Below are 57671 nucleotides of genomic sequence, written 5' to 3' on the forward strand. Positions count from 1 at the left end.
GCATGGTTTTCAGGGTGGCCGCGTCCATCTTGGGCGCCTTGGCCCGATAGGTTGCCAGCAGTCCGCCGGTCACCTTGTCGAGGACGTCAGCGGTTTTGCGCAGCTCTTCGGCATCGCCCGATGCCCAGGTCCAAGGGTTGTGGATCATCATCATGGTGTTTTCGGCCATCACAACGCGATGGGCACCACAGGCAATCACGCTGGCAGCACTGGCGGCCAAGCCATCGATCCGCACGGTACAGCGGTCACCCAGGCGAGCAAGGGCATTGGAAATGGCGAAGCCGTCGAACACATCTCCGCCATCGCTATCGATAGCGACAGTAATCGCCGACTTGCCGTCATCCAGGGCCTTCAGCTCACGGATGAAATCGGCAGCTCTTAGACCCCAGCCGCCGATATCGTCGTAAATCATGACTTCGATGGCCTGGCCGGCTGTTTCAGGCTTAGCCATGTTGTACCAGGGCCGGCCGCTTTCATCGGTGCCAGCCTTGGCGTAAATGCGCGGCACGTTGGCACGCAGGTTTAGACTCATGCAACTTCTTTCGTTGTCTTGGTTTGGATGATGGGGTCGGTGCTGTAGACCAGGCCCAAGCCTTGCGCCCGCTGGAGCGAGGCGGCGTTCTCGGCATCGATCGTTTCGGTGTCGTAGCCCAGACTCATGGCGACTTCGTCGCGCGACTTGAAGCCGGCCTTCACCTCCTCTTGGCGGGTCTGGACGTCCTGCAGCGGGTGCAGGTACTTCCAGGCCTGCGGCACCCAGCGGGTACGCAGGTAGGCACGCCGTTGCGCGGGGTAGTTGGGTAAGGCAATCGCGCCTGCCAACACGGCGGCATCCAGCCAGGCGGCCCGCACCGGGCGGCACAGCTGGTGGACGTAAAGACTGGTCTGGATCTGTTCGATGCGGCGCTGAAATTCGTTCAGCACAACCCGAATGACGCGGTCGCTGACTCCGCGCAGGTCGCCGGTCAGCAATTCATACGGGATGCCACGCGCCGCCGCGACGGCTTGCAACTGCTGGCGGATGTAGTCGCCATAGTTGTTGCCGGCGTCGGGCGGGGTGCTGAATTCCACTTCCTCACCCGGCAGCAGCTCCTGCATGGTGCCGGGCTCCAGCCCGACCATCGGCGCGATGTCGTCATGCTGCTCCAGCGGCAGGCCATCGGGGCCGACCGGCACGTCATCCGGCGCCGGTTTGCGGATAAAGCCGGCAAACAGGTTGGCGACTTCTTGCCGGAATAGCACGGCGTCTTGGAATTCGTTCAGGTGCTTCAGCTGCACCAGAATGGCGGTCAAGCCCGGCACGCCGCGTAACTGCCCAGCCCGCTGTACTTCGCGGATGTGCAGTACCTGATCGGCAGGGACGCGAACCAGGTCGTTGTAGGTGCTGGTCGGTACAGAACCTTCGCCAGGGTGGCTGCGGTACATCCAGTACGCCGCCCTGCGGCCAATGCTGTCGAACTCGATGCCGGCGCGGATCACATTGCCGTTCGCCGTCATCTCGTGCTTGGTGTGTGGCACGAACTCGGGTTCCAGCACTTGCAGCTGAAGCGGGACCGCCAGCCCATCGCTGAGCTTGCGCACCCGTAGGCGTACAAAGCACTCGCCGGCCAGCTCGACCGTGCGGCAGACCAGCACCTGCTGGCCGTAGAAATCCGTGGCGTCATCGGCGTCGGATTCTTCCACCCAGTCGTCCCACAGTTCCTGCAGCAGCGCCCGAATGAAAGGATCGGCATGCTTGGGCTTCGGTGCGATGCCGGTCCCGATCATATTGCTGACGATCCGATCCACGCTGGCGATAGCATAGGGATCGTTGCGGTAGGCGGCCCGCGAGCGGCTGCGCAGGCTGGCGAGATTGCCCAGCACCGAACTGGTCGGACCAGCATCCGACGACTGCCAGTTGCGTGCGCGCCGTCCTTCGCCGCCGGCTTCGTAGGGGCTCGCCAGTGCTTTAAGGCGATCAGGCTTCAGCATGCCCTGAGCGCCTTGTCGGGAACGCTTCATTCGATGCCCTTCCCAGCGTGATAGAACAGTACCCGCCTGGCACGACCGGGATGGGCCTGCTTAGCCAGCTCGGACCGGATGGCATCGCGGGCGGCACGCAGCTCGGCGAAGCTGCCGTACTCGATTTTGCGGTCGGCGAACTGGACCACCCGCACGCCCTTGGCAATGGCCCTATCCAGGGTGTCGATATCGGCTTGGGTAAAGGCCATGGGTTCCTTTCTTTTAAGTCGGTCGGCTATCGCTTGAGATAGCCGGAGTGCACAGTCCGCCGCGCTGGCAAACGACTCGCCCCAGGGGTGGGTGGGGCGCGGGGCGTTCGTGCCGTGGTTTCAACGGGCCGGGCGGGCGGCGGTGGGGTGAGTGGGACAACGGGGTCAGGTGCTTCGTAAGCCGGCACGATGGTGCGACGTGCCAACACTAAGCGCCGTTCGATCTTCAAGCCCTGGAGGGCCGCATAGGCATAAGCACGGCAATCGAGCGCCTCATTGCGGGCGCCGGCCGGCTTCTCCCAAATACGGATCTCTTGGCCGCGCTTGTCGGTCTTGGTGAGGCGCTTTTCGACGGTGGCCTGGGTGAACCAGTCTTCGTCGTAGGCCAGCGAGAAGTGGCAGTAGCCGGCCTTGCCCGATTCGGTGATATTGAAGCGGGCGTAGATGGCGTCCTTAGCCGTGTCCACGCCGATCATGCGCAGGATATGGCCCTGATACTTCTTCGATTTGCTTTGCCGCTTGGGCCAGACCGGCCGGGCACCACCTTGGCCCTTGATCGCCCAGATATTGCGAGCGGCGCGGGGCGTGCAGAACTCGTAGACCTGCTGGACCGAATGACCGCCCGAGTCGATACAGGTTGCCATCACCCGCAGGGTTCGGCCGTCTTCGGTTTGGCAACGCACGGTCGCCAGCAATGCATCCAGCCGCTGCCAGACATCCGGCTCGACGGTGGCACCATGCAACACGATGGGCTCGATCCCCCACGATTCTTCGCCCATGCCCCAGCCGACCAGTTCGACTTCCAAACGGTCGGGATGGGTATCGACGCCAGCGGTCACCACCAGCACGTCGGCTGGCAGGGTCTGGGCATCATAGCTTTCACGCCGCTTCGCCAGACCTTCGGCGTCGGCCTGCTCGCCCGCTTCCTCGTAGGGCTCGCCCATGGAGGTATTCCACCACGTCTTCAGCTCCTCGGGATTGCCCTGGGCGCTGAGGTATTCGGTGACGACTTCGGAAAACAAGCGCCAAGGCGAGTACAGCTCGTTCAGGTGAAAGCCGGCGATGTGACTGCCAGGATTGCCGGCAATCCATTGACCGCTTGCCAACATAGCCGGCTTGTCGGCATCGGTGATGACGCAGCCGTTTTGCGGACAGACCATCCGTGCCAGCTCGGGCTGCGCTGGGTCGAACAGCATATTGGCCCAGCGCAGGACGTGCATATGGCTGCATTGCGGGCAAGGTACGTGATAGCGGCGCTGATCCGAGCGCAGCCAGGCCCGTTCGATACGGCTCTTGCCCTTGATGCCAGGCGTACTGAACATCCCGATCTTTTTACGGGACCGGAAGGTAATCGTGCGCTTGCGGCCCAGGTTGACGGGGTCGCCTTCGGTACCGGCGGAGTCCGGATAACGGTCCACTTCGTCGAACAGCACGATGCGGATGGGGCGGCTTGCCAGGCCGGCCGGCGCATTGGCGCCGATCAGGGTGATATGGCCGCCCGGAAAATTCTTCTTGAGGATGGTATTGCCGCTGTCACGGCTCTTGGCTTCCAGCACCTTGCCGCGAAGGGCCGGCGTGTCCCGGATCATCGGCGCCAAGCGGTCCTTGGAAAACACCTCGGCCATCTCGACTGTCGGTTGCACGACCAGAATGGGCGACGGGTCTTCCGCAATAAAGCAGCCAATGACGGCTTTGAAGATCAGCGTTTTGCCGACCTGAGAGGAAGCCATTACGGCGACTTCCTCGACGCCCTCTGCATGAAAGGCATCCATGATGCCGCGCTGATAGGGGGCGCGATCCGTGCGGAACTTGCCGGCCTCGGCACTATCCTCGGGCGAGAGGTAAAGCGCTTCGTCAGCCCACTGGCTGACCGTGATCCGCCTCGGCGGCGCCCACACCTTCGAGGCTAGGCGCAAGGCTTGTTGCAGGTTCGGGATCATCGGCGGGCTTCCAGTCGGCTAGCTCGGCGAGGGCTTCGTCTACCGCTTCGGTGAGGATTCGCTCGGCTTCCTTGGCGGTTCGGGCGTTGAGTAAGGACGGTGCCAGCCGGCCCGGCAGATTGAGCAGCTGGGACTTGGCGGCGGAGATCATTTCCGTCCAGGCTTGCACTGCATCGGCAGCCCGAATCAGTACGCCATCGGCCAAGGCGTTCTCGCGCTCGACCTTGATGGCCTGGGCACGGGTTAAACGGGTCTTCTCGCTATTGAGGTCGCCCACGTCGCCATCGAGCTGGCCGTTCACATGGCGGATGTAGCCGGTCACACAGGCGACGAGTTCGTATTGCCCACGGGCGGCGGGCTTGGGGAGGATGTTCTCCTTGACCAGCTGCTGGACCCGACGCGGGGTCATATCCAGCAACTTGGCGAGGGTATCGACGGAAACTGTGGGCATGGGACTCCAAACGCTTCAAAACGAAACGGTTTGACGGGTAAATTCGTTTGGGCTGAACGCTACTGGAGCGGATAACGCAATTGGGAAAACTGCTGAAAGCCTTATGCCACAAGGCTTTGCGGGGAGCGGTGGGAGATGGTCTGCACAGCTAGGCCGATAGGAAACGAAACCGACGAAAAACTTGGTAACTAGCTGCAACGCGCGGGTATGCCGACCCGCAGGCGCCGGAGATCGGCAGGGACCCCGGCAGCTTGCTTACTCAAATATGATCAATATTGTTCTTTGAATTCAGCTACTTGCGAAATATTCTTGTTGAAGCGTTAGAGCCGCCGCTGCACAATGAGCTTCACTCGGCAGCTTTAAGGTTGGTTGCCGGCGTCGTGGTCCACCAAGTCTATTCAACTCGGCGAGGAGCATCTGATGGTTGAAGGCAAAGAAATGCACTACCCCGTAGATATCGGTATCAATGGGCAGAAATACACAGGAGCTTGCGACAACGTCAAGGCAGCGATGGAGGTGACGATTCCATACACCGGCAGTGCCCCTCAGGTGTTCATTGGCGACTTCGTGAATTTGCCATATGGTCCGTTCGAAATCACAGAGGTCGCAGATGTCCAGGGCGGAGGACACCTGGGCGGTCATCCCAACATGCTTATCTTGACTCTAAAAGCGTCGGCCTTCACTGAGCATACCCATCATTCGCATTTGGTCTACGAGGGGGCAGCCGCTACCTTCGTTCATACACGTGAGAAAAATTCAAGCACATAGGCCAATTGATCGGTTGGGCATTAATCCTCACCTCGCTTTACCAACCGTGCGGCGCGGAGCGCTCACCGAGCATTCCGCTTTCCATTTGAACTGGCGTAGGGTCAGTCGCTTACCTGGCCTCCAGAGCTGCCAGCATCGCGGCATAGGCATCGTATGGGTAACCAAACCAACCCTCGCAATAAGTGCTACGTTCAATTTCGCCGAAAGACGTGTGCCAAGTACTACTGAGCGGAAACACCCACCCAACGAGTCCCGTATCCTCAAACTGATCATGTGTGATGTCGATGATGTAGCCGGCAGCCTCGTACCAAGCATGATTACCTGACGCCAGCGTAGGGTGCTGCTCACCGCAGACGTACTCGCCGTTCAGTCCAAAATGCTCTTTTAATAGCCTGCCGATGAGGTTAGTCGCATCACCGCATGCGCCGATAGGGAATCTGTGAAACATCGACCCTGATCGAGTAGCCCATCCCTCCATCGCATTTCTACATGTACTAGCAAACTGAACAAGGTCAGCTTCTTTCATCGGGACAACGTTCCTTTGAACAACCTCAAGGTCCAGTAGCAACCGCAATCGCGAATTGCGCGTCAGCTGTATGTTAGGTGGTATGGCGACTAATCCTCGCTATGCACGGTGACATGACGCTGCCGCCGCACCGCTTCGGCGAGTGACTTTCGGGTCAGCCTAGCTTGCCCAGGAACACGGCCCGTTAGTAGCTTGCAGGCAAATCCGAAGAGCAGCGACGCGATCCAGAAAAAAAGTGCAAGACCAACAATCCACCACGCATTGACACCATTGGCAACATCCACGGCAATGGTGGCCCAGATGACACCGAGAACCACCCCAACTTGCAAGAGCGGCCCGAGCCATCCCCATGCAGTTTGAATCCAACCACACATATCTGATATGCGATTGCGTAAGAGTTCCGAGCTAAGTCTCTCGGCTCCAAATTGAAGCAGCTTGGATACGTGCTCTGCACCATCCAACTCTTCGGCAGGTATGCCGAGCGCGAGAGAAATCTCTTCAAGCACGGCCTTCCGATTGCGCTCACCCACCCAAGTAGCAAACATCATCACGCCCACGCTGAACGCAATGAGCACAACGATGGCTCCGACTATGTGAGCTAAGGCGATAAGGGCAGCCACGGGCGGTGCCTATATAGATTCATCGAGAATCAAGTCGATCTTGCGCTATTTATAGAAGATTCCTGATTGTTCTGTCAGATTGTCCCCACTTGCTGCGCGGCTGGCACACGAACCGGCTCGCACCCCGAGTATTCCGCCCACCGCGCAACGATCACATAGGCGTTGCGCGGGGCCCAGGGAATCACTCCACCGCGAATCCGACATACCGCCCGTAGTTGTAGCCCGAGGGATCGACAATCAGGGTGCGGCGGCCTGGTGCGTTTACTGCCATCACCTTGCGTAGCTGGCCGACGTTTAGGTAAGTACGACCAGGCAACGAGCTGCGATCCGCCAAGAGGCAGTTGTTGTCGTACTCGGCTTCGGTGAATTCGCGGATCTCGATGACTATGATGGTTCGCCCACCTGCAGGCGATTCAGACCGGCCGCCCGCCAGTCGTCAGAGTTACTCGAACACCGAAGAATACACCATTTAATATCAAACACTTGCGTGACTCAGCTCTACTAGCAGGCGTAAAGCAGCCAAGCTTTGTCGTGGATGATGGTTAGGTTTACTATGCTGTATTGGAAGTACCGTCGAATTTTCATGATGTCGTTGACCTAACTGAGTTTTGACATAATGGCGACAAAATTTACCCCTCGATTAATCGAACTTACCTACGAGGCCGCCTTGAAGTCCTATTGGCGGAAAGAGTCTCTGCGCAAGTTCTTGCGCGCCTCTAACGTTTCGGAGGCAATCATTAGTGCTTGGAACTCCGACGAAAGCAAACGGGATTTTCTGGATAGAATATTCCAGAAGCATCAGATCACTGACAGTGGCAAGACCGTGATATACGGAATGGCTCAGTCTTTGTCCGAGCAAGCGACGTTTCCTGACCTTCGTAATTGGGAAGATTCTGCGCAAAAAATCTCCGAAGCAACAAAAGCTGTTGCTGAGCTAAAGTCATATCTCAAAGCACAGGATGAAGAAATCCGATCAGAACGGGAACGAGAACAAGCAAAGGCCAAAGCGCAAGAAGAGCGACAGACAATCCAGCGAACTTTGACAGATAAAGCCAAGCTACAACAGCGTCTTGAATCACTGCACTTGAAAGTGGGCACTCAACAAGGCGGGTATGAATTTCAGGACTGGTTCTTCGATCTACTTGAATTTTGCGAAATTCAAAACCGTCGGCCATACGTAAGTGCTGGCCGGCAAATCGATGGTTCGCTTACACATGACGGTACAACCTATTTAATTGAATTAAAATTCACTGGTAGCCAATCCAGTGCTACGGATATTGATTCTATTCGAGCAAAGGTAGATGATAAGGCAGACAACACAATGGGGATTATATTGTCTATATCGGGCTTCTCTAGTGTCGCCATCGCTCAAGCCTCTGGTCGTAAGACAACGTTATTACTGTTTGATGCTATGCATTTATACCTTTTCTTATCCGGCACTCTATCTTTTGGCGAAATTATTTCCCGCATCCGCCGCCATGTATCACAGACTGGTGAGGCATATCTTCCTGTAGCAAATTTTAGCGGTTAAACTATGAGTTTCACTGCGCAGCAATTTCGCGACCAAAGTTGGGCTTTTCCGCTGGATGTGCAGGCAAAGCCGGATAAAAATTGCAAAGCCAGGAGCGAAAAATGCGTGATTTGAAACTCCCCGCACTCTATAAAGGTCATCCGCTTTTCACTTTAGAGGAAGACTTCGACGAGGCGCGTGAAATACGACGAATGTCTGGGCGAATAATTTCAGCCACCTCAGCAATTGATCAAGTAATTGCTGGGATAATTGCAGACACGATTTTTCGGGAAGTCAAAGAGTATCGAGAGCTTGTCTTTGGCTCCGTATTAAGCTCCGATTGGTGCTCACTTGCCGCCAAACGAAAGCTTTTATCCATCGCTGTCGAGCAGTTTGACCTCCTCTCTGGCTCCAAAAAGGGTGAGCTTGAGAAGAGCCTCAAGAAGGTAACGCAGTATCGGAACGCCTTTGCTCATGGCACATTGGGCCACAATGTTACCGTGCAGGAGCTTCACTATTTTGAGGGCTCACCGCGTAGAGACATACTGGATGAACCATATTTTGACGAACTGGAGAGGCACTTTCTAACGGCATGGACACTCTTAGGAGAAGTTCAGCTGTCAATCAAGGCTACCGCCTAGCCCTGCCTTTAGACAGGCCGGCATTCGGTTGGGAAAGGGTTTTTCACATTGCAGCCATCGAAGGTGCCGAAGACGGAAACGAAAAAACCCGCGCAGCGTTAACCGAGCGGGCTTAGGCGTGATTTCCTTCGGAAAGTAGCAATACTATACCTGATGTGTACGAACTAAGATAGTAAATTTTGCGTGTCTTGATGATATGCTAGTTAACGTCTTTCTAATTCATGCCTTGAACCAGCATGCTCCATCCTTTCGCAGGACTCCTTAAAAGCCGCCAAGTACGCATCGCTAAATATTTCGCCATACTCTGTACCTTGTGTAAATGCGCTTGCGATTTTATATCTACAAATCTCTCCATCAAAAGATTGAGTGGTGGCTAGTTTCCCAATCTCAGCCCCTACCATTTTTAAGGCATCTCTTTGCTCTTGATGCGTCATATTTTCAGCCCCTACGTCGATCTCAATAACCATGAAGAAAATTCTAATTGCACGCGATACCAAATGCACCGGAATATTCAAAATCGCGAGTAAAAGAGAAGCTGTTAAATAATATCTGGCACGCGTTTGTATATCTTTATGAAATTTAACCCTTAAAAACCAGAAAGCCCAGACCGCAGCGATACTTTCTTCCTCTGACTTTTCATCATTCAATATTTCAGCTAGAACTGTGCCCATTTGAATAGTTAAATTCAGCGGGGACTTCCCCATGTTCCATATGGCTCTCGCCAAGATCGTAAATGGTAAATGGTTATGAAATTTATCCAGTCTTTTCGCTGCATTTTCCGCCCTCTTTTCTTCCACAGCTCCACTGAGTGAGGCGATAAGATATCTTGGAGCGACTGTAATCTCTACATTCCACGATATTAATTTACCCAAGTGCGAGGCTACTTCCATTGGCGTTAGCCGATCCTGACAATCTGCGAGCAGTAGAAATTCAACAGTATTTAAAGATATCAATCCAGGACACTCGGAATTTATCCAGTCCCTTGCAACACCGTCATCCGTATATACAATCCACCGGCCGGATGCAGCCAGATCCAAATAATCTGAAAATATATCTCCCGTGATCGACTCTGCAGATTTTTTACTTCCTCCGGGTTGATCTATTCGCAGCAAGTTGGCATTAATCTCCACCAATATTGCGTTGGCAGCGATATTGATCTCCTTATTAAGAAAAGGGCTACATGCATTTCGACTAATGTAGTTAATTATGCATTTAGGAATTGCAATTCGTGGAAACATCAAAAATAGAAGATGAAATAGCCCCAAATCAACCAGCACTAAAAGTGCAGTTAGATCTAGAAGCGGGATTTCACATAAATCACGCTCGCTAACCTTTTTGCTTTCCAATGATGCCGATATCAGATGATACTGCTTTTCTTCCGGTTTCGAACGCTTGGCCGCCGCCCAAAGGGTAAAACAGTCGTGAATGTAAGAGAAAACATAATTTGGCCTTGTGATGAATGGAATTAAAAAATCACCACTTTTTGCGTGCGCCTCTCTCTCTTTATATTGTTTTAATCGCTGCTGAAAGTAGTTGGTTCGCACCATACCCTCCCCAGTAGATGGTGTATCTACAGTGCAAACCTCTCCTCCCGTTACTCTCATCACTCTCAATATATTTGAATTTGGCCATTTCTCACAAAAATTCTGTATCCTTTCCGAAATATCTCGAGCTTCTTCGCTCGGCAACCCATCAACACTTAGTGCGATGTTCATATGCAAATTTATGTACAAACCTTCTTCTGCTTCATTATCTTGCTTTACAAGGCGCCCAATTTCCTGAACAACTGTAAATGCCCTCTCATATAATCCTTGGTGTGCAAGAATTAAAACTTTCATCCGTAAAAAATCTACACGCTCCGCTCTATCTTTCACTATCGCAAGCAATTTCTCTATTGTTCCTTGCGATGCATCCATATGCCCTAAACGCAAACATATCCCGAGATAATTACGTAGCGTGGTGATTCCTTGTTGACCCAAGTAGATTGCTTTTTTCAATAGGTCTACTGCCTCCCCAGTCTTTCCTTGCATTTCTAATACAACTGCCAACATCGATAGAAGTGTTCCTGTTTCGCCAAACTTTGCAATGGCGCGTCGGCCTTCTTGCTCCGCATCTTCCCAGCGCTCAAGTCGAATATATGCCTCGATTAGGTGCTGACAATCCCATTGATTTAATGCAAAGTTTTTTCGCAAACTCTGCGCAATAGATACCGCCTCAAAGGCATGCTGCAAATTATAGACCCTTAGATTATAAAATAAGTTAGACGCAAGCAATTGCGATTGTGGAAACTCAACTAGCCCATTACGCAGTGGCACGAGACCGGCATCCTGCTCATCACTCTCTAAACTTTTTTTCACGAACTCAGAGAAATATATAAACTCACACCAATCTTTATTCTCCCGCAGATATTTTAAAATCCTATCCGCATCACTTATACGAGCTACTTTTAATGCAGCACCATACGCTAACGCGAGTGCTAAAGGCGTTTGCTTGTAAGTGGGCAGCGCTTTTGAAACAACTTCCATTGCGGAAATAACGCACTCCACATAGTTCATTAGCTGAAATTGCAAACACACTCTTCGAACAAGCACTTCGTCATTTTGGCGTTGCCTGGTATTAACTTTGAGTGCCGACTTAAAATCTCCTGCGCTAATATATAACAACTCTAAATTTTCTTGCAAAACAGGATAGGTAGGCCTCTCGATAGCTGCCTCCTCCAGCAACGGAATGATTTGTGCTTGTTGGCCGACGGAGGCCGCGCTGAGAACAGCGACGGGGACTATGATCTCAACATTCAGCAACCATCCCAGTTCCTTTAGTCCCTTTAGGCATGCAATGGAATAGCTTAAAGATTTCTTAGCAAATTCTACATTCAGGTCAGGCACACCTTGCAAAGGGATTTCCATTCCTTTTGTAGCTAATGGAATTGTTGTAGATTCCAATCCAATTTGCCAGCAAGCTGTAGCCGCTAACAAATTAAGCCCAACCGCGTCACGTCCAGACACGCTTGGCTCCAGCAGCGCCTTATCTACCCGGCTCTGCACGTCCTTCCATTTTCTTTGGCAGCTTAGAATTACTACTTCTGGGAAATTCCTTAAAGACTTATCAATACGCAGCATGGTCTTGGCAGCATCTTCAAAATTCTCTAAAAAACACTGCACACGAACTAGCAGTCCAAGACCTTCGTTAGAATTTACATTTGCTAAATTTTTCTCAATGCTCAAGATAATTTCGTTATCATCTTTGTCGATCGCGTCTAATAGGCGTAGTTCTTCCAATGCAAGAAGGTATTTTTCTTCGGGAGAAATTTGGTATGCTTTTTCGAAAAATCTAAGCGCATCTTCTTTCCTTAAGCGCTGAAGAGCAACCTTGCCTTCTAGGCTCGCAACAGAAGCATGGAGTATGGGTGAATTTTTATAATCACCTATTTTCATTTTCGTCAGAAACTCTTCTGCCAAAGCAGTCTTGCCGACTTTGATATTAAAGTGAGCTTCCGCAAGCTTGTCCTTTGGTGCAGCTCCGCCCGGAGTTAACTCAGACCCATAATCAAACGAAAAGATCAGCCGTGCTTTCTCAGGGTCATTTTTTAAAAAATTTACGAAATGTGCAAGTGTATTATCAGCGGGAGAAAAATTCTCTCCGCTTGCGCTGCGAATTAATGCATCCAAGTCATCCGCAGACCTTACGTGATCAATCTTGCGCTGAAGGTAAGGAGAAATATCGAGAAAAGGAGTTATTTTATTAATTAAAGGAACATGTATGGCCTTCGTCTTATGCTTCGACTTATCTATTGCAAGCGATGCCCCTCTAGTCCTTTTTAATTCTTCCTGAATCCACTGCCAATAAACTTCACTTTTTGACAAATCTGCTTTCCCATTCTCATCAAAGCAAACAATGGCGACAACGAGCATAACAGGCTCAACAATTTGAGCATAATAATTCAGGGTCGTTCTTTCAATATTAATACTTATCTTGGTTTTTCTTTCAACAAAACATGGTGATTCTGTGCCTTTCAATTGCACGCGGAAAGTTTGATAAATCTGACCGTCTTTTGCAACTTGAATTTCGAAGTCAAGACCAAAATCTCCTTCACCATCCCGTTCTTTCAGCTCCCATGCCTTTGGGCACTTTGCGCTTAACAGGAACTTTGCGGCCTTGCTGATTTCGTGATTGTGATCCGCAGTAGGGAAATTAGTCTTCTTCTTCTTTGTCATATTATCAACCGAATCACGTTGTTTTGTAAGCTCTACCAACTTGCAACTAGTATTGATCTTCGATTTTGTTAGGCAAGATTACACTCCTCCACGGTAAAGATAAATCGCTATCTATCCATACCGTGCTTAGATGGTATTTTAAGCAGTCTCGCTTAAATTTCCGCTACAATCTCTGGCATTAGTCGCTCAAGCAACCTATCAGTTGCTTGGTTCTCTAATTCCACTACTCTTCCCCGTACCCGCTTGTACACGTCGGCGAAGGTTGTATGCGCCATGCCCAACTTGGCGGCCACTTCGCGGTAGCTACCTTCCACCACCCGACGATCCGACACGCGCGCGACGATCAGGTCAATGGTGTCGCGACTGTAACGACCGAACGACGGTGCCAGATATTCCGACAGCGCCCGGATGGCCTCGTAGCGAACCGGCGAGAAGAGGAAGCGGCGCTTGCCGTTTTCTTCGACGCGTTCGGCGGGCTCATAGCGGGCCACGATGGCGCAGCGCTCTGCCCACGGCAGATGATCGTCAACCATCTGGCGAATCATGGCGCATTGGGCGCGGACTTCAATGCGGTCCAGGCCGCTGAAGTCTACCGAGGTATTCGTCGCATCGGGTTCCTCCCAGATACCCAGTTCCATCATGATGCGGCGCAGTGCCTTGGTCATGGCGCTTTCGGCGCCGATCTCATAAGCCTGGATGGTGTAGGCGAAATGGAGTGCTTGCGGCACGCTCTTAAAAATTGCCATCAGCGGGCCTCCTTGTTACGTTGTCCATAGAGTTGGGTGGCGATGTTCGCCAGATGCAGGCGGTCCCAGTCATCGGGCACGTCGGCCAGCCGCACCACGACCACGCCTTGCTGGTGCCAGGCGGCGGCACGCATCTGCTTCAATTCGGCGTCGGCTGCCGGTCCGCTCGCGGCATGATTAGTCAGGCTGCTGCGAATGGGTGCGTGTGGAACCCTCATGCGGCGGCCTCCTCAATGGCGCGAATCTCTACGGCTACGCCTGGCGCCTCGCCGTAGCACTTGTATTTGCTGACCACGACCACCTGCACGTCGTCACGCCAGGCCACGCCATTCAATCCGTCGAAGATCGCCTTCTCTATGTTGTCGATATCGGGCTTCTTGGTCGGCAGGACACGGCCTGCAAGGGCATGCTCGCGGCGATGCTTGGGCCAGGAATGCGGCACCGAGACAGTGATATGCATCGATACGGCGACCGGGCCAACGAAGGGCACGGCACCGGCCATCGCCTTGGCGGCACTGTGGGCGACCAGGCCTTCATAGGCGACAGTCTTGTCCGGGGTCTTGATGCCGGCCTTTTTGCCCCAGCGCACGATGCGGCCGCGTCCCTTGCCTTGCGGCTCGCCGGGAACGGTAAAACTGAGTGTCTTTAGATCCATATTGCTTTCAGTTGTTGAGAGGTTAAGCCCATTGCGGTCCCATTTTTGGGAGGCTGACCGCATAGCCGGTTTCTACGAAGGCGCCGCATCGGGCTGCCCACGCGGTAGGGTTTGGCGGGCCGCTGAGCGAACCGGGCATGTACGCCGTACCGTCGGCCTTGCGCACACGGCCACGCAGAATGGCGCCGCAGTTGGCGAAGACCGATAGCTCGGCGCAGCGTCGGCAATCCGGGCTCATCCGGCCACCTTGACCAGGCCAAGCGCCACCCACCGCCGTAGGGTCCGGCTTTGGGCGCGGCGCAGATACCAGTCCTTTTCGCCCGGCGCGAAGGCATGCCGTACCCGGCCGTCCACTACGTCATGGCATTCCCAGCACCCGAATGCGGCGCTAATGTCATCCGCCTTCAAGCCCATCCCATGGCTTTCATCCGGCAGATGGCACAACACCACGGTGTCAGTCCGTCCCTGGCATATGCCTGCGATCTGGAAGGTGCAGTCTTCGCCCTGGGCACTGCCGCGCAATTTCTTGCTGTGGATGCTCATCGGCCGGCATCCTCCATCCAGGCCGGCGCAGACCAGCGCACATTCCGCTCGGCACCAAAGGCGTACATCAGCTCGAACATATCGCTGAACCAGCGCTTCGATTGGCGACGCGTGGATACGCCCAGGACGACAAAGCCGCCGCCTTCCAGGGCAGGTACCACTCGCTGCTTCTCCAGGGCTGACGAAAAGACGTGCTTCCACTCCTCGGCAGTCAGCCACTGGCCGTACCACTCCACCTGCCGAGCGATATCGGCCAACATGGCCCACATCTTTTCGTTCTGCTCGCTGCTACGGGCGTCGCCGGCTTCCACCCGCAAGCGTGCAACTACGCCGGCTTCGACCAGCCCCTTCACCTGCTGCCACACCCGCAGCATGATCGGGCGCAGCGCAGGTTCGGCCGGCACGCGATATTCCATGCGTTCGCTCAATATGCGGCCTCCGCGTAGCATTGGTGGGGGGATGTGAAGCGAGGAGGTGGCGCATCCACGAATCGGGCGCACGCCGACTGCCAAGCTACCGATACAACGCCTGTTTTTTCCGTCCGATGCTTCGCCACCACAATGTTCGCCCACGTTTGATCAACAGTCGGGTCGTAGTACCCCGGACGGTGGAGTAACAGAACCACATCCGGATAGTGCTCAATGGCGGACTGGTAACGCAGGTCGTTCAAGTGGGGGTGGAAGAAGGCGTGTAGCTGTGCAGGCCGCTTGTGCAAATGCCCCATCAGTACGATGCAGATATCCAGCTCCACAGCCAGCCGCTTCAATCGGGAGATGGCCATCTCCAAGGACAACGCCAGACTGGCGCCTTCCTCCGCAATCAGATGGAGATGATCGACGACCAGTAGCGACAGTCCTCGCTCGCGCTTGAGCTTGCAGGCATCTCTGGTGAGTTGGGCAACTGTGCGGCGCGTGGGATCTACGAACCACATCGGCATGGGCGACAGTTGCACGGCTGCGGCTTGGAATCGGCTGACTTCGTCGTCGGATAATCGTGCGCTTTTGATCCGAGAAAGGTCCACGCCGCTTACGGATGCCACGAGGCGCGTACCCAGTTGAGCTGCCGACATTTCCAGGCTGTGATAGGCCGTCGCCACGCCCTCCTTGGCATTGGCTAGTGCGATACCCACGCCCAGCCCCGTCTTGCCGATGCAAGGCGGACCATCGACCAAAACCAGCTGGCCCGGCTGCAGGCCACCGCCCAGCAGTTCGTCCAAGTCCGTCAGTCCCGTTGTCAGGGTGTGCAGTTCGCTATTTCGGGTCATGTGCTTCTCAATTCCTTGGTTAAATTGCTTGTCGGCATCGGTCGTGCCGGCTTGTTGGTAGGGCTGTTTCGATGCTTCGGTCGTGTCGCTCATGCGAAGCCCCCTTTGCGCGTTGTGGGCTTGGCCGTCACGGGCGCCGTCCAGTCCTGCGACAGATTGCGGAAGCGGCTGTATTGGCCTTGGAATGCAGCACGCACCCACTTGCCCGACTCGCCCATACGCTGCTTGGCGATACCGATCTCGGCCACGCCCTTGTAGGGCGAATCCGGCTGGTAGTACTCATCGCGGTAGGCGAACAAGATCGTGTCGGCGTCCTGTTCGATAGAGCCGGACTCGCGCAGATCGGCCATCTGCGGATGCTTGTCCATGCGCTCTTCCACCTTGCGCGACAGCTGCGACAGGGCAATCACCGGGCAGCGCATCTCCTTGGCCAGCGCCTTGAGGCCACCGCTAATCTTGGTGATCTCGTTCACGCGGTTTTCCGCGTTGGGGTGCTGCATCAATTGCAGGTAATCCACCACGATCAGCCCTAGGCCACCGTTCTTGCGACGCAACTTGCGGCACTTGGCGCGCACCTGTGCAACTGTCAGCGCTGGCCGGAAATCGATTTCCAGCTTCAGCGCGTCGATCTTGCCCAGCGCGGCCACCATGCAGTGCTGATCATCTTCAGACAGCTCGGCCCGCATTAGGCCACCCAGGTCCACACTGCCCAAGCTGGCGATCTGGCGCATGCCCAGTTGTTCGCGGCCCATCTCCATGCTGAAGACCACCACGGGCGCACGTTCGGCCAGCCGCTCGGCGATGTTCATCGCCAGCACGGTCTTGCCCATACCGGGCCGGCCGGCCACGATCACCAAGTCACCGTCGCGGAAACCGCCACCCAGTGCGGCATCCAGCTCGGCAATGTCGGTTTGTACGCCTCGTGGTGTGTCGCCAGCCTCCAGCGTTGCCTGGATTTCCAGCACGGCGCTGTGCGCTGCCTGGGAGGCGGTCACGGTGTCGGCATCGCAGGCATCGGTGTCCGCCAGCGATTCGATCTGTGCCGCCACGCTTTGCAGCACTTCGGTCGGCGAATGCTCCCAGTCGCCCGCTTCCAGCCGTTCAACCAGCGAGGAAGCGGCCGAGATGCCACCACGCATCATCGCCTTCTCGACGATGATCTCGGCGTAGCGCTTCACATTGGCCGAGCCAATCGAGTTGTTCACCAGCGAGGAGAACCAAGCCAGGCCGCCCAAGTCGTTTAGTTGGCCACGCTGTTCGAGCACCTCCGCGACGGTCACCGCATCGATGGGGCGATTCGCATGGAACAGGCCCAGCATGACCGAGTAGACCAAGGCGCATTCCGTCAGGAAGAAGTGGCGCGGCAGCAGCTGGTCGGCAAGGTTGTCCAGGGCGTAGCTGTCGATCAGCAGGCCAGCGATCAGCGCGGTCTCGGCGTGTTCGCTGAACAGCACCGGCAGTGGGGGAAAGGTCATGTCGCTCATTCGCCCACCCCATGCACGGCAGCCGCTTGCTTGCCGGCAGTGGTCAGGTACTTCTCACCCTGCTGGTTCTCCGCCCACAGCCGGTACCAGTCAGCACGAACGCACAGCCGGAAGGCAGCACGCCAGTCCTTGTAGGTCTTCACGCCGTCCGAGTGACGGTCACGGAATTCGCACCAGCAGAGACGCAGGAAGTCTCTCGGGATGCCAGCCTGCTCGGCGTACTGGAACACCGAGTCGCCTTCAGGAATCGGCGTCTCGCCAGCAGCCTTGGTCGTCTCCAACCAGGCACGCATCGTCTGCTCGGTCCGCTTTTGCCGTGGCGCCTTTTTCGCTGGGGGGACTACAGGGGGTTCTTCTTTTCTTTTGGAGTTGTCTATTGTGGGGGGGAATTCACCACGAATAGACGTGGGAATTTCACACGAACGTGGGGATTTCTGGATAGAACGTGGCGATTCCCCACGAACGAGATTCCAGCCCGATATATCAAGGTTTGGTGCGATTTCGGTCCCAATGGCACGACGTTGTCCACGCACGATCAAACCCATGGATTCCAGGGTCATGAGGGCGCGACGAACGTCACCCTCGTCCATCGCGACCATGTCTGCCAACTGGGTGGTAGCGATGAAGTCCGAGGCCTTGTTGTAGCCCACGGTCTTGCGCAGAATGGCGCGGAAGACTCGCTCCTGCTGCTTGCTCAAGGACGAGCGCAACAGGGCATCCTCGACCGTAGTGGGGATGGCGACAAAGCCATGCTGCATGCGGGTCTCCTGCACCGGTTCAGCGGCTTTGGAAGCGCGGTAATCGACCAGACGAACGACGCTGCTCATCGTGCGATCCTTTCCGCCCAAAACGCAGCCATGCGCTGACGCTGTTCAGGCGAGCGCGCCCGGATTTCGCCCAGGAAGCGGCTTTGAAGGCGACGTGCATTCACGATATCGCCAGCGGTGTAGGCGGCCGCCATTAAGACCCTGAAGCGGGAGATGCGACGTTCGCGCAGCCAATCGGCGATGCGCTGGTGCAATTGCTTAAGTTGATTCATAATTTCCTTCGTTCCTTGCCCGAACACAAAGCCCTGCACCTGGCGCGACAACGCCCGCAGGGCTTTTCCTTTTCTTAGTGATCCATCGAGTTAGCAGTGACACTCTCCCCTGGTATGACAAGCTGTTTGCGAAAGGCCTGAGGCAAACCATCATCGGGATGCGGATACACATCCGCCCGAATCTGGTGGGGTGTCGTTCGCCAATCACAGCTGCGGCACAGTGGCAGCACCCGTTCAGGCGGGACGACACCCCGATTAAGCCAATCGTTGAGGCCCTGGTAGGTCACGCCAAGCCTGGCGGCCACCTTGGTTCGTCCACCGGACGATTCAATTACTTCAAGTAAGTGGTTGTTCATGCAGACGTATTGAAGCAAATATTCAAGGAAAGTGCAATATTTACTTCAACATTTTCTTGAAGTTCTGCTTTAGAATTTGAACATGGACACAATCGCAAATCGCATTACCTATGCCCGAGAGGCAAAGAAGCTAGGGATTCAGCAGCTCGCTGACGCCCTTGGCGTCAGCTATCAAGGCGTTCGTCAATGGGAACTCGGTATGACCGAACCACGCGGCAAACGGCTAGACGCCATCGCAGCAGCACTCGGCGTCTCGCGGCTGTGGTTACAGACCGGCATCCATCAAGCAGCAGCCGACAATCCGCTTGGCGCCGGCAACATCACCACTCGCCCTCGACCCATCAAGGTCTGGGAGGAAGGCGAGGCACTTGAACATGGCGAGGTAGAGGTAAAACGCTTGAGCTTGAGAATGGCGGCCGGTGTAGGTCGCTTGCAATGGGAAGTAGATGAAGAAGGCACACCGAATCGATTCAGACTCGGCTGGTGCCATAGGAACAACCTAAAACCGGAAAAGCTGGCGACCATCCTGGTCGAGGGCGACTCCATGCAGCCGACCATCCCGGATAGTGCGCGGCTCACCATCAATACCGATATCAGCGAGATGCGCAATGGCCGGCTCCATGCCATCGACTATCACGGTGAGTTCTATATCAAGCGGCTATTCCGGGAACCGGATGGCAGCATCCGCATCGTCTCGGACAATGCTGACAAAGTTCGCTTTCAGGATGTCATCGTCCCCAAGGAGCATGCGACTGCGCTACGCATCCTGGGGGTGCCGGTCGATATGAGCGTCAACTTGATTGGGATGTGACGTGCAAACGAGCGAGATGATCCCCAGTAGCCTGCATTCCGGCCCACGGCATCGCGCTTACCCCTACCTCTTCCGATCACGGCTGCGACTAAGCGCCGCTGCTCCCCCACCAACCCGCCCACCTGGCGGGTTTCTTTTTGCCTATCGCAGGCGAAACGCACTTTCTCTTCAAGAGTTCGTGAAGTTATGCTTGCCTTACTTGAAGTTAATATTTAACATTCGCTTCAAGCCTGCCAAACGGCAGCAAGGGAGGATTGAAGTAAGCCATGACACGCCGGCTGTCCTCCTAGGCCCAGCGCCGCCCGCTCTTTACACAATTCACAGGAAACCACGCCACGGCCCCAAGCCGATGCGATGCACGACCGGAAGCGCCCGAGCGGACCGGTATGCAGATGGGCATCACGCCCTTAGCGCAGAGGAAGCAGCAGGCACGTGGAAAGCGCCAGCCGGTGGCGCGAGATCACCGGACGCGTTGTCCAGCCACCGTAAGGCTGCGAGTGCCGCACTTCACACGATAAGCGCACAAGCGAGCCGATAGCACTACTGCGGAGTTGTCGGCTGGCTTGTTTCATGGAAGTCCCTCCGCCGTGGCACATGGGACGCTGTTAGGCGGGAGCAACGCGACGCCGCCGCGAATGTGCTTATGCTGCTGACCACCCGGGAAGTCGGGTGCCTTCAAGCCCGGGAATTGGGCTGCCACGTCCGGTCGGAAGCCTTGTGTGGCAGTAAATGCTGGCCAGTTCCCGGCCTTGAGGGCGAACCCTCTCTTCACCCTGGAGTGCCTGGTAATGCAGGCGCTTTTCTCGCCGCCCGCTGCTGATGCAGTGCGCGGCAATTTTTTTGGAATCTCGCTTTGCTGTCCTTTACCCGAACCATCACTTACTGCGGCGTCGAACTGAACGTCAGCTATGACTACACCCCACCCGAGGCACGTGGTGCTTTCTATCCTGGCTGCGCCGAGGAATACCTCGCCACACGGGCCATGGCCGGCGACGTCGATATTTATCCACTGCTGACGGTCAACCAGATACTCGAAATCGAACGCGTGCTGGGCCAGCGAGATGAAGACGACTGCTGGCGCATGGCTGCATGAACCACCTTTATCCCTACTACCCGATGCAACACCACAAACCACGCAAGGCCACCGAGCCACCCGCCTGGCAAATCGCCGTCTGGGCTGTCCTGTGGCTCGTCGGCTGGATCGGCCTATACGCCCTGGTCGGCTGGCTTGAACCGTAGTTATCCAAAAGGAGATGCATGACCGCTTTATATGTCTTAGCCAAGGAATACCGCACGGCCGCAGAGAAATTGGCCGACTTAGACCTACCGCCAGAAATGGTGGCCGATACCCTCGAAGGGCTAGCCGGCGCCCTGGAGATCAAAGCCACCAATGTGGCGATGTTTATCCGCAACCTCGAAGCCAATGCCGAGGCAATCAAAGGTGCCGAGAAGCAAATGGCCGAACGCCGCCGCGCCATGGAAAGCCGGGCCGAAAGCCTGCGCGACTATCTCAAGGGCGCGATGCAGGCGACCCAGATCAGGGTCATCGAAAGCCCCTATTTCAAGGTGGCGATTCGCAGCAACCCGGAAAGCGTGGTGATTGATGCCGCAAGCCAGATCCCGGCCGAGTTTATGCGCCAACCCGATCCCCCGCCGGCCCAGCCCGACAAGAAGCTGATCGCCGAAGCCATCAAAGCCGGCCGCGACGTGCCCCGTGCCCACCTGGCGCGCGGTCAGCGCCTCGATATTCGATAAGGATACCCATGAGTATTGCCACCATCGTCCTGGGCGAATCCGGGACGGGGAAGACCTATAGCCTGCGCAATCTTGATCCCGCACAAACGCTGTTGATCCAGGCCGTGCGCAAGCCCTTGCCATTCCGAGCGACGGGCTGGGCGCGCATGGACAGAGAGAAGAAACAACCCGGCAATATCTTCGTCAGCGACTTCAGCGCTCGCATCATCAACCTGATGCAGAAGACCAGCCGCAAAATCATCGTGCTGGATGACTTCCAATACGTGCTGGCGAACGAGTTCATGCGGCGATCCAACGAGAGGGGGTTCGACAAGTACACCGAGATCGGCCGGCACGCCTGGGACATCCTCACCGTCGCCAACAACCTGCCCGACGACGTCCGGGTCTACATCCTGGCCCATACCCAAAACGACGACTACGGCCGCGTGAAGATGAAGACCATCGGCAAGCTGCTGGACGACAAAATCACCCTGGAAGGCTTGTTCACCATCGTGCTGCGCACCGTGGTGACGGATCGCCGCTTCCAATTCAGCACGATCAACAACGGCAGCGACACGGTCAAGGCGCCGCCCGACATGTTCCCCGACCAACTGATCGACAACGACCTGGCTGCTGTGGATGCCTGCCTATGCGACTACTACGGCATTTCGACTACGCAAGCACCCGCTGTCTAATACCCCAACAAGGAATCTGCATGACCCGTTCTTATAATCTCGACACCAAGGCCGCCGAAAAGGCCGATGCGAAATCCAGCCGCATCCAAACCACGGGCGAGTATATCGGCGCTTTCAAATACGCCATTGCGGTCAAATCCAGCCGCACCGGTACCGAAGGTATCGAACTGCATTTCGAGGATACCGATAAGCAAGAGGCGCGCATTACGCTGTGGACGGCCAAGGCCAGTGGCGAAATGCTCACAGGCAATAATGTACTGCACGCCATCATGACGTGCCTGTCCCTACGTGGCATCCAGGCCACGCGGCAGACAATCGAGCTGTACGATCACAAGGCCGGCGCCAAGATGCCGAAGGATGTGGAAGCCTATCCCGAGCTGGCCGGCAAGCGCATCGGCCTGCTGCTGCAACTAGCGCCCGAGGAATACCTCGATCAAGTGCAAGAAATTAAGGTCGCCAACCGGATAGATCTGTACAGCGTCTTCAACCCGGATACCCGCATGCTGGCCTCCGAGATTCTGCGCCGGGCACCCAAGGCCGAGATGCTTGACCGGATGAAAGCCTCGCTCAAGGACAAGGCACTGAAGAAGCTATCGGTAGGCAAGAACAACGCTCCCCAGGCCGGTCCGGCTAGCGGCGGTGGCTTCGATGATTTTGAAGATGACATCCCATTCTGACGCCCTATCAAAGACCGAAATCCGTCCGTAATTCGCCGCGTAGCCTGAATTAGGGCCGGCGCGGACGATTCGATTGTCCCAATCACAAGCCCCCACAGCCAAAAAAGCTGGGGGCTTTTTCCTGCCCGGACGAGATAGCGCGCCGATGGCGGGATATCCATACAGGAAGCTACCCCATGTATTTAGACGCCAGCACGCTGTCCGGCGGTCACACCGACGACGACGCGTTGATCGAACTCGAATATCACAACGCCAATCTGGCAGTCCGGGCGGACATCGCTGAAATGCACCTGAAAGCTCTTCAGCGCGATACCGCTATCGCCATCGCCGCACTTCGTTGCATTGCCAAAGCGGAGATGGCGCCGCTTGCGGCCGTGGCTGCCGATGCGCTCCGACAAATGGTGACGGTTTAACGACGTAGCCAATGAACACGGAGAAAGCATTGAACAGAACGAATACCAGGGCACTTTTAGTTGCCGCATTGCAGATTGGCAGCAGCGTTACAGCCACCGACTTGGCGCATTGCCTGTGCCTCGACATAAAGGCCGTTTCCGTAGAACTGCAGACCATGGCGGCGGAGGGAGCGGTCATTGAGGAGGCCTTTCCCGGCCTACCGGCCCGTTACAGCCTTCGCAGGAAAGGGAAGTGCACCAATACGGACCAATGGGCAGGACACAGTGCAGGCTATGCCCCCCCCCAGTCTCTACGAAACCTTTCAGTCGGCACGAACGTCGCGCTTCCCGTCCTGCGGGCCAGTTTGGGCTGGATCAACGACGACAGCCTGTCACTTCACAAATCCTACCCTCCCCACGCAGCCCCTCACCTCTGAGGCTGCACTCTTCAGGAATCTAATATGCGCTTGCTCACCATCACTGACGTTGAAAGCAAAGTCAGCTTCGGCAAATCCAAAATTTACGCCATGATCAAAAACGATGGCTTTCCGGCTCCGATAAAGATCGGTTACTCTGCCCGTTGGCTCGAATCGTCGATAGATGTCTGGATAGGCCAAGTAGCTAAATTGGGTGCCTGAGCTCCAGATCTTGTCCGCATTTATCCGCATCCGTAGCACGAAATACCGCACATAAAACCGCACAAAAACAAGGCCACCACCCAATGAACAACATACAATTCAAAAGGTTACAGCCAACATGCTGCTGATAATTGACAACTATGACTCCTTCACCTACAACCTGGTCCAGTACTTCGGTGAACTGGGCCAAACGGTGGAAGTCCATCGCAACGACGAGATCACCCTGGATGAAATTGCCGCCAAGCAGCCACAGTACCTGGTGGTTTCGCCCGGCCCCTGCTCGCCCAGCGAAGCGGGCATCTCGGTTGAGGCCATCACGCGTTTCGCCGGACAGATTCCCATCCTCGGCGTCTGCCTGGGCCACCAATCGATCGGCCAGGCGTTTGGCGGCAAGATCATCCATGCCAAGCAGCTGATGCACGGCAAGACCTCGCCGGTCAGCCACAGCAATATCGGCACCTTCCGCGACCTGCCCTCGCCGTTTACCGCGACCCGCTACCATTCCCTGGTAATAGAGCGGGAGAGCTGCCCGGATTGCCTGGAGATCACCGCCTGGACCGACGACGGCGAGATCATGGGCGTGCGGCATAAGTCGCTGCCCATCGAAGGGGTGCAGTTCCATCCTGAGGCCATCCTGACCGAGCATGGTCACCAGATGCTGAAGAACTTCCTTACCACCTACGCCTGAGTGCCTGCCGGGTCGGCCTTCGATCCGGTCAGCCTCCTATCCATGCATCGCGATCAAGGCACCGATCCTTCCTGGTACGCCACGCGCCAGCCAGTCCGGCCCCCGCGTCCCGTCCCCGATGGCGACATCGAGGCGGAGGTAGGCATTGTCGGCGGGGGGCTCAGCGGGTTATCCACCGCCCTCCAGCTGGCGGAGCGCGGTGTGTCGGTGGTCTTGCTGGAAGCGGAATGGTTCGGCGCCGGGGCGTCCGGCCGCAATGGCGGCCAGGCCTTGCAGGGCTACGCGGCAGCCATGCCGGCCCTGGAAGCGGCGGTCGGTCGAACGTGCGCGCAGGTCATGTGGGACATGTCGCGCGATGCGCTGGCCCTGCTGAAGGACCGGGTGGCGCGATTTGGCATAGCTTGCGAGCTGGCGCAAAACGGCTATCTCTATGCCGCCGTCCATGCCGGCCAGATGGCTGAATTGGGGCATTGGCGCCGTCATGCCGCCGAACGCTATCACTATCCCGATCTGATCGAACTGGATCGTTCCGCGCTGCGGCAGCACGTAGCCAGCGATGCCTATATCGGCGCACTGTACGATCCTCACGAGGTGCATCTCGATCCGCTGGCTTACACGCTAGGCCTGGCGCAAGCCGCCGAACGAGCCGGCGCACGCTTGTATGAACAGTCCCGTGTGGGTTCCTGGCGCCAGGACGGCGAACGGCTACTGGTGCAAGCTCCGTGGGGCCGACTGCGTTGCCGAAAATTGCTCTTCGCGGTCAATACCGGCGCAGGTGCACTGGTGCCGTCATTGGCGCGCTATTTCCTGCCGGTGGAAAGTTTTATCGTCGCCACCGAGCCCCTCGGCGCCGACGCGGCGCGCGCCTTGCTGCCAGGCGGCGCGGCCCTGGCCGATTGCAACCGGGTGCTGAACTACTTCCGGACCACCTCGGACCACAGGCTGCTGTTTGGCGGCCGGGCCGGCGGCACCCGCGCCAATCGCGCCGAGGGCACCCGCCGGCGCATGCTGGCGGTGTTTCCGCAGCTGGCCGGGGCGCGCATCGATCATGCCTGGGGCGGCCATGTCGATGTCCCGTTGAACAAGCTGCCGCACTTCGGCCGCCTGGCGGACAAGGTCTATTTCGTGCAGGGCTTCTGCGGCCATGGCCTGGCCTTGACCGGCTTGGCCGGCCAGCTGGTCGCCGAGGCGATGTGCGGCCGGCCTGAACGCTTCGATCTGTTCGCGCGCATCCAGCACCGTCGCCTGCCTACCTATCTGCCGGGCTTCAACCGCACCGCTGTTGCGCTGGGGATGGCTTCGCAACAATTGCTCGATTGGGCGGATGCCCGCCGTCATCGCAGCTAGGGTGCCTTGTTCGGAAAAACGGCTAGAATCGTTCCCTTCCGCTTCTTCCGCCCACAGGTCCTTCGATGATTACCCCGCAAGCCGCGCTGAACCGTCTGATCGACGGCAATGAATTGTTCTACGACGAAATGCTGTCGGTCATGCGCCAGATCATGACCGGCGAGATGTCGGCCACCCAGACCGCCGCCATCCTGATCGGGCTGCGGGTCAAGGTCGAAACGGTGTTGGAAATCGCAGCAGCGGCAAGCGTGATGCGCGAAATGGCCAGCAAGGTGGAAATCGCCGATCGGCGCCATTTGATCGACACTTGCGGCACCGGCGGCGATGGTGCCCACACTTTCAATATTTCGACGACAGCTGCCTTTGTGGCGGCCGCTGTGGGCGCCAAGGTTGCCAAGCACGGCAACCGCGGTGTCTCGTCCAGCAGCGGCTCGGCCGATGTGCTGGAAGCGCTGGGCGTCAACCTCGCGCTGTCGCCGGCGCAGGTCGCGCAGTGCGTGGCCGAAGTCGGCATCGGCTTTATGTTCGCGCCCAACCACCATGGCGCGATGAAGAATGTAGCGCCGATCCGCCGCGAACTGGGCGTGCGGACCATTTTCAATATCCTTGGCCCGCTGACCAATCCGGCCGGCGCCGAGAACCAGCTGATGGGCGTATTCCATCCCGACCTGGTCGGCATACAGTGCAGGGTGCTCAAGGAGCTGGGCAGCCGCCATGCCATGATCGTCCATGGCCTGGATGGACTGGACGAGATCAGCCTGATGAGCAGCACCCGTATCGCCGAGTTGAAGGATGGCGAGATCAGCGAGTACGAGTTCGACCCGCGCGACCATGGATTCGCGTTCTGTCCGCCGGCCGCCTTGCACGCCGATGGCCCGGCCGAATCGAAAGCCAGGCTGGAGGCCGTATTGGCCAACCAGGCGGGGCCATGCCGCGACATCGTGGTGCTGAACGCTGGCGCGGCCATCTATACCGCCGGCCTGGCCGCCAGCCTGGCCGAAGGGTTCAAGGCGGCCGATGCCGCCATCGCCAGTGGCGCCGCCCAGGCCAAATTGACCGCGCTGGTCGCCCTTACCCAACATTTCAAGGTTTAAGCATGTCCGATATCCTGCAAAAGATTCTTGCCACCAAGGCCGAGGAAGTCGCTGCCGCCAAGCAGCTCAAGTCTTTGGCGGCCGTGCGCGCCGAGGCCGAGGCGGATCGCGCCACCCGTGATTTTGTCGGCGCCTTGCGCGACAAGTACCTGGCGGGCCAAGCGGCCGTGATTGCCGAGATCAAGAAGGCCAGCCCTTCCAAAGGCGTGATCCGGGCCGACTTCCAACCGGCCGCCATTGCCGCCGATTACGCCGAACATGGCGCTGCCTGCCTATCGGTGCTGACCGACCAGCCGTACTTCCAGGGCCATGCCGACTATTTGCGCGCCGCCCGCGCCGCCTGCGCCATACCGGTGCTGCGCAAGGATTTCATGGTCGATGCCTACCAGATCTACGAAGCCCGTGCCATGGGCGCCGACTGCATCCTGCTGATCGTCGCGGCGCTGGAAACCAGCCAGATGCTGGAAATGGAAGCCCAGGCCCGGGAGCTGGGCATGGCGGTGCTGGTGGAATCGCACGATGCCGCCGAATTGGAACAGGCCATGCGGCTGGCCACGCCGCTGATCGGCATCAATAACCGGAATCTGCGCAGCTTCGAGGTCAACCTGCAAACCACCCTGGATCTGCTGGAGCGCATCCCGGCCGACCGCATCGTCATCACCGAATCGGGCATCGTCAATGCGGCCGACGTGGAACTGATGCTGGAACACGAGGTCTACGCATTCCTGGTCGGAGAGACCTTTATGCGCGAGCCCTCGCCAGGCAAGGCGCTGGCTGGTTTGTTCAACTAGGCGCCAGGGCCCCCTGCCCTTTGCCATGGTGCTTCGCAACAAAGCCATGGCTTGTCACTACCCTGTCATTTGATTTCCGTATAAATCGCGCCGTGCCGGGCTATCGCCCGGCTACGTGGCAGCGGCACTTTCTTGCTTCGAATAGTGGATAAGCCGACGTGGAGATAAATATATTTATTTCTCATCGGATTATTAACTACGCTGATTCCATTAGCATTTTCGGCATTATGCCGAACCATGGATGGATGAGAGATCGAAACAGGGTATTGAACTTTTCGCCGATGCCACAATTAACACCAGCGCAGGTTCTGGGAACAGGCAAGCGGCCGCGCTAAAACAGCGCAGTTGCTGGGAAAGCAATAGCAGGACGCTCGTACGAACATGCGCCAAAACCGTTGCTCACGATCATCGCGATCAGCGGTTTTGGCGCGGTTCCGGCAAGTTTTCTGTTATTGACTGAATAAAGTGTTGCGGAAAACGCAGTGAATTGCCGCGAACCGCTGCCAATCCGGGTAAACCCGATTGCGGCATAGCAACATTAGCGCGCAAAATTCGCAACAGCCTGAGTCCCGGACAGGCTCCCTACGACTCAAGACTCAAACTAATTGGAGAATTCTTATGCGCAAGTCTTTGCTTGCCACCCTGGTAATGGGTGCAATCGCCGCTCCGGTGTTCGCTGACGGCACCGTGACCCTGTACGGTCAAGTCAACGTGACCGGCGTGTTCCACAGCAACGGTTCCCACGACCGCGTTGGTGGTGTCGATCAAAAGGTTACCCAATTCAAGGTTGACCAAGGCAACACCCCGTCGCGCATCGGCTTCAAGGGCGACGAAGATCTGGGCAACGGCCTGAAGGCCGTGTGGCAGATCGAAACCCGCGTGAACACCGACGACGCAGCCAACAGCGCGTTCGCCAGCCGCGAAGGTTGGGTTGGCCTGCAAGGCGGCTTCGGTAAGATCAGCCTGGGTCGTGGCAAGACGCCTTACGCCCAACTGGCCGACGTGTTCGACGGCACCGTCGATGGCTACAACAACCTGGCCATCTACACCGAAAGCGCCGATGCCGAAAAGTTCGCCGGCAAGCCAATCAACAACCGCTTCAACAACGCGGTTCGTTATGATTCGGCCAATATGGACGGTTTCAGCGGTCACCTGATGTACGGTACCGATGAGAACAAGACCGCCGCTGGCAACGCCGGCAACAAGTGGTCGCTGGCCGGCCGCTACACCGCTGGTCCGATGTTCCTGGGCGCCGCCTTCAACAAGGAAAAGAATCTGGCCGCCGTCAAGGGTCGCGATTCCACCGCTTTCCTGTTGGCCGGTACCTACGCCATCGACGCATTCAAGTTTGGCCTGGGCTTCCAGAACACCAAGCTGAAGGCTTCCAGCGCCGGTTCCACCTTCAAGCGTAACTCGTTCGTCACCAACGCTTCCTACGCCATGGGCGACACCACCCTCAAGGCTGGCGTGATCCTGGCTCAGAAGCTCAAGATGGACGGCAGCTCGATCAGCGACTCCAGCTGGACCCGTTACACCATCGGCGCCAAGCATCAGCTGAGCAAGCGCACCGCTGTGTTCGGCGAGTTCTCCGGCGACCAGGTCAAGGGCAAGACGCTTTCGGCTGACGGCATCAATGCCGTTGACGCTGCCGATCCGCGCGGCCTGTCGATCGGTCTGATGCACTCGTTCTAATCGATACGCCCTCACGGGTAATCGTGCAAAACGAAAAACGGGCATGCTTGCATGCCCGTTTTTTCTTTTTAAATCAATGCCAATTTTAATACGCGACGATCGCATTCAGGATTCGGCCATTACGCACATGGGCCACTTTCCTGTTATATATTATCACCAGACACGCGTCGGACGGCCGCCCACGCTTTGATAGTACTTTTGTACAATTTCACATATAGAAAAGGCCTGGAAGAATCCCGACAGAGTGCAATCTCGTTGCCGCGCAAAATATCCAATTAGTTGAGCCTGGATAAGGCTCTCCGCGACATTAATCCAATTGGAGAATTTTTATGCGCAAGTCCTTGATTGCCACCCTGGTCCTGGGTGCAATCGCCACCCCGGCATTCGCCGCCGGCACCGTGACGCTATATGGCCAGGTCAATGTGACCGGGGTTTATTCCGACAATGGCTCGCACGACCGAATCGGCGGTGTCGATCAACGGGTCAAGCAATTCAAGATCGATCAAGGCAACACGCCTTCGCGCATCGGCTTCAAGGGCGATGAAGATCTGGGCGGCGGCCTGCAGGCCTGGTGGCAGCTCGAAACCGCCGTCGGCACCGACGATGCCGCCACCAACAATTTCGCCAACCGCGAGGGCTGGGTCGGCCTGCAGGGCGGTTTCGGCAAGATCGGCCTGGGCCGTGGCACGACGCCTTACGCCGATGTGGCGAATGTGTTCGACAGCACGGTCGATGGCGCCAATAACCTGGCCATCTACCGGTTCGAGCAGCACAACGAGAAAGCTTTCGGCAGGATAATCAACAACCGCTTCAGCAATGCGGTGCGCTACGACTCGCCCACGGCACACGGCTTCTCCGGCAGCGTGATGGTCGGCAATGACGAGAACAAAGCCCCGGGAAACAAGGGTGGCAGCAAGATCTCGCTGGCCGGCCGCTACGAGGCAGGGCCCATGTATTTCGCCGCCGCCTTCAACAAGGAAAAGAATCTGCCAGTCATGCAAGGCCGTGACAGCATCGCCGCTCCCGGCCGCGACAGCACCGCCGTGCTGCTGGCCGGTGTCTATACCATCGACGCCTTTAAATTCGGCCTGGGCTTCCAGCACGCCAAGCTCCAATACATGGCGCAGGGCGATATCGTCAAGCGCAATTCCATTGTCACCACCGCCGCCTATACCATGGGTGATACGACGCTGAAAGCCGGCGTGATCGTCGGGCAGAATCCCAAGCTCAATGGCGCCACGGTAAAGGATGCCAGCTTCACCCGCTTCAGCATCGGCGCCAAACACCAATTAAGCAAACGCACCGTGGTATTCGCCGAACTCTCGGGCGACCGGCTCAAGGGCCGGGTGTTATCGGATGACAATATCAGCCGCCGGGTGAGTCCTGCGCCCATGCCCGCAGCCGATATCGTGGCCGATGACGGCACCGTGAAAGCGCCGAGCCCCCGCTTTTTATCGATAGGTTTGATGCACGCATTCTAAGTAATAGGGTGCAAAACAAAAAACGGACATGCTTGCGTGTCCGTTTTTTGTTTTTCAATTCAATGAACTACAACAAAGCATCGCGGTACTTTCACAACAGTACAACAAGCACCTTGCCGAGCAAGCGCTTGGCTTGAGACAATTGCTAGCATTTACTCAAATCCACCCAAGAAATTCGCGGAGAAAACCATGCAACGCAGCCTGCTTGCGACCGCCCTGCTCACAGCATTTGCCCTACCGGCCTTCGCCGAAGAAGCGGTGACCGTGTACGGCAAGATGACACTCGGCGTCGAGAGCATCTCCGCCAAAGGCGCTACCCTGTCGAACCAGAATATCGAACGCCAAACCCGCGTCACCGATGGCGCCTCCACCTTGGGTATTCGCGGCAGCGAAGCCATCAGCGACAATCTGACGGCCTATTTCCAGATCGAAACCCAGATCAAGCCGGATGACTCCTGCGGTTTCGCCGGCTGCTCGACCAGCGGCAAAAGCACCGCCCTGGGCCCGAAAGACGATCGCTACGCCGCCACCACCTCGCCGAATACCGGCACCTCGCGCTTCGCCAACCGCCCTTCCTTCGTCGGCCTGCGCGGCGACTGGGGCCAGGTGCAGTTCGGCCGCATGGATATGTACTACGAGAAGCACGTGCCGAATGAGCTGCATCTGCTGCGCTCCGGCCTCAACAGCAGCGCGCTGGCGGTATTGGGCAGCAACCAGCTATCGAACGCCGTGGGCGCCGACGATACGGTCGTGGCGCAGAAGACTTTCAGCGTCGCACTGGCGCCCATCGTCGCTGCGGCTATCGGCAAGGACACACCGGTCAACGCCCTGATCAGCAGCACGCTGGGTAACGCCATCGGCGCCGCCTATGCGCGCGACCTGAGCGTGCAGCAGATCCTGACACAGGCCGGTGGCGGCGTGCAGACCCTATTCAGCAATCCGCAAGTAGCCGGCGCCCTGATCGCCTCCGGCGTCAACCCCGCCACCGCCGGGGCTGCCTTGCAGTCCGCCCTGGGCCAGGCCGCCACCCAGGCATTTACGCCAGGCAGCGCGCTCAACCAGCAGGTGTTGCAACAGGCTCGCGCCTACACCTTGCAGAATGGTTTCTACTTTGTCGGCCATCGCTATAACAACGTGGTGCAGTACCGCTCCCCCTCCATGAGCGGCCTGACCGTCGCCGCCGCCTTCCATACCCGCGAGGAAAAGGGCATGGAAGGCGTGGCCTATGCGCTGGACAAGAACCTGCTCAACCCCGCCGCGCGGCGCAAGATGAACCCGTGGGGCGCCGAGTTGACGTTCCACTATATGAACAAGGGTGTCTTCGCCAGCGTGGCGATGATGCGCGACAAGGACCCGTATGCCATGGGTGGCGCGCTCGATAGCGCCTATGGCATCAAGGCCGCCTACGGCATGTATTTCAGCCCCGATACCCGCGCCGGCGTGGTGTTCGAGCGGCAGGTGAACAAATACAACGCCGCACTGGGCTATGCCGACAACAAGCGCGATGCCTGGGTGGTATCGGGCAGCCACAAGGTCCTGCCCAAGCTGGAGCTGATCGCGACCTACGCCCAAGCCATGGATGCCGAGATCCACGGCGTCAAGGACGTGAATTCGGGCAGCAAGTACTTCCAGCTCACCAGCCTGCTGACCTTGAGCCCGCGCACCAATCTGTTCGCCACCTATGCCAAGGTGAACAATGAATCGGCCGCCGCCTACAATTTCTATGTCAGCGGCGCGGCGCAAGCCAACGGCGAGATCCAAAGCGCGCAATACACCCCGCGTGGCGCGGATCCCACCAGCTTCCAGGTAGGTATCAACCACAACTTCTAGGGGGCGCTCGGCCTTCAGTCCAGGCTCGGGGTTCACTGCGGCGCCCGGCACTCCCCACAAGGAGGCCGGGCGTTTTTGCTGCTGCCTTCGTAATGAGGTACTTCCCTTTTTCCTTGTTCCCGCAGTTCCGGTAAGCTCAAGGCTTCTCCAGCCTTGCCATCGCTATGCGCCGCATACTTACCGCTTCCCTCTTTTCTATTTTGTTGGCCGGCTGTGCCGGCACGGTCCCCCTCTCTTCCGCCGGCAAGCCCGGTGATTGCCAGTGCGGTGACGCACCCAAGGCTGCCGCGCTGACCGCGCGTTATCAAAATGCCGACTGGAGCGCCCTGCCGGGGTGGCCGGGGGAAAATCTGCTGGCGGCCTGGCCGGCTTGGTTGAACTCGTGCAAGCGCCTGGCCAGCCGGCCCAGCTGGAAGGATATCTGCGCCGAGGCCCACACGCTGGCGCCCCAGGACGATGCCGGCGTGCGCGCCTTTTTCGAGCGTCGTTTCCAGCCATGGCGGATCGAGGGCAGCGATGGCAGTCAAAGCGGCTTGATCACCGGCTATTACGAACCCCTGCTGAAAGGCAGCCGCGAGGCGAAACCCGGCATGACGCCGCTGCTGGGGGTACCGGACGATCTGCTGACCCTTGACCTGGGCGCCAGCTATCCGGAACTGAAGGGCCTGCGCCTGCGCGGCCGGCTCGATGGCCGCAAGGTGGTGCCGTACTGGAACCGCGCCGAGATCGAAGCGGGCAAGGCGCCCATCGCCGGCCTGGCGCTGGCCTGGGCCGATGACCCGGTCGAAGCCTTCTTTCTGCAGATCCAGGGCTCCGGCCGGATCAAGCTGGAAGACGGCAGCGTGCTGCGGCTGGGCTATGCCGACCAGAACGGCCATCCTTACAAGTCGATCGGCAAATGGCTGATCGACCAGGGCGAACTGAAAGCCAGCGAAGCGTCGATGCAAGGTATCCAAGCCTGGGCCCGGGCGAATCCCGCCCGCCTGAAAACCATGCTGGACAGCAATCCCAGCTTTGTCTTCTTCCGTGTCCTGGCCAATGCGGAAGGCGGTCCGATCGGCGCCTTGAATGTCCCCTTGAGCGACGGCGCCAGCGTGGCGGTCGATCCGAAGTTCGTGCCGCTGGGCAGCCCTGTCTATCTGTCCACCAGTTGGCCGAACGACAGCAAGCCGCTCAACCGTTTGATGCAGGCCCAGGATACCGGCGGCGCCATCCGCGGCCCGATCCGTGCCGACTTTTTCTGGGGATTTGGCCACGAAGCAGGCGCACTGGCCGGGCGGATGAAGCAGCAAGGCCAGATCTGGCTGCTGTGGCCCAAGGGCCTGGCCCTGCCCGGCTGATCGTTCGATGCGGCTGTCCTGGGATATTTTTTGTACCGTCATCGATAACTTCGGTGACATCGGCGTGTGCTGGCGGCTGGCGCGTCAATTGGCGGCCGAACGCGGCGAAGCGGTACGGCTGTGGGTGGACGATCCGGGCGCCCTGGCGATGCTGCGGCCGGAACTGGATCGCGGCGCGGCGCAACAGTGGATCGAGGGGGTGGAGATCCGCCACTGGCAGCTGCCCTTCCCCACCGTCGCCCCGCATCAAGTCGTGATCGAGGCCTTCGCCTGCCATCCGCCGGAAAATTTCCTGGCCGCGATGGCGGGCGCGACCCCGCCGCCGGTCTGGATCAACCTGGAGTACCTGTCCGCCGAGGACTGGGTGGAAGGTTGCCACGGCCTGGGCTCGCGCCATCCACGCCTCCCCCTCGACCACCATTTCTTCTTCCCCGGCTTCACCCCCGCCACCGGCGGCCTGTTGCGCGAATCCTCCCTGCTGGCCGAGCGGGAAGCATGGCAAGCCGGCCCTGCCCGCCATGACTGGCTGCAGGCGGTGACGGGACACACCGTCGCGGCCGAGCAAGGTTGGCTGTCGCTGTTCTGCTACGACAACGCGGCGCTGCCCGCACTGCTCGACCACTGGCAATCCGCGGCGCTCTGCCTGTTGGTGGCCGAGGGCAAGCCACGCCGGCAGGTGGAAGCCTGGCTGGGTAGCGCCTTCCCGCCCGGCAGCCGCATCGAACGCGGCCGGTTGACGCTGATTGCCCTGCCCTTCCTAAGCCAGGACGACTACGATCGCCTGCTGTGGAGTTGCGAACTGAACTTCGTCCGTGGCGAAGATAGCTTCGTGCGGGCGCAGTGGGCAGCCCGTCCGCTGGCCTGGCATATCTACCCGCAAGAGGAGCAAGCCCACCTGGTGAAGCTGGCTGCCTTCCTGGATCGCTACACCGGGGCACTCCCGCCGGACAAGGGCAAGGCCTTGCAGGCGTTCTCGCAGGCCTGGAACGATGGCGACGGGCCTGCCTGCGTGGCGGCCTGGCCGGCCGTGCTGCAGGGCGCTACCGCCATGGCGCAAGGCTGCCGCGCGTGGTGTGCCGAGCTGGCCGGCCGCGCCGACCTGATGAACCAATTGGCACACTTTGCCTCTGAGAAAGCAGCACATATGGGCGCTCAGCGTGGCGAGGTGGCGCAGATGGGCCGCAAGCAGCTATAATGCGCCGCTTTATCAAACGCTTATCCCTTTTCGCAGGACTATCGCATGAAAACCGCACAAGAACTCCGCACAGGCAACGTTGCCATGGTTGACGGCCAACCCATGGTGGTTCTGAAAGCCGAATACACCAAATCCGGCCGTAACGCTTCCGTGGTGAAGATGAAGCTGAAGAACCTGCTGACGGGTTCCGGTGCCGAATCCGTCTACAAGTCGGACGAAAAATTCGACGTGGTCGTGCTGGAAAAGAAGGCGTGTACCTACACCTACTTTGCCGATCCGATGTACGTATTCATGGACACCGAGTTCAACCAGTACGAAGTCGAAGCCGAAAATGTCGGTGAAACCGTCAATTTCATCGTCGACGGCATGACCGACGTCTGCGAAGTGGTGTTCTACGACGGCAAGGCCATTTCGGTCGAACTGCCCACCACCATCGTGCGCGAAGTGGAATACACCGAGCCGGCCGTGCGCGGCGACACCTCGGGCAAGGTGATGAAGCCCGCCAAGCTGAAGGGCACCACCTTCGAGCTGCCGGTGGCTGCCTTTATCGAAATCGGCGACATGATCGAAATCGACACCCGCACCAACGAGTTCAAGAAGCGCGCCTGATCCCCAGCGGAACAGTCGAGAGGAAAGCAGCCGCCAGGCTGCTTTTTTCATGTGCGCGATGGGTAGTGGCGACCAGCAAAAAATCATGGCGGCACGGCAATCGAGCACTTTACAGGCCGGGTACATGTGCTATATTCGGCCCATTCTATCGGTGAACGAACGTTCTCCCTGAGCCAAAAGGAAAATCATGGACGACAACAAGAGCAAGGCCCTTTCCGCCGCGCTGGCGCAAATCGAAAAGCAGTTCGGCAAAGGCTCGATCATGAAAATGGGCGAAGCCCAGATCGAGAACGATCTGCAGGTGGTGTCCACCGGCTCGCTGGGCCTGGACCTGGCCTTGGGCGTGGGCGGCCTGCCGCGCGGCCGTGTTGTCGAGATCTATGGTCCGGAATCGTCCGGTAAGACCACCCTCTGCCTGCAGGTAGTCGCCGAAGTGCAAAAGCTGGGTGGGGTGGCCGCCTATATCGACGCCGAGAACGCGCTCGATCCGGTCTACGCCGGCAAGCTGGGCGTCAACGTCGGCGACCTGCTGATCTCGCAGCCCGATACCGGCGAACAAGGCCTGGAAATCGCCGATATGCTGGTCCGCTCCGGCGGCATCGACATCATCGTGGTCGACTCGGTCGCGGCCCTGGTGCCCAAGGCCGAAATCGAAGGCGAAATGGGCGACAGCCACGTCGGCCTGCAAGCCCGCCTGATGTCGCAGGCACTGCGCAAGCTCACCGGCAATATCAAGCGCACCAACACCATGGTGATCTTCATCAACCAGATCCGCATGAAGATCGGCGTGATGTTCGGCAGCCCGGAAACCACCACCGGCGGCAATGCGCTGAAGTTCTACGCCTCGGTCCGCCTGGATATCCGCCGCACCGGCGCCATCAAGCGCGGCGAAGAAGTGGTCGGCAACGAAACCCGCGTCAAGGTCGTCAAGAACAAGGTCGCGCCACCGTTCCGCGAAGCCAATTTCGATATCCTCTACGGACAAGGCATCAGCCGTGAAGGCGAAATCGTCGAAATGGGCGTCACCCACAAGATCATCGACAAATCGGGCGCCTGGTATGCCTACAAGGGCAGCAAGATCGGCCAAGGCAAGGACAATGCCCGCGAATACCTGAAGGACAACCCGGCCATCGCCCGCGAGATCGAAAGCAAGATCCGCGAAGCCGTCGGCATCAGCATGCCGCTGCCGGGCGCGGTGGAAGCCGAGGATGAGGACGAGGCCGATCTGGATTTGGCTTGAGCGGCGGCTCCCAGTCGCATGGCGGCTAAGGCTGGTGTGACGATACGGGTTTGACTGTATCGCCGAACAGGGCGCACGGACTTAATTGGTCCGTGCGCTTTTTTTACCTCTATTACCGACACTTCCGGCCAACCCTGCCGGTCAGAAAAATATATCACCATTAGAAAATCAGAAGCAGCATACATCCAATTTCGCTATTAATTATCTTCCTCAGCCACATCGTATCTAATAATTTTTTTAAAAGGATATTTTATGCAATTTTCAGTATCGCCAAACAGGTCAGTTCCCGCATCTGAAAGTTCCCAAACCCCAACCACTCCGACAGGCACCCCTGCGTCAAAAGATTGGGCAACCCTGATAAGAGAGTTCATTTGCAAAATATTAAATTTTCCAATTGATGGCCAAACTCCCGAGCAATGCGCGCGTACCGCGAAATTGGGCGAGCAGGTCGCTCAGGCAGCACTCACCATTCAAAATTTACCGGCAGATTGCGAAGGCAATCAAGAGCAGGAAGACAAGTTGAGTCAGCTTATTTATAACTTGAATTCAAGCGCTTCCTATGAGCCACGGCCCTTTGTTTTTTCCTTGGAAAAAAAATCTTCAGTCATTGGTAACGAATTTTCATTACATGCCCGACGCGATGATCAAGATCACACCTTGACGGTGCCCGGCAAGCCCGCACCGACTAAAAATCAAGCTTGCCAGGACTCGCTGCGGTCGTTCTTCAACGAGAAGCATCCTCTCCGTTTCAAAGACTACCACGCGCGTGGGTCCAAAGTAGACTCACAAAGCGCAGATCAATTAGTCGGAAAGATTGCAGTACCACTCTTGAACCTCCAGAAAACGCTGGAGGGCGGCTCCGTTCGGTCCGAAGATGGATCACTGGACCGGCAATTGGATAAGTGCGTGGCCGATCTCAATACAATTGCCTGGAAGGCATTGGATCTGTCGAGTCCAATCGGATTCACGATCGAACGACGAGAAGTCGCGGGCCAGCCAAAGATCGTGCTCTGTGTCCATGGGGACCATATTCAACCCAATGATCCCGTTTTCGCGATTGCGCTAGACCCGCGGCCACCCATACAACAGTGCCCTCGTTATATCGGCGCAACCGCTGCCTCAAAGAATTGGATAAATACGCCGCGTGGCGCCTCACCTGAACAAACGCGAGATGCCATCCTCGAAATTTTGAATACCTCAGGCAAATCAAACCGCGTTCTATTAAAAGATGAACGACCGGACGGGAGTGCGGATTGGTATTTTGTTGACAGCAAACTGTTACGCGACAACTTACTTATCCAGAAGATGGCTTCCGCTGCCACATCCCAATTTAGCAAGGAATTCGCGCTTGTAAAAAAAGCGCGGCAGGATGTTCTTGAACCGGCGTTTAACGGCTTTCAATTACGCCCCAAATACGTAATTACTGAAAACGCCCTACACTAAGCTTCGCCATGGCCAGAACGACGAAGCTGACACCCCAAAAGCAAAACCCACCATTCGGTGGGTTTTGCTTTTGGGCGAAATGCATTGCGTCAGATCAGATTCTGCTCCGCCACACCCACATTCATATCCAGCACCTGGCTGGCATCGCTATCTTTCGACAGCGGGCTGGCACGGCGCGCTTCCATCTCGTCGAGGTAAGCGTCATCCACGTCACCGGTGATGTACTCGCCCGAAAAGCACGAAGTCTCGAACACCGATATACGGCCGCCGCTGGCATCGGACACCGCTTGCACCAGGGCATCCAGATCCTGGTAGAAAACGGCGTCGGCGCTGATTTCCTCGGCGATTTGCGCGTCGTTGCGGCCGGTGGCGATCAATTCCTCGCGCGTCGGCATATCGATGCCGTAGACATGCGGGAAACGCACGGGTGGCGCCGCCGAGGCGAAGTAGACTTTCCTGGCGCCGGCTTCGCGGGCCATCTGCACGATTTCCTTGGAGGTGGTTCCGCGCACGATGGAATCGTCCACCAGCAACACGTTACGGTCCTTGAATTCCAGGCCGATGGCATTGAGCTTTTGCCGCACCGATTTTTTACGGGTGGCCTGGCCCGGCATGATAAAGGTCCGGCCGATATAGCGATTCTTCTGGAAGCCCTCGCGATACGGCAGGCCCAGGTGATTGGCCAGTTGCAGGGCGCTGGCGCGGCTGGTGTCCGGGATGGGGATGACCACGTCGATATCGAGATCGGGCAGTTCGCGGCGGATCTTCTCGGCCAGGTTGTCGCCCATGTTCAGGCGGGCCTGGTAGACCGAGATGCCATCCATCACCGAGTCGGGCCGGGCGAAATAGACGTGTTCGAAAATGCAGGGGACCAGCTTGGACTCGGTAGCGCATTGGCGGCTATGCAGCTCGCCGTCCATGGTGATGAAGACGGCCTCGCCCGGTTCGATGTCGCGCGTCATCTTGAAGCTCATGGTATCCAGGGCGACAGATTCGCTGGCGACCAGGTATTCCACGCCATCGGGCGTGGCGTGCTCGCCCAGGACCAAGGGGCGGATGCCAAAGGGGTCGCGGAATGCCACCAGGCCATAGCCGGCGATGATGGCCACCACGGCGTAGGCACCCTTGACCCGGCGGTGCACGGCGGCGATGGCGTCGAAGATGGTTTCCGGCTTGAGCGCAAAGCCGATGGCCCGCTTCTGCAGCTCGTAGGCGAAGACGTTCAGCAAGGCTTCCGAATCGGAATGGGTATTGATGTGCCGCAGGTCGTTGCGGTACATCGCTTCCTTCAGCTCGGTGTGATTGGTCAGGTTGCCATTGTGGGCCAGCACGATGCCGAACGGGCTGTTGACGTAGAAAGGCTGCGACTCGGCCAGGCTGGAGGCCGACCCCGCCGTGGGATAGCGCACATGGCCAATGCCGATATTGCCCATCAGCGAGCGCATATTGCGCGTGCGGAATACATCCGCCACCAGGCCCTGGCCCTTGTGCATATGCATGACGCCGCTACGTTCCGCGGTGACGATGCCGGCCGCGTCCTGGCCGCGATGCTGCAGGACGAGTAGACCGTCGTAGAGCAATTGGTTAACAGGCGTCTTTGCCACTACCCCGAGAATGCCGCACATGATGCTTCCTTGCTTTACAAACCGATTCGACCTGCCACGGCGGGGCTGAACCGCCGGGCAGACCCTCTATTCAAATTTGATATGGCTCGCCAGCTGCGCCGGCAGCCAGGGCTTGAGCGTGACCGCCATGGCTTCGAACGGCGGACTGAACATGGCGTCCTGCCAGATCGGCTGCCGAGGCAGGCTGGTCATGCCCGCCACGATCACCAGCGCCAGTACGATCAAGACGCCCCGCACCAGCCCGAACAAGGCCCCGATCATCCGATCCAGGGGCGCGAGGCCGGTCGCCTTGACGAATTGCGCTACCGTTATCCGTATGATGGCCGATACAAACCAGACACCCAATAAAATCCCGACAAAACCGGCGATCAAGCGTAGCTCGGTGGTGGGAACATCCGGCGGCAGCATGGCGCCCAATTGCGGGGCATAGCGCTGCGCCAGCCAGAAGCCCAATACCCAGGCCGCCAGCGACAATATCTCCGATACGCCGCCGCGCAACACCGCCAGCAGGACCGACAGGCCCAATACGATCAGGACAAGATAATCAAATCCGGTCATTTGCCGACGATATTGCTGCTGACGCCCGCGCCGGACAATTTGGCGCGCGCTTTCTCGGCCGCTTCATGGCTGGCATAGGGGCCGGCGCGCAAGCGCGTCAGGGCGCCCTTATCGGTCTTGATCGACTCGGTCTGCACCCCTACCCCGGCTTCCTTTGCCTTGGCCTGCAAGCCAAGCGCCTTGTCCTTATCGGCAAAGGCGCCCAGCTGCAGGAAGAATTTTTCGCTGGCCTTGTCTTCGGTGGCGGGCTTGCGGGAAGGCGCGTCATCGTCCACCCCGGCCAGGATACGGGCCGGGTCCTTCTTGATGTCGGGTTTGGCGGCGGCGGGCTTCTCGACCGGCTTTTCCACCGGCTTCTCGGCCACCCGCTCAACCGGCTTCGGCGTGGGCTTGACTACCGGCGCGGGGTCCGGCAGCGGGGTAGCGACCGGTGCGGTGGCGGGTAGCGGCTTGACCGGCGGCACCGTATTCACCGGCGCCTGGGCCGGCGGCATGGCTTGTACCGGCGCGGGCAGGGGCGCCACCGTGCTCGCCAACTCGGGCGAAGTGCTGACGATGGCTACCCCCTGGGTGGCCAGGCTCTGCGGCGGCTTGTCATCCATCACCGTCCACAGAACAGCCAGGGCAAGCAGGACCAGTGCAATGGCACCCACCAGGCGGCGGCGTGCGCGTTTTTTCAGGGTGGTCAGTTCTTCGCTGATTGGGGCGTCGGCCATAGAGGAAATATGCGGGAACAGGATTAACGCGGCTTGAGTTTGAGAACGTCGGCCACGGTGTAGAACGAACCAAAGGCCGCGATTCTATCATTTTCCCCAGCCGCCGACCGTGCCGCTGCATAAGCATCTGAAATCGTGGCGTAAACATGCACCCTGGCGGCGCCCGTCGCCAGAATGGCGTCGGCCAGCTGCTGCGCACTGGCCGCCCTGGGGGTGTCGAGGGTGGCCACGTGCCAGACGTCGATGCGTTCGCGCAGCAGGCCCGCCACGGCGGCGATATCCTTGTCGGCCATCATGCCGAATACCGCATGGGTGGTCTGGAAAAAACCCTGGTTCATCAGATTATTGGCCAGCGCGCTGGCGGCATGCGGGTTGTGCGCCACATCGAGCACGATGGACGGACGGCCCGGCAATACCTGGTAACGCCCGGCCAGCTCCACTTCCAGCAAGCCGCGCTTGAGATCGCCTATGCCTACCGGTACGCGGTCGTGCAGGGCGTCGAGAATGGCGATCACCAGGCTGGCATTGGCCAGCTGGTAGGCGCCGCGCAGGGCCGGGAACGGCAAGCCGGGCTTCTGGCCACGGCGACCGCGCCAACGCCATTGGGTGGTCTCGTTGCTGTAGCTGAAATCGGGGCCCAGCAATTGCAGGTCGGCACCGATCGCGGCCGCGTGTGCCAGCAAGCTGGCCGGCGGATGCGGGTCGGCGCAGAAGGCCGGCTTGCCGGCGCGGAAAATACCGGCCTTTTCGAAGCCGATGGCTTCACGGGTATCGCCCAGGTAGCTTTGATGGTCGATATCCACGCTGACCACGGCCGCAACGTCCGCCTCGAAGATATTCACCGCATCCAGGCGGCCACCCAGCCCCACTTCCATGATCGCGACATCCACGGCGGCATCGATGAAATGCTGCATGGCGGCCAGGGTGCCGTACTCGAAATAGCTGAGCGTCACCTCCCCGCGCGCCGCTTCTATCCTGCGGAAGGAAGCCATGATGACTTCATCGCTGGCCGGCTGCAGATCGATCGCCACGCGTTCGTTGTAACGGAGCAAATGCGGGCTGGTATAGGTGCCCACCTTGAAGCCGGCGGCCCGGTAAGCGGCGGACAGCATGGCGCAGGTCGACCCCTTGCCATTGGTCCCTCCGACGATCACCAAGGGAAAGGTCGGTACCAAACCCATGGCATCGCGCACCCGGGCGACCCTTTCCAAGCCCATATCGATGGCGCTGGGGTGCAATTGTTCGAGATGGCTCAGCCAGCCGGCCAGGGTCGGTGCATCAAAAGTCATGGAGTTTCACGAAAAGAATGGCGACCACCCCGGCGGCATGGGCCGCACGGGGACGTATAAGCGCGGCCCGCCCGCCTGGGTGGGCCGTGGGGATCAAGCGGCAATCGCGGGCTGCTTCATCAGCAAGGTCAGCAGGGCAGCCAGGCGTTGGCGCATTTCGCGGCGATCGACGATCAAGTCGATGGCGCCCTTCTCCAACAGGAATTCGGCACGCTGAAAGCCTTCCGGCAGGGTCTCGCGCACGGTTTGCTCGATCACGCGCGGACCGGCAAAGCCGATCAGCGCGCCCGGCTCGGCAATTACCACGTCACCGAGGAAGGCAAAGGAGGCGGATACCCCACCCATGGTCGGATCGGTCAGTATCGAGATAAACGGCAGTCCGCGATCGGCCAGGCGGGTAAGGATGGCGCTGGTCTTGGCCATCTGCATCAGCGACATCAGGCCTTCCTGCATGCGCGCGCCACCAGAGGCGGCCACGCAGATAAATGGACAGCCATTTTCGATGGCGGCCTGGGCGCCGCGTACAAAGCGTTCGCCCACCACCGAGCCCATGGAGCCGCCGATGAACTTGAACTCGAATGCCGCCACCACCACCGGCAGGGACAGGATGGCCCCCTGCATCACCACCATGGCGTCTTCTTCGCCGCTGCTTTCACGGGCGGCATCGAGGCGCTCCACGTAACGCTTGGAATCCTTGAACTTGAGGAAGTCGGTGGGCCGTACTTCGGCACCGATCTCGCAACGCCCTTCCGGATCGAGCATCAGGTCCAGCCGCCGGCGGGCATTCACGGCATTGTGATGGCCGCACTTGGGACAGACTTCCAGGTTATTGGCCAGGTCGGTACGGTACAGCACCGCCTCGCAAGCCGAACATTTGCTCCACAGTCCTTCCGGCACGGACTTGCCGGGGCCGGTGGGTTTTGCCTTGATCTTCGGGGGTAGCAGCTTTTGCAACCAGCTCATGGGTGTCTCCTACGCCGTCGGCCATGCCGACCAAGCGCTTGAAAATCGAAGGGCCGCGCTAGCGGCCCTATCTGGGATTATGGTCGGGCGGCGTCCATCGCGCTACGCACTTCGCGCAAGAAAGCCGTTAGCCTCGGCGCGGCATCCGCCCCGTGCTCCTCGACTTCCTGCACCAGCCGGCTGCCGATAATGACCGCATCGGCGATCCGGGCCACCGCCTGGGCGGAAGCCGCATCGCGGATGCCGAAGCCCACGCCGATCGGCAGGCTGAGACGGCCGCGCAGGGCCTCCAGCTTGCTGGCCACGCTGGCGATATCCAGGGTGGCGGCACCGGTCACGCCCTTGAGCGAGACATAGTAGACATAGCCGGAGGCATGCTTGGCCACTTCGTCCATGCGGCTGTCGGGCGTGGTCGGCGCCAACAGGAAGATCGGGTCCAGGCCATTTTGCTTGAGGGCGCCGGCCAGGGAGCCCGCCTCTTCCGGCGGCAGATCGACCGTCAATACGCCATCCACGCCGGCATGCGCGGCGGCTTCGGCGAATGTCTGGTAACCCATCGCTTCGACGGGATTGGCATAACCCATCAGTACGACCGGGGTGTCGGCGTCGCGGCGGCGGAAGTCGCGCACCATTTCCAACACATTGCTCAGGCTGACGCCATGGGCCAAGGCCCGCTCGGAAGCCTTCTGAATGACGGGGCCGTCGGCCATCGGGTCGGAAAACGGCACCCCCAGCTCGACGATATCGGCGCCGCCCGCCACCAGGGCGTGCATCAGTCCAACGGTAGCAGCCGGATGGGGATCGCCGGCGGTGATAAAGGGGATCAGCGCCTGTTTGTTCTGGGCCGCCAAGCGGTTAAAGGTTGTCTGTATTCGATGCATATATTGGATAGGAGGCTCAGGGCAGCCACCAGGGTGGCCGCCAATGGGAAGCGCTACAGTTCGAGGCCGGAAAGCTTGGCGACGGTCGGAATATCCTTGTCGCCGCGACCGGACAGATTGACCAGAATGATCTGGTCGCGCGGCAGGGTCGGTGCGAGTCGCTTGGCATAGGCCAGCGCATGGCTGGATTCCAGTGCGGGAATGATACCTTCCGTGCGGCAAAGTTCATGAAAAGCCGCCAGCGATTCGTCGTCATTGGCGGAGGTGTATTCCACCCGGCCGATGTCCTTCAGATAGCTGTGCTCCGGCCCCACGCCGGGATAGTCCAGGCCCGCGGAGATGGAATGGGTCTCGATGATCTGGCCGTGGGCATCCTGCATCAGATAGGTGCGGTTGCCGTGCAGCACGCCGGGGCTGCCGGCCGACAAGGGTGCGGCATGACGCCCGGTCTCCACGCCATCGCCACCTGCTTCGACACCGACCATGCGCACGCCGGGCACCTGGATATAGGGGTAGAAGATACCGATCGCGTTGGAGCCGCCGCCCACGCAGGCAACCACCACATCAGGCTGCCGCCCTGCCATTTCCTGCATCTGCAGCTTGGCTTCCTCGCCGATCACCGCCTGGAAATCGCGCACCAGCATGGGATAGGGGTGTGGACCGGCGGCGGTACCCAGGATATAGAAAGTGTCGTCGACATTGGTCACCCAGTCGCGCATCGCTTCATTCAAGGCATCCTTGAGCGTACGTGAGCCGGAAGTGACCGGCACCACCGTCGCGCCCATCAGCTTCATGCGGTAGACATTGGCGGCCTGGCGCTGGATATCCTCGGCACCCATATAGACCACGCATTCCATGCCGAAACGGGCCGCCACGGTGGCGGTTGCCACGCCATGCTGGCCGGCGCCGGTCTCGGCGATCACCCGCTTCTTGCCCATGCGGCGCGCCAGCAGGGCTTGGCCGATGGTGTTGTTGATCTTGTGCGCGCCGGTGTGGTTCAGGTCTTCGCGCTTGAGATAGATCTGCGCACCGCCGATCTTCTCCGACCAATGCCGCGCATGGTAGATCGGGCTGGGGCGTCCGACGTAATGCGCCAGTTCGTAGTGGTATTCCGCCATAAAGGACGGATCCGCCTTGGCCAGCGCATATTCGCGGTTGAGTTCGTCAAGCGCAGCCATCAGGGTCTCGGCCACGTAGATTCCGCCATAGTCGCCGAAGCGACCACGGGTATCGGGCAGATCGTAGCTGCTAGGAATGGACAGATCGTTGATATGCATCGGTTTTCCGGTTGAAACAAGGCGCACCAGGCGCTGAAAAATCGTTCGTACTCGTTTAGCGTCTCGCTAGCCGGCTTGCCGCACCGCGGCGATAAATCGGCCTACCAACGCTAGATCCTTGACGCCGCGGCTCGATTCCACGCCGCTTGACACATCGACAGCCCAAGGCCGTACCGTCCTGCACGCTTCGCCGACGTTCTCCGGCCGCAAGCCACCGGACAGTATCAGCGGCATGGGCAGATTGTCGGGCAGCAACTGCCAGTCGAATCGCTCACCCGTGCCGCCCGGCGCCGCGCTCGAATAGGCATCGCAAAGCAGACCGCGCGCATCGGCGTAGCGATCGGCCAATTCTAACAAATCAAGGCCGGGTTTTACTCTTACCGCCTTGATATAGGGCCGGCCGAAGGCACGGCAGTATTCCGGCGGCTCGTCCCCATGAAACTGCAGCAGATCGAGCGGCAAGGTGCGCAATACGCCCTCGACCAGGGCCGGATCGGCGTCGACGAACAGGCCGACCGTGCTGACCAGCGGCGGCAATGCCGCCACGATCTCATGGGCGACATTGATGGACACGTGGCGCGGGCTGGGTTCATAGAATACCAGGCCGATGGCGTCCGCTCCCAATACGGCGGTCGCCTTGGCGCTTGCCACGTCGCGTAAACCGCAGATCTTGATTCGTGGTGTCATATGAAAACAGTGAAAGCGGCAAGGCGGGGTCGAACCGCTGCCGCAGGTTTATTCCCACCCCTATCCTCGTCGTCGCCCGTCCGGGCAAGGACGCCATGCAGACGCTCGGCTGGGGAGCTTATCGCTATCCGTACTACGTTCAAGCAGGAATGGAAACCGGCTTCAAACCAGATAGTGGCGGAACGCCGGCTCGCTGGCAATGCCGAACTCGGCCGGATAACTGACGCCGGCGAAGTAAAGCCCGTCCGGCATAAAGGTGGGCGGGGCCAAGGTACGGTCGCGCAGCGCCAATAAATCCGCCATCCAATCGGGCGGCATGGCGCCTTTGCCGATATGTACCAGGCTGCCCATCAGGTTGCGGACCATATGGTGCAGAAAGCCGCCCGCCGACACATCGAAGCGCAAGAGATCGCCTTCGCGCGCGATTTCGAAACGGGTGAGATGCTTTACCGGGCTGGCAGCCTGGCATTCCGAGGAGCGGAAACTGGAAAAATCCTGCTCGCCCAGCAGGTAGGTAGCGGCCTGGCGCATGGCTTCCAGCTCCAGCGGTGCGTGGAACCAGCCGATACGGCCGGCCAGCAAGGCCGGACGGACCGGGTGGTTGAGCAAGAGATAACGGTAATGACGGGCAGTGGCGGAAAAACGGGCATGAAAGCCCTCTTCCACCGGCCGCGCCCACAGTACAGCGATGCCCGTGGGCAGGAAGCTGTTCACTCCCCGCACCCAGGCCGTCAGGGGCCGGTTCGCGGTGGTATCGAAATGGGCAACCTGCTGGCAGGCGTGTACCCCGGCATCGGTCCGTCCGGCGGCATGCAGCCGTATCGGATGGCCCGCCATCCGGCCGATGGCCTTTTCCAGCGCGTCCTGCACGCTAAGGCCATTGGGCTGCGCCTGCCAGCCACAGAAGGCGCGGCCATCGTATTCAAGTCCGAGCGCTATACGCATCGATTTCCACACCTGCGCCATGCGCATGAATAAATAAAGCGTGAGCCGCAAAAAGCGGCCCACGCTCGATTTTAAAGCAAAGCGCGGAGAAACCTACATCCGCAACTTATTTTACAGCTGTGCCAACAGCGACTCCGCCGTGCCCTTCTGCTCGGCATTGCCTTCGCTGAGCGCTTCTTGCAGGATTTCCCGGGCGCCTTCCTTGTCACCCATATCGATGTAGGCGCGCGCCAGATCGATCTTGGTGGTGACCGGGTCATCCAGCTCGGCACCGAAGTCGAGCACATCGTCACCGCCGGCCGAATCGGAGGCGATATCCAGATCCAGGCTGACACCGCCCAGATCGGCTGCCTGGCCGGCCGATGCGGCGCCGTCATTCATATCGAAGTCAAAATCCAGTCCGGCGGCCAGGTCCGGCGTGTCGAGATCGGCCAGGGGCTGGCTGGACTTCGGCATGGACAGCTCGGGCATGCTGAGTTCCGGCATATCCGCGCTCAGATCCAGCGCACCTTCGGAAGACGCCGAGTCACCGGGCAGGTCGATCGGGATGTCCAGGGACAGGATGCTGCTGTCCGATGCTGCGGCAGCCGACGCTGCGGCAGCCGACGCTGCTGCGGCCGGGGTAGCAGCGGGCTTGCTGGCCGGTGCATCCAGATCGAAATCGCCGATATTGAAGTCCATCTCGGCCGGCGCTTCCACCGCAGGTGCGGCGGCAGACGCGGGAGCGGCATCGAAACCCAGGTCGAAGTCCAGCGACTCGCCGGCTTCCAGGGCCGATTTGGCTTGTGCCACCGGGGTATCCAGCTGGAAATCCAGCTCAGGTTCGGCCGAGGCCGGCTGGACGCGCTCCACCACCGGGGTGGCGAAGCGACCGGTATCACCCATCTCGCCCAAGGTACCGGCCGACAGGATCATGGTCTTGTCCAGCGCGCCGGTGTCCACCGGCGCCTGCTGGCGGTACAGGGTATTCTGCGGATCCAGCGCCCGACCCATATCGGCGGCCTGCGCCCACAGCGGACCTTGACCCTGGGTGCCGGAATACAGCTCCTGCGCGGTGGTCTCGAAGGCTGCCGCGTTCTTGCGGCCGCTGTAGATCTCCAGCAGCTTGAGGCGAACTTCCTGGCGGGTACCGTCGCGGGTCAGCGCGTCCTTGAGAATTTCCTCGGCCTGGGCATCACGGCCATAAGCCATGTAGACCTCAGCCTCAGCAATGGGGTCGACTTCATCCGTGTCGATTGTCCCCAGCCCGGCCCGGCTGAAATCCGTTAAAAAGGAATTCTCGGTCACGCCGGTGCTGATAACGGCACCGCCGGTATTGCCCACCATGGTGTTCGACTTGAGGTCGGAACCGGTGATCACGCTATCTTCGAAACTGCCCTTCTTGCGACGGCGCGACATCCAGAAGGCACCACCGCCGATCAGCAAGGCGGCCAGCCCGGCACCGCCCAGTATCAGCGGATCTTCCAGCATGGACGGTTCCGGCTCAGGCTCGCTGATCGGAACAAGGATTTTCTTCTTCGGCTTGGGTGGCGGCTCGGCCACGGGCGGCTCGACCGGCGGAGGCGGTTCGACAGCTGCGGGCGTGGCGGTCGGCGCGGCGTCGAGCGGCTTGTCGGCTGGCGGCGGTTCGACCTTGAGCGGCTCAGGCGCGGTCAAGGCCGGCTTGCTATCAAGCGGCTTGGGTTCGACCGGCTTGAGTTCGGGCTTGGCCAGGGAATTCTTGGCTTGCTCGGCCTGCTTTTGCAGATCGGCGCCCTGCTTGCTCTTGAGCGCCAACAGTTCTTCCAGCTTCTTGTTGGTCCGCTCCAGGTCGCTGACCCGCTGGTTGGCTTCACCCAGGGCTTTTTGTCGCGCGGCGGATTCTTCTTCCAGCGACAGGACTTTTTCCCGCAGCTTGCCGTCTTCGCCCTTGGACAGTTTCAAGGTGTCCTTGGCGGCCGGTTCCAGCGACTTGGCTTTATCTTCCACCTTGGCGGTGATCTTGCCGCTGCCGGAGCTTGGCTCGGCGCGCGATGCGCCGGCGTTGTCCGCCAGCTTGGCACGGTAGGCGCGCCAATCTTCGGCTTGAACACGGATTTCCTTGTTCGCCGCCGAGCGCTCGACGGCGCTCAGCTCATCCTTGCCGGGAATATTCAGCACACGGCCTTTTTTCAGCCGGTTCATGTTCTTGCCGTCGAAGGCATCCTGGTTGGCGCGATAGAGCCCCACCAGCATCTGCTCCAGGCTGACGCCTTCGACCATATTCATATGGGCGACCGCGGCCAGGGTGTCACCCGACTTGACCGTGTAGGTCTGCTCGCCCTCCGGGCGGGGTTCGGACGACGGTTCCGCCTTCTTGGCCGCTTGCGGCTTGCTGACCGGCTCGGGCTTGGCGGGCAGCGGCGGCTTGCTGGCCGGTGCGATCACGCTGGGCGCCGCGCTGGCGGGCCTGGACGACGGCGCGGCGGCCGTGCTGGCGCCCGGGGTATAGCCCACCGGGTCGAGCAGGGCGGAGTACTCGCGCAGCACGCGGCCACCGTCCCACTTCAATTCAATCAGGAAATCGAGAAAAGGCTCGTTCACCGACTGCGCGGAATTGACGGCAATGAAATATTGCCCATTCGAACGCTTTTCCAGATTAAAGCGCAAGCCCAACGACGTGGACGGATACTCGATCTGCGCCTCGCGGTACGACTCGGGCGTCGCCAGTGCCGCCCGCAGCGATTCGACCTCGGCGGCCTGGACCGCGACAAGGTCTATTTCCGCGCGCAACGGTTGACCCAACCCGGACAGTACATTCAGACGGCCAAGTCCGGCCGAATGGACGACTGCAGGGATCGTCGCTAGGGCTACTGCCAAGGCAGTGGCTTTGATTTTTGATTTGATTCGCACGGCTCCCACCTTTTTTGCGGAGTCAGAATTCCAACAAATAAACTAACATCATGGGGTTACACACGCAAGCTCACGCGCCACTTGAGTTTAGACAGCGATTTCGGCAAATAAAAAGAAAAAAATTGCCGCTTACATTTCAATGAGATACATGACATTGGCGTGAAACACCCCGGTCCGGGCTAAGCGGGCTGCGCTGCAACAACGCGTTTTACCGGGACCTTGCGGAGGTCCCAATTCGCTTTCGCCCAGTCCCAGATATCGTTCAGACCGGCGGATATTAATGCTTCGGGCGCTTGCTGTCCTAGACTTTGCAAACCCTGCCATAGCAGACGGGGCGCATGCAAGGGATCCAGCGCCGGCGCTAAAGTCTGCTTGCTGAGCTTTTCTCCCGCGCTATTGATCAATACCGGCAGATGGGCGTAATTGGGCTGCGGATAGCTCAGCATTCTTTGCAAATAGATTTGGCGCGGGGTCGAGTGCAGTAAATCCGCGCCGCGCACAATATGGGTAATACCTTGCTCGGCGTCGTCGACTACCACCGCCAGTTGGTAGGCAAAATATCCATCGGCCCGCAAAAGAACAAAATCGCCCAGTTCGGCGGGCAAATCCTGTTGCTGCCAGCCCTGGATCGCGTCGTCAAAGGTAATAATTGCCCCATCGCCCAGGCGGGCCCGCCAGGCTCGAGCCGGCCTGCCGGCGGCGATACCGGCGCGGCAGGTGCCGGGATAGACGGGTCCGTCGATGCCGCGCACGCTGGAATCGGCGATTTCCCGGCGGGTACACGCGCAACCGTAGGCCAGCCCAGCCTTCAGCAACTGGTCCAGCGCAGCCCGGTAAAGAGGCAAGCGACGGCTCTGGTAGCCGACTTCGCCGTCCCATTCGAAGCCGAAGGCCTCCAGCGTGCGCAATATGCCGTCGGCGGCGCCCGCCACTTCGCGCGGCGGATCGAGATCCTCCATCCGCACCAACCATTCGCCGCCTTGCCGGCGCGCCTCCAGGCAGCTCGCCAAGGCAGCCAGCAGCGAACCGGCATGGAGCGGGCCGGACGGGCTGGGCGCGAAGCGGCCACGGTAGGGTCTTATGCTGGGTTTGTCTTTGGAAATAACCATGCTATTCGGGGTTGAACGGGCGCTTCTGCTACAATTCTTTCCATTCACGGAACGTTGAACAAGCCTGTCGTCGTGCAGATGCACGGCGGAGCATTTTCAACGCGCCCTTAGCGCCGCAATTAATTCGAAGGACTGAGTGTTATGACTTACGTGGTGACCGACGCCTGCGTGAAGTGCAAATATACCGACTGCGTAGATGTCTGTCCGGTGGATTGCTTTCGCGAAGGCCCTAATTTTTTGGTAATCGACCCGGACGAATGCATCGACTGCACGCTGTGCGTGGCGGAATGCCCGGTCGAGGCGATCTACGCGGAAGACGACGTACCCGCGGACCAGCAAGCATATATCCAGCTCAATGCGCAATTGTCCCGCAGCGCCGCCTGGACACCGATCGTGGAGAAGAAGGACCCGCTGCCCGATCATGACGAATGGGCCGGCAAAACCGGCAAGCTGCAGTTCCTGGACCGCAACGGCGCCTGATCGCTTCCATCCGGCGCCGCTTGTCGGCGCCACCCCTCCTGCTCCACTCGTTCCGGCAGGCGCCGGAATGAGAAAACCCCATCCGGAACACGCGCCATGCGGAAAAATCGCGGTCCTGCCTATCCGCTTGCCGTTCTCTCCCTGGCCTTGTCCTTGCTGGCGCCGTTAGCAGCCACCAGCCCAGGCCCGGCCGCGCCACAGCCGCTGGGGCAGATCGAAGGCGTCAGCGCTTACCGCCTGGCGAATGGGCTGCAACTGTTCCTGATCGAGGACGACAGCAAACCGGTCACCACCCTGGTACTCAATTATTTCGTCGGTAGCCGCGACGAGCTCTATGGCGAATCCGGCTCCGCCCATCTGCTGGAACATCTGATGTTCCTCGGCACTCCCAGCATTCCCGCCCCGCGCGATGAATTCCGCAAGCGCGGCATGCAGCAGAACGCCACCACGCAGTACGACATCACCAGCTATTTCGAACGCTTCGCCGCCAGCGATACCAATCTGGAATGGGCGCTGCGGATGGAAGCAGACCGCATGGTCAATGCCACGGTCACGGCCGAGGCGCTGGCGCGGGAAATGACGGTGGTGCGCAATGAACTGGAGCGCGGCGAAAACTCGCCCGCCAACCTGCTGCACCAGCGCATGCAGGCCAGTGCCTACCGCTTCAACAAATACCGCGAACCCATCATCGGCAACCGCAGCGACGTGGAGCAGGTCGATTCCGTCCGCCTGCGGGAGCTGTACCGGCAGTTCTACCGGCCGGACAATGCCGCCCTGGCGATCGCCGGCAGTTTTGATCGCGACAAGGCGCTGGCCTGGGTCGAGCGCTATTTCGGCGCACTGGCCAAACCGGCACACGCCCTGGTACGCCGCCGCAGTATCGAACCGGCGCAGGACGGCGAGCGCAGCGTGACCCTGCGCCGGCCCGGCGAACTGCCCCTGCTGTTCAATTACTACCATATACCCGCCTGCATGCACGCGGATTACCCGCCCTTGGCGGTGCTGTCCTTCCTGGTCGGCAATGGCGCCGACGGCCGTCTGCAGAAGTCGCTGATCGAACCGCGCCTGGCCCTGGGGGCAACGCGACATCCGACTGCGCTACCGAGCCCGGACTATTCCGCGTCAGCCTGTCGCTGCCCCGGGAGGCGGATATGGCGCGCAGCGAAGGCGCACTGGCCAGGCTGCTGGAGCAGGAGCTGGTGGCCGCCATCAACGACGAAACCGTCATTCGGGCCAAATCCGCCTTTCTCAGCAGCTATCACAACGCCATCACGGATGCCCACAGCCTGGCCGGCATGGTGGCCAACAGCGCCCAGCTCGGCGACTGGCGAATCGGCTTCTACAACCGCGACCGGCTTGAAGCGGTCAGTACGGCGGACGTGATACGGGTCGCCAAGGCCTATTTGCGGTCGGCCAACCGGGTCAGCGGCCGATTTATTCCGACCGAACGCAGCGAGGTCGTCGAGATACCGGCCACCCCGGCCGTCGCCGAACTGCTCAAGGATTATCGCGGGCGCGACCAGGGTGCGACGGCAGGCGAGAAATTCGAACCCAGCGTGGCCAATATCGCCGCCCGCACCATTACCGGCCAGCTCCCGAATGGCCTCAAATACGCCTTGCTGCCGCGCAAGCTCCGGGGCGGCAAGGTCTACGCAAAGCTGAATGTCCGCTTTGGCGACGAAACCTCCCTTTTCGGCATGGAAGCGATCGCCGATATGCTGGACAGCCAGCTGGGCACGGCCACCCGCCGCCGCGACAAGGTTGCCATCGCCGCCGAAATGAGCCGACTAAGGACTGGTATTACCCTGGACGCCGGTTCGCAGGGCGTCACCGCCCGCATCAATACCGAGCGTGCGCAACTCGCGCCCTCGCTGGCGTTGTTGGCCGAAATGCTACGCGAGCCGCGCTTCAGCCAGCAGGAGTTCGATGTCGCCATCAATCGCATGCGCGAGAGCATTGACGCCTCGCTCACCACCAGCGACCCGGATCAGCTGGCCGCACGCGCGCTGGACCAGTACTTCGGTGGCAGCTGGCCACGCGGCGATATCCGCCATTACAGTACGCCGGCGGAACTCAAGCAGGACATCGCCCGGCTCGACCTGGCATCGATGCAGCGTTTCTATACCGATTTTTATGGTGTCGGCGAGGGCGAGTTGATCCTGGTGGGCGATTTCGACGTTGAACAAACCCGGACCGCCTTGAACCGGCTATTCGGCGACTGGCGCACCCCCGCGCCCTATCGCTTTGCCGCCGAGCCGTACACCGAACTCGCGCCACGCTATTTCCGCATCCAGACCGCCGATCGCGCCAACGCCACCTACCTGGCCCGCACCAACCTGCCGGTGGGCTTGCTGCACCCGGACAGGCTGGCCATTCAGGCAGCCGTCCGGCTCCTGGGCGATGGCGATAAATCGCGCTTGTTCCAGCGCATCCGCACGCAGGAAGGCCTGAGCTACGGCATCAGTAGCGGCGCCCGTTTCGGTCGCCAGGATGCCTGGGGAAGCTGGCGCGTCTCGGCCAGCTACGCGCCGCAAAACCGAGAGCGGGTCGAGAGCCTGATCCGGGAGGAAATCGATCGCGCTCGCCGCGAGGGGTTCCGCCAGGATGAGCTGGACGACTTGAAAGCCGGCTGGCTACAGCAACTGCAAGCCAGCCTGGCCGGCGAAAGCAGACAGATCGACCTGCTGCAGAACCTGGTGCGCCATGACGAGCCCTTGAGCCGGGCGGAGCAGGAGATCGCCAATCTGCAAAAACTGACGCTGGCCGACGTCAACCTGGCCTTGCGTACCTATCTCGATCCAGCCCGCTTGAGTATCGCGGTAGCCGGCAACTTCGACGGGAAAAAGCCCGCGGAATAGCGGCCGGTCGCCTCGCTATCCACGCAACAAACGCCACAGGGTGGTACGGCTGATGCCCAAGCGTGCGGCGGCCAGGGACCGGTCGCCGCCGCATTCCCGCAGCACCGCCTCGGCACGCTGCCGGCGAGCGATATCGGCCGTCACGGCCAGCGGCGTTTCCGCCTCGCGGAGCCCTTGTTTCGGCCCGCTCGCCAACTCCGGCGCGAGGCGGCGCACATCCTCCACCCCCAGCGCACGGGTAGCGCCGAAGAAAACCGCCAGCCGCTCCACCACATTCTGTAATTCGCGCACATTGCCGGGCCAGGCATAGCCGCTCGCCAGTCTCAGCAGCGGCTGGCAAAGCTGCTCGGCCGGCAGGTCGGCGCCCAGCCGCGCCAGCGCATCGGCGGCCAAGCGGTGGGCCAGCAGCGCCACGTCCTCGCCACGCGCGGCCAAGGGGGGAAGTTGCAGATTAAGGATATTGAGGCGGTAATAAAGATCGGTGCGAAAACGTCCCGCTGCCAAGGCCGCCTGGAGATCCGCATGGGTGGCGGCGATCACCCGCACCTCGACCGGAATGGGTTCGGAAGCACCCAGGCGCAACACCTCCCGTTCCTGCAATACCCGCAACAAACGGGTCTGCAAGGGAAGCGGCATATCGCCGATCTCATCCAGGAACAAAGTGCCGCGGTCGGCCAGCTCGATCAGGCCCGGCTTGCCGCCGCGGCGCGAGCCGGTAAAGGCACCCTCCTCGTAACCGAATAGTTCGGACTCCAGCAAGCTATCCGGGAATGCCGCGCAATTCAATGCGACAAAGGGACCGCCTGCCCGTTTCGACAACTGGTGGATGCCCTGGGCAAACAACTCCTTGCCGGTACCGGAAGCGCCGCTGATCAGTACCGATGAATCCGATCCGGCGTACAGGTTGGCCAGCTCTTTCGCTACCCGCATGGCGGCCGAGTCACCCACCGCATCGCGCAAGCTGTAGCGCGCCCGGAACGGGCTCTTGCGGGCCTCCGCGCGCAATTTTCGGTCAGCCCGTTCAATGGCGGCGGACTCCTGCAAGGTCAATACCGCACCCACTTGCTGACCCGCCTCGATCAAGGGCAGGCGCTGGGTCACCAGGCGCTTGCCGGCCACCGTGACGACCTCGTCGCGACGGGCCTCGCCGCTTTTCAGGACGCCCGCCAGGGAGAGTACCGGCGCCAATTCCGACAGGCGCCGGCCGACCGCCCAATCGCCGGCCACCCCGACCAGGCTGGCCAGGGCCGGATTGATGGTCTGCACCCGCTCGTCCATATCCACCGCCGCGACGCCTTCCGACAGACTTTCCAGGATGCGGTCCAGCCGCTCGCGCTTGGCCTCCTCCAGGCGGGCCACCCGGGTCAGTTCCAGCGCCGCTTCGAACGCCGCCTGGACGGATTCGAGCGAGTAGATCAGCACGCTGGGCAGCTCGTACTGCCCGGCCAGGTGCACGATCTGGCTGGAGCCCACCACCACCGGCCGGACCGCCCGCGACAGGGTATCGAGATGACGCCGCGCCTCCTGGTCGGTTTCGTAGATCAAGGGCGTCAGTTCGATATTGAGGATGGGCTTGAGCGCCTCGAACTCATCCGCCAGGCGGCGCCGGGTCAGCAGCACCGCGCGCGGATTGAGCCGCCGCGCCGCAACCAGCGCGCGCAGGATGTCATAGCCGCTGACCTTGATCTGCGCCACCGGCACATCGAGGGCGGTACGCAGCAATTCCGCCCCGCGCCCGGCGGCGATGACGGCGTCGAGCAAGCCGGCCTGCACCATTTCGCGCGCGGTCGCCACGGCCTCTTCGGCGGGTTTTTCAATCAGGCGGAGTTCGAAGCGCTGACCCAGGCCGGCGGCCAACTGACGGACCAGTTCGGCCAGGGCACGGGTGGCGACCACGCCAAGCTGGGGAAGAGCGGAACGGGACATGGTGCAAACGGGAAACGGAATGTTTCAGAATAAGAACAAGCAGCTTTCTTGGCAAGCAGGACGGGCATACCCACCATACCGTACGGCACGCAACTTTCCTCAGTCTGGCCGCAGCGAGCCTAAGCATGGCCAGCTGATTGCAGCGCGCTGGGGCCCGTCACATACAATGAAACAGGTTCCAACATTGAAACATTCGAATCCAAATCTGCGACAATACCGTCACCGCCAAGCCCACAGCCGCGCCCGCCGCCACGGTCTATGCTGCTGATTCGTCAAGCCTTTCGCAGCGACGCCCTACCCACCCCTCGCGCTGGCCCGGCTTTTGCACCCGACTCGCCACCGCCGTCCAGGAGAACCCAATGAATCCGTCCACGCCAGGCGCACGTTTCCGCGCCGCCGTCCAAGCCGAAGCGCCGCTGCAGATCGTCGGCGCCATCAATGCTTATGCCGCCCTGCTGGCCGAGCATAGCGGCCACAAGGCGCTTTATGTGTCCGGCGGGGGCGTTGCCGCCAGCTCCTGCGGCATCCCCGACCTGGGCATCACCACCCTGGAAGATGTCCTGATCGATGTGCGGCGGATTACCGACCGCACGCAACTGCCGGTGCTGGTCGATATCGATACCGGCTGGGGCGGCGCCTTCAATATCGCCCGCACCGTGCGCGAAATGATCCGTGCCGGCGCGGCCGCCGTGCATATCGAGGACCAGGTACTGGCCAAGCGCTGCGGCCATCGGCCGGGCAAGGCCATCGTCTCCGCCGGCGAGATGGTGGACCGGGTCAAGGCGGCCGTGGATGCCCGTACCGACAGCGAATTCGTCATCA

Annotated in this window: 57 protein-coding genes (2 of these 57 only partly in view); 27 read left to right on the top strand and 30 right to left on the bottom strand. The window is 59.5% G+C overall.

Features of this window, described 5'->3' with window-relative positions; translation table 11 throughout:
- The 5 genes in view from FNU76_RS02400 to FNU76_RS02420 are tightly spaced (at most 26 nt apart) and all read right to left on the bottom strand, a layout consistent with a single transcriptional unit that may run on beyond the window.
- A protein-coding gene (locus FNU76_RS02400; protein ID WP_223879198.1) for a head maturation protease, ClpP-related crosses the window boundary here: on the bottom strand, positions 1-532 show its 5' end (the start). It extends 590 nt beyond the left edge of the window; the window shows 532 of its 1122 coding nt (coding positions 1-532); it begins with the start codon at positions 530-532; its stop codon lies off the left edge, out of view.
- A complete protein-coding gene (locus FNU76_RS02405) occupies positions 529-2001 on the bottom strand; it encodes a phage portal protein (protein WP_143856220.1) in 1473 nt (490 codons plus the stop codon). Before FNU76_RS02405 ends, FNU76_RS02400 begins: the two co-directional genes overlap by 4 nt.
- Positions 1998-2210 (bottom strand): phage head-tail joining protein, encoded by a 213-nt coding sequence (locus tag FNU76_RS02410; RefSeq protein WP_143856221.1) that lies wholly within the window; start codon positions 2208-2210, stop codon positions 1998-2000. Before FNU76_RS02410 ends, FNU76_RS02405 begins: the two co-directional genes overlap by 4 nt.
- A gap of 26 nt (positions 2211-2236) precedes the next feature.
- Positions 2237-4150 (bottom strand): phage terminase large subunit family protein, encoded by a 1914-nt coding sequence (locus FNU76_RS02415; protein WP_143856222.1) that lies wholly within the window; start codon positions 4148-4150, stop codon positions 2237-2239.
- Positions 4065-4601, bottom strand: coding sequence for a hypothetical protein (locus tag FNU76_RS02420; protein ID WP_143856223.1), 537 nt, complete (start codon positions 4599-4601; stop codon positions 4065-4067). Before FNU76_RS02420 ends, FNU76_RS02415 begins: the two co-directional genes overlap by 86 nt.
- A 420-nt stretch (positions 4602-5021) precedes the next feature.
- Here FNU76_RS02420 and FNU76_RS02425 point away from each other — a divergent pair, with 420 nt between their 5' ends.
- Positions 5022-5369 carry a hypothetical protein gene (locus tag FNU76_RS02425; protein WP_143856224.1) on the top strand — a complete coding sequence of 116 codons (348 nt, stop codon included), beginning with the start codon at positions 5022-5024 and terminating at the stop codon, positions 5367-5369.
- Positions 5370-5478: 109 nt separating this feature from the next.
- Here the strand turns inward: FNU76_RS02425 and FNU76_RS02430 are convergent, their stop codons facing one another.
- Together FNU76_RS02430 and FNU76_RS02435 are read right to left on the bottom strand one after the other, a co-directional pair.
- The gene (locus tag FNU76_RS02430; protein WP_143856225.1) at positions 5479-5895 is read right to left on the bottom strand and encodes a hypothetical protein; all 417 of its coding nucleotides are present in this window, start codon (positions 5893-5895) and stop codon (positions 5479-5481) included.
- A gap of 89 nt (positions 5896-5984) precedes the next feature.
- Positions 5985-6515 carry a hypothetical protein gene (locus FNU76_RS02435; protein WP_143856226.1) on the bottom strand — a complete coding sequence of 177 codons (531 nt, stop codon included), beginning with the start codon at positions 6513-6515 and terminating at the stop codon, positions 5985-5987.
- Positions 6516-7182: 667 nt separating this feature from the next.
- Between FNU76_RS02435 and FNU76_RS02440 the strand changes: the two genes are divergently transcribed.
- The gene (locus tag FNU76_RS02440; RefSeq protein WP_223879199.1) at positions 7183-8046 is read left to right on the top strand and encodes a PCRF domain-containing protein; all 864 of its coding nucleotides are present in this window, start codon (positions 7183-7185) and stop codon (positions 8044-8046) included.
- A 101-nt stretch (positions 8047-8147) separates the two neighbouring features.
- Entirely contained in the window at positions 8148-8666 is a 519-nt protein-coding gene (locus FNU76_RS02445) for a hypothetical protein (RefSeq protein WP_143856227.1), read from the top strand.
- A gap of 203 nt (positions 8667-8869) precedes the next feature.
- Here FNU76_RS02445 and FNU76_RS02450 read toward each other — a convergent pair whose 3' ends face one another.
- The 11 genes from FNU76_RS02450 to FNU76_RS25150 form a co-directional block, all read right to left on the bottom strand.
- A complete protein-coding gene (locus tag FNU76_RS02450; RefSeq protein ID WP_143856228.1) occupies positions 8870-12880 on the bottom strand; it encodes a DUF4365 domain-containing protein in 4011 nt (1336 codons plus the stop codon).
- Between the two features lie 152 nt (positions 12881-13032).
- Entirely contained in the window at positions 13033-13626 is a 594-nt protein-coding gene (locus tag FNU76_RS02455) for a hypothetical protein (RefSeq protein ID WP_143856229.1), read from the bottom strand.
- Positions 13626-13844, bottom strand: a complete 219-nt coding sequence (locus tag FNU76_RS02460; RefSeq protein WP_143856230.1) for a hypothetical protein — start codon at positions 13842-13844, stop codon at positions 13626-13628. Before FNU76_RS02460 ends, FNU76_RS02455 begins: the two co-directional genes overlap by 1 nt.
- Positions 13841-14281: a RusA family crossover junction endodeoxyribonuclease gene (locus FNU76_RS02465; protein ID WP_143856231.1), complete on the bottom strand. Its 441-nt coding sequence runs from the start codon at positions 14279-14281 to the stop codon at positions 13841-13843. Before FNU76_RS02465 ends, FNU76_RS02460 begins: the two co-directional genes overlap by 4 nt.
- Positions 14282-14515: 234 nt before the next feature.
- A complete protein-coding gene (locus FNU76_RS02470; RefSeq protein ID WP_143856232.1) occupies positions 14516-14824 on the bottom strand; it encodes a nuclease domain-containing protein in 309 nt (102 codons plus the stop codon).
- Complete coding sequence (locus FNU76_RS02475; protein WP_223879200.1) at positions 14821-15252, bottom strand: recombination protein NinB; 432 nt, start codon at positions 15250-15252, stop codon at positions 14821-14823. Before FNU76_RS02475 ends, FNU76_RS02470 begins: the two co-directional genes overlap by 4 nt.
- Positions 15249-16181, bottom strand: coding sequence for a DnaB-like helicase C-terminal domain-containing protein (locus FNU76_RS02480; protein WP_143856233.1), 933 nt, complete (start codon positions 16179-16181; stop codon positions 15249-15251). The genes FNU76_RS02475 and FNU76_RS02480 overlap by 4 nt, the downstream gene beginning before the upstream one ends.
- Positions 16178-17563, bottom strand: coding sequence for a replicative DNA helicase (dnaB, locus tag FNU76_RS02485; RefSeq protein WP_179958318.1), 1386 nt, complete (start codon positions 17561-17563; stop codon positions 16178-16180). Before dnaB ends, FNU76_RS02480 begins: the two co-directional genes overlap by 4 nt.
- A gap of 5 nt (positions 17564-17568) precedes the next feature.
- Entirely contained in the window at positions 17569-18399 is an 831-nt protein-coding gene (locus FNU76_RS02490) for a replication protein (RefSeq protein WP_143856235.1), read from the bottom strand.
- On the bottom strand, positions 18396-18662 hold the full coding sequence (locus FNU76_RS02495; RefSeq protein WP_143856236.1) for a hypothetical protein: 267 nt from the start codon (positions 18660-18662) through the stop codon (positions 18396-18398). The genes FNU76_RS02490 and FNU76_RS02495 overlap by 4 nt, the downstream gene beginning before the upstream one ends.
- 23 nt (positions 18663-18685) lie before the next feature.
- Complete coding sequence (locus FNU76_RS25150; RefSeq protein WP_143856237.1) at positions 18686-18967, bottom strand: transcriptional regulator; 282 nt, start codon at positions 18965-18967, stop codon at positions 18686-18688.
- Positions 18968-19049: 82 nt separating this feature from the next.
- Between FNU76_RS25150 and FNU76_RS02505 the strand changes: the two genes are divergently transcribed.
- The 20 genes from FNU76_RS02505 (at position 19050) to FNU76_RS02600 (ending at position 38664) form a co-directional block, all read left to right on the top strand.
- Positions 19050-19778, top strand: coding sequence for a S24 family peptidase (locus FNU76_RS02505; protein WP_143856238.1), 729 nt, complete (start codon positions 19050-19052; stop codon positions 19776-19778).
- Between the two features lie 853 nt (positions 19779-20631).
- The gene (locus FNU76_RS02510) at positions 20632-20871 is read left to right on the top strand and encodes a hypothetical protein (RefSeq protein ID WP_143856239.1); all 240 of its coding nucleotides are present in this window, start codon (positions 20632-20634) and stop codon (positions 20869-20871) included.
- The gene (locus FNU76_RS02515) at positions 20868-21017 is read left to right on the top strand and encodes a DUF1129 domain-containing protein (protein ID WP_143856240.1); all 150 of its coding nucleotides are present in this window, start codon (positions 20868-20870) and stop codon (positions 21015-21017) included. Before FNU76_RS02510 ends, FNU76_RS02515 begins: the two co-directional genes overlap by 4 nt.
- An 18-nt stretch (positions 21018-21035) precedes the next feature.
- Positions 21036-21533: a siphovirus Gp157 family protein gene (locus FNU76_RS02520; RefSeq protein WP_143856241.1), complete on the top strand. Its 498-nt coding sequence runs from the start codon at positions 21036-21038 to the stop codon at positions 21531-21533.
- A gap of 8 nt (positions 21534-21541) precedes the next feature.
- A complete protein-coding gene (locus FNU76_RS02525) occupies positions 21542-22207 on the top strand; it encodes a DEAD/DEAH box helicase family protein (RefSeq protein ID WP_143856242.1) in 666 nt (221 codons plus the stop codon).
- 20 nt (positions 22208-22227) lie between these two features.
- The gene (locus FNU76_RS02530) at positions 22228-22884 is read left to right on the top strand and encodes a hypothetical protein (RefSeq protein WP_143856243.1); all 657 of its coding nucleotides are present in this window, start codon (positions 22228-22230) and stop codon (positions 22882-22884) included.
- 176 nt (positions 22885-23060) lie between these two features.
- Positions 23061-23297, top strand: coding sequence for a hypothetical protein (locus FNU76_RS02535; protein ID WP_143856244.1), 237 nt, complete (start codon positions 23061-23063; stop codon positions 23295-23297).
- A gap of 440 nt (positions 23298-23737) precedes the next feature.
- Positions 23738-23914, top strand: coding sequence for a helix-turn-helix transcriptional regulator (locus FNU76_RS02540; protein ID WP_143856245.1), 177 nt, complete (start codon positions 23738-23740; stop codon positions 23912-23914).
- A 118-nt stretch (positions 23915-24032) separates the two neighbouring features.
- A complete protein-coding gene (locus tag FNU76_RS02545; protein WP_143856246.1) occupies positions 24033-24602 on the top strand; it encodes an aminodeoxychorismate/anthranilate synthase component II in 570 nt (189 codons plus the stop codon).
- A 42-nt stretch (positions 24603-24644) separates the two neighbouring features.
- The gene (locus FNU76_RS02550; RefSeq protein WP_143856247.1) at positions 24645-25949 is read left to right on the top strand and encodes an NAD(P)/FAD-dependent oxidoreductase; all 1305 of its coding nucleotides are present in this window, start codon (positions 24645-24647) and stop codon (positions 25947-25949) included.
- A gap of 65 nt (positions 25950-26014) precedes the next feature.
- Positions 26015-27043, top strand: coding sequence for an anthranilate phosphoribosyltransferase (trpD, locus tag FNU76_RS02555; protein WP_143856248.1), 1029 nt, complete (start codon positions 26015-26017; stop codon positions 27041-27043).
- A 2-nt stretch (positions 27044-27045) separates the two neighbouring features.
- Complete coding sequence (trpC, locus tag FNU76_RS02560) at positions 27046-27834, top strand: indole-3-glycerol phosphate synthase TrpC (RefSeq protein ID WP_143856249.1); 789 nt, start codon at positions 27046-27048, stop codon at positions 27832-27834.
- A gap of 618 nt (positions 27835-28452) precedes the next feature.
- Positions 28453-29526 (top strand): porin, encoded by a 1074-nt coding sequence (locus FNU76_RS02565; RefSeq protein WP_143856250.1) that lies wholly within the window; start codon positions 28453-28455, stop codon positions 29524-29526.
- Between the two features lie 329 nt (positions 29527-29855).
- Positions 29856-31007, top strand: coding sequence for a porin (locus tag FNU76_RS02570; protein ID WP_143856251.1), 1152 nt, complete (start codon positions 29856-29858; stop codon positions 31005-31007).
- Positions 31008-31196: 189 nt separating this feature from the next.
- Positions 31197-32837: a porin gene (locus FNU76_RS02575; RefSeq protein WP_143856252.1), complete on the top strand. Its 1641-nt coding sequence runs from the start codon at positions 31197-31199 to the stop codon at positions 32835-32837.
- A 164-nt stretch (positions 32838-33001) separates the two neighbouring features.
- On the top strand, positions 33002-34177 hold the full coding sequence (gene mltA / locus FNU76_RS02580; protein WP_143856253.1) for a murein transglycosylase A: 1176 nt from the start codon (positions 33002-33004) through the stop codon (positions 34175-34177).
- 7 nt (positions 34178-34184) lie between these two features.
- Positions 34185-35372, top strand: coding sequence for an elongation factor P maturation arginine rhamnosyltransferase EarP (gene earP, locus FNU76_RS02585; protein ID WP_143856254.1), 1188 nt, complete (start codon positions 34185-34187; stop codon positions 35370-35372).
- A 45-nt stretch (positions 35373-35417) separates the two neighbouring features.
- Positions 35418-35981 carry an elongation factor P gene (efp, locus tag FNU76_RS02590; protein ID WP_143856255.1) on the top strand — a complete coding sequence of 188 codons (564 nt, stop codon included), beginning with the start codon at positions 35418-35420 and terminating at the stop codon, positions 35979-35981.
- A gap of 187 nt (positions 35982-36168) precedes the next feature.
- The gene (gene recA, locus FNU76_RS02595; protein ID WP_143856256.1) at positions 36169-37221 is read left to right on the top strand and encodes a recombinase RecA; all 1053 of its coding nucleotides are present in this window, start codon (positions 36169-36171) and stop codon (positions 37219-37221) included.
- 252 nt (positions 37222-37473) lie between these two features.
- On the top strand, positions 37474-38664 hold the full coding sequence (locus FNU76_RS02600; RefSeq protein ID WP_143856257.1) for a hypothetical protein: 1191 nt from the start codon (positions 37474-37476) through the stop codon (positions 38662-38664).
- An 89-nt stretch (positions 38665-38753) separates the two neighbouring features.
- On the opposite strand, the gene purF is transcribed toward FNU76_RS02600, so the two are convergent.
- From purF to gluQRS, 11 genes are all read right to left on the bottom strand, one after another.
- Complete coding sequence (gene purF / locus FNU76_RS02605) at positions 38754-40289, bottom strand: amidophosphoribosyltransferase (protein ID WP_143856258.1); 1536 nt, start codon at positions 40287-40289, stop codon at positions 38754-38756.
- Between the two features lie 66 nt (positions 40290-40355).
- Positions 40356-40847, bottom strand: coding sequence for a CvpA family protein (locus FNU76_RS02610; protein ID WP_143856259.1), 492 nt, complete (start codon positions 40845-40847; stop codon positions 40356-40358).
- Positions 40844-41563: an SPOR domain-containing protein gene (locus FNU76_RS02615; RefSeq protein ID WP_143856260.1), complete on the bottom strand. Its 720-nt coding sequence runs from the start codon at positions 41561-41563 to the stop codon at positions 40844-40846. The genes FNU76_RS02610 and FNU76_RS02615 overlap by 4 nt, the downstream gene beginning before the upstream one ends.
- 23 nt (positions 41564-41586) lie before the next feature.
- Positions 41587-42852 (bottom strand): bifunctional tetrahydrofolate synthase/dihydrofolate synthase, encoded by a 1266-nt coding sequence (gene folC / locus FNU76_RS02620; RefSeq protein WP_143856261.1) that lies wholly within the window; start codon positions 42850-42852, stop codon positions 41587-41589.
- Positions 42853-42945: 93 nt separating this feature from the next.
- Positions 42946-43815, bottom strand: coding sequence for an acetyl-CoA carboxylase, carboxyltransferase subunit beta (accD, locus tag FNU76_RS02625; RefSeq protein ID WP_143856262.1), 870 nt, complete (start codon positions 43813-43815; stop codon positions 42946-42948).
- Between the two features lie 77 nt (positions 43816-43892).
- Positions 43893-44696 (bottom strand): tryptophan synthase subunit alpha, encoded by an 804-nt coding sequence (gene trpA / locus FNU76_RS02630; protein WP_143856263.1) that lies wholly within the window; start codon positions 44694-44696, stop codon positions 43893-43895.
- Between the two features lie 53 nt (positions 44697-44749).
- Positions 44750-45973 carry a tryptophan synthase subunit beta gene (gene trpB / locus FNU76_RS02635; RefSeq protein ID WP_143856264.1) on the bottom strand — a complete coding sequence of 408 codons (1224 nt, stop codon included), beginning with the start codon at positions 45971-45973 and terminating at the stop codon, positions 44750-44752.
- Between the two features lie 66 nt (positions 45974-46039).
- Positions 46040-46660, bottom strand: a complete 621-nt coding sequence (locus tag FNU76_RS02640) for a phosphoribosylanthranilate isomerase (protein WP_143856265.1) — start codon at positions 46658-46660, stop codon at positions 46040-46042.
- Between the two features lie 162 nt (positions 46661-46822).
- Positions 46823-47605 (bottom strand): tRNA pseudouridine(38-40) synthase TruA, encoded by a 783-nt coding sequence (truA, locus tag FNU76_RS02645; RefSeq protein WP_143856266.1) that lies wholly within the window; start codon positions 47603-47605, stop codon positions 46823-46825.
- Between the two features lie 111 nt (positions 47606-47716).
- A complete protein-coding gene (locus tag FNU76_RS02650; RefSeq protein ID WP_143856267.1) occupies positions 47717-50443 on the bottom strand; it encodes a motility hub landmark protein FimV in 2727 nt (908 codons plus the stop codon).
- A 212-nt stretch (positions 50444-50655) separates the two neighbouring features.
- On the bottom strand, positions 50656-51585 hold the full coding sequence (gluQRS, locus tag FNU76_RS02655; protein ID WP_143856268.1) for a tRNA glutamyl-Q(34) synthetase GluQRS: 930 nt from the start codon (positions 51583-51585) through the stop codon (positions 50656-50658).
- Positions 51586-51726: 141 nt separating this feature from the next.
- On the opposite strand from gluQRS, the gene fdxA reads away from it, so the two are divergent.
- The 3 genes from fdxA (at position 51727) to FNU76_RS24305 (ending at position 54923) form a co-directional block, all read left to right on the top strand.
- A complete protein-coding gene (gene fdxA / locus FNU76_RS02660; RefSeq protein WP_143856269.1) occupies positions 51727-52065 on the top strand; it encodes a ferredoxin FdxA in 339 nt (112 codons plus the stop codon).
- A 96-nt stretch (positions 52066-52161) separates the two neighbouring features.
- Positions 52162-53448: a M16 family metallopeptidase gene (locus FNU76_RS02665; protein ID WP_143856270.1), complete on the top strand. Its 1287-nt coding sequence runs from the start codon at positions 52162-52164 to the stop codon at positions 53446-53448.
- Positions 53449-54008: 560 nt separating this feature from the next.
- A complete protein-coding gene (locus FNU76_RS24305) occupies positions 54009-54923 on the top strand; it encodes a M16 family metallopeptidase (RefSeq protein ID WP_263405653.1) in 915 nt (304 codons plus the stop codon).
- Between the two features lie 15 nt (positions 54924-54938).
- Here FNU76_RS24305 and prpR read toward each other — a convergent pair whose 3' ends face one another.
- The gene (gene prpR / locus FNU76_RS02675) at positions 54939-56849 is read right to left on the bottom strand and encodes a propionate catabolism operon regulatory protein PrpR (protein WP_143856272.1); all 1911 of its coding nucleotides are present in this window, start codon (positions 56847-56849) and stop codon (positions 54939-54941) included.
- A 359-nt stretch (positions 56850-57208) separates the two neighbouring features.
- On the opposite strand from prpR, the gene prpB reads away from it, so the two are divergent.
- Positions 57209-57671, top strand: partial view of a methylisocitrate lyase gene (gene prpB, locus FNU76_RS02680; protein ID WP_143856273.1) — the 5' portion only. It continues 425 nt past the right edge of the window; the window shows 463 of its 888 coding nt (coding positions 1-463); it begins with the start codon at positions 57209-57211; its stop codon lies beyond the right edge, outside the window.

The sequence above is a fragment of the Chitinimonas arctica genome (assembly GCF_007431345.1).
Lineage (GTDB): Bacteria > Pseudomonadota > Gammaproteobacteria > Burkholderiales > Chitinimonadaceae > Chitinimonas > Chitinimonas arctica.

Excerpts from the sequence above, each read along its gene's own strand:
- FNU76_RS02405 (WP_143856220.1), bottom strand. The coding sequence starts at position 2,001 with ATGAAGCGTTCCCGACAAGGCGCTCAGGGCATGCTGAAGCCTGATCGC.
- FNU76_RS02410 (WP_143856221.1), bottom strand. The coding sequence starts at position 2,210 with ATGGCCTTTACCCAAGCCGATATCGACACCCTGGATAGGGCCATTGCC.
- FNU76_RS02415 (WP_143856222.1), bottom strand. The coding sequence starts at position 4,150 with ATGATCCCGAACCTGCAACAAGCCTTGCGCCTAGCCTCGAAGGTGTGG.
- FNU76_RS02420 (WP_143856223.1), bottom strand. The coding sequence starts at position 4,601 with ATGCCCACAGTTTCCGTCGATACCCTCGCCAAGTTGCTGGATATGACC.
- FNU76_RS02425 (WP_143856224.1), top strand. The coding sequence starts at position 5,022 with ATGGTTGAAGGCAAAGAAATGCACTACCCCGTAGATATCGGTATCAAT.
- FNU76_RS02430 (WP_143856225.1), bottom strand. The coding sequence starts at position 5,895 with ATGAAAGAAGCTGACCTTGTTCAGTTTGCTAGTACATGTAGAAATGCG.
- FNU76_RS02445 (WP_143856227.1), top strand. The coding sequence starts at position 8,148 with ATGCGTGATTTGAAACTCCCCGCACTCTATAAAGGTCATCCGCTTTTC.
- FNU76_RS02450 (WP_143856228.1), bottom strand. The coding sequence starts at position 12,880 with ATGACAAAGAAGAAGAAGACTAATTTCCCTACTGCGGATCACAATCAC.
- FNU76_RS02455 (WP_143856229.1), bottom strand. The coding sequence starts at position 13,626 with ATGGCAATTTTTAAGAGCGTGCCGCAAGCACTCCATTTCGCCTACACC.
- FNU76_RS02460 (WP_143856230.1), bottom strand. The coding sequence starts at position 13,844 with ATGAGGGTTCCACACGCACCCATTCGCAGCAGCCTGACTAATCATGCC.
- FNU76_RS02465 (WP_143856231.1), bottom strand. The coding sequence starts at position 14,281 with ATGGATCTAAAGACACTCAGTTTTACCGTTCCCGGCGAGCCGCAAGGC.
- FNU76_RS02470 (WP_143856232.1), bottom strand. The coding sequence starts at position 14,824 with ATGAGCATCCACAGCAAGAAATTGCGCGGCAGTGCCCAGGGCGAAGAC.
- FNU76_RS02480 (WP_143856233.1), bottom strand. The coding sequence starts at position 16,181 with ATGAGCGACACGACCGAAGCATCGAAACAGCCCTACCAACAAGCCGGC.
- dnaB (WP_179958318.1), bottom strand. The coding sequence starts at position 17,563 with ATGACCTTTCCCCCACTGCCGGTGCTGTTCAGCGAACACGCCGAGACC.
- FNU76_RS02490 (WP_143856235.1), bottom strand. The coding sequence starts at position 18,399 with ATGAGCAGCGTCGTTCGTCTGGTCGATTACCGCGCTTCCAAAGCCGCT.
- FNU76_RS25150 (WP_143856237.1), bottom strand. The coding sequence starts at position 18,967 with ATGAACAACCACTTACTTGAAGTAATTGAATCGTCCGGTGGACGAACC.
- FNU76_RS02505 (WP_143856238.1), top strand. The coding sequence starts at position 19,050 with ATGGACACAATCGCAAATCGCATTACCTATGCCCGAGAGGCAAAGAAG.
- FNU76_RS02515 (WP_143856240.1), top strand. The coding sequence starts at position 20,868 with ATGAACCACCTTTATCCCTACTACCCGATGCAACACCACAAACCACGC.
- FNU76_RS02520 (WP_143856241.1), top strand. The coding sequence starts at position 21,036 with ATGACCGCTTTATATGTCTTAGCCAAGGAATACCGCACGGCCGCAGAG.
- FNU76_RS02525 (WP_143856242.1), top strand. The coding sequence starts at position 21,542 with ATGAGTATTGCCACCATCGTCCTGGGCGAATCCGGGACGGGGAAGACC.
- FNU76_RS02530 (WP_143856243.1), top strand. The coding sequence starts at position 22,228 with ATGACCCGTTCTTATAATCTCGACACCAAGGCCGCCGAAAAGGCCGAT.
- FNU76_RS02535 (WP_143856244.1), top strand. The coding sequence starts at position 23,061 with ATGTATTTAGACGCCAGCACGCTGTCCGGCGGTCACACCGACGACGAC.
- FNU76_RS02540 (WP_143856245.1), top strand. The coding sequence starts at position 23,738 with ATGCGCTTGCTCACCATCACTGACGTTGAAAGCAAAGTCAGCTTCGGC.
- FNU76_RS02545 (WP_143856246.1), top strand. The coding sequence starts at position 24,033 with ATGCTGCTGATAATTGACAACTATGACTCCTTCACCTACAACCTGGTC.
- FNU76_RS02550 (WP_143856247.1), top strand. The coding sequence starts at position 24,645 with ATGCATCGCGATCAAGGCACCGATCCTTCCTGGTACGCCACGCGCCAG.
- trpD (WP_143856248.1), top strand. The coding sequence starts at position 26,015 with ATGATTACCCCGCAAGCCGCGCTGAACCGTCTGATCGACGGCAATGAA.
- trpC (WP_143856249.1), top strand. The coding sequence starts at position 27,046 with ATGTCCGATATCCTGCAAAAGATTCTTGCCACCAAGGCCGAGGAAGTC.
- FNU76_RS02565 (WP_143856250.1), top strand. The coding sequence starts at position 28,453 with ATGCGCAAGTCTTTGCTTGCCACCCTGGTAATGGGTGCAATCGCCGCT.
- FNU76_RS02570 (WP_143856251.1), top strand. The coding sequence starts at position 29,856 with ATGCGCAAGTCCTTGATTGCCACCCTGGTCCTGGGTGCAATCGCCACC.
- FNU76_RS02575 (WP_143856252.1), top strand. The coding sequence starts at position 31,197 with ATGCAACGCAGCCTGCTTGCGACCGCCCTGCTCACAGCATTTGCCCTA.
- mltA (WP_143856253.1), top strand. The coding sequence starts at position 33,002 with ATGCGCCGCATACTTACCGCTTCCCTCTTTTCTATTTTGTTGGCCGGC.
- earP (WP_143856254.1), top strand. The coding sequence starts at position 34,185 with ATGCGGCTGTCCTGGGATATTTTTTGTACCGTCATCGATAACTTCGGT.
- efp (WP_143856255.1), top strand. The coding sequence starts at position 35,418 with ATGAAAACCGCACAAGAACTCCGCACAGGCAACGTTGCCATGGTTGAC.
- recA (WP_143856256.1), top strand. The coding sequence starts at position 36,169 with ATGGACGACAACAAGAGCAAGGCCCTTTCCGCCGCGCTGGCGCAAATC.
- FNU76_RS02600 (WP_143856257.1), top strand. The coding sequence starts at position 37,474 with ATGCAATTTTCAGTATCGCCAAACAGGTCAGTTCCCGCATCTGAAAGT.
- purF (WP_143856258.1), bottom strand. The coding sequence starts at position 40,289 with ATGTGCGGCATTCTCGGGGTAGTGGCAAAGACGCCTGTTAACCAATTG.
- FNU76_RS02610 (WP_143856259.1), bottom strand. The coding sequence starts at position 40,847 with ATGACCGGATTTGATTATCTTGTCCTGATCGTATTGGGCCTGTCGGTC.
- FNU76_RS02615 (WP_143856260.1), bottom strand. The coding sequence starts at position 41,563 with ATGGCCGACGCCCCAATCAGCGAAGAACTGACCACCCTGAAAAAACGC.
- folC (WP_143856261.1), bottom strand. The coding sequence starts at position 42,852 with ATGACTTTTGATGCACCGACCCTGGCCGGCTGGCTGAGCCATCTCGAA.
- accD (WP_143856262.1), bottom strand. The coding sequence starts at position 43,815 with ATGAGCTGGTTGCAAAAGCTGCTACCCCCGAAGATCAAGGCAAAACCC.
- trpA (WP_143856263.1), bottom strand. The coding sequence starts at position 44,696 with ATGCATCGAATACAGACAACCTTTAACCGCTTGGCGGCCCAGAACAAA.
- trpB (WP_143856264.1), bottom strand. The coding sequence starts at position 45,973 with ATGCATATCAACGATCTGTCCATTCCTAGCAGCTACGATCTGCCCGAT.
- FNU76_RS02640 (WP_143856265.1), bottom strand. The coding sequence starts at position 46,660 with ATGACACCACGAATCAAGATCTGCGGTTTACGCGACGTGGCAAGCGCC.
- truA (WP_143856266.1), bottom strand. The coding sequence starts at position 47,605 with ATGCGTATAGCGCTCGGACTTGAATACGATGGCCGCGCCTTCTGTGGC.
- gluQRS (WP_143856268.1), bottom strand. The coding sequence starts at position 51,585 with ATGGTTATTTCCAAAGACAAACCCAGCATAAGACCCTACCGTGGCCGC.
- fdxA (WP_143856269.1), top strand. The coding sequence starts at position 51,727 with ATGACTTACGTGGTGACCGACGCCTGCGTGAAGTGCAAATATACCGAC.
- FNU76_RS02665 (WP_143856270.1), top strand. The coding sequence starts at position 52,162 with ATGCGGAAAAATCGCGGTCCTGCCTATCCGCTTGCCGTTCTCTCCCTG.
- FNU76_RS24305 (WP_263405653.1), top strand. The coding sequence starts at position 54,009 with ATGCGCGAGAGCATTGACGCCTCGCTCACCACCAGCGACCCGGATCAG.
- prpR (WP_143856272.1), bottom strand. The coding sequence starts at position 56,849 with ATGTCCCGTTCCGCTCTTCCCCAGCTTGGCGTGGTCGCCACCCGTGCC.